Origin of the sequence: Pseudomonas frederiksbergensis, from assembly GCF_003732275.1 — a bacterium.
GTDB classification, from domain to species: Bacteria; Pseudomonadota; Gammaproteobacteria; order Pseudomonadales; family Pseudomonadaceae; genus Aquipseudomonas; species Aquipseudomonas frederiksbergensis_H.
In genome coordinates, this window is the sequence record NZ_MOBM01000012.1 from 518,395 (window position 1) to 575,099 (window position 56,705).

The window sequence follows — 56,705 nt, forward strand, 5'->3', positions numbered from 1 at the left end:
TCCTCCTTCTGTTCCCCGTACCGCCGCGCCTCAGCAACATAATGGGCGGAATCCAGCCCTGGGAGATGGCTTGCCAGTTCCGACAGGTTCTGCCGGCTGGACTTGGCCTGGTAGTAATTCCACTCGTTGGCGGCTTCGGTTTTCTGGATGGCGGCGTTGTTTTTGTCCATGGCCGCCTCATTCTCCGTTGAGCCGGCTTGATAGCTCATCAGAGCGCCGATGGTCGCCATGATGGCTGTCATCACCGCAATCTTGCTGGCAAAGCTGTCGCCTTTTGCATGCGCATGATGGGTGGTGTGCTCAATATGTTGCTCGTGTGGGCTGGGGACTTCGAACTCTTCAGGCATGGGTGTCAATCTTGGAGGAGTTAGTGGAAGTGGACAGCATTATGAATTGTCCCTGATTCTTTAGACACAAATGACTGGCAGCCAGTGGTCGGTTGTAGCACTTCGCGACAGGTAGAAATCGGCCAAAATCTGCCGTTCAATGCTGTCCATAGAAACACACTCGCCGTATCCTCAAGAACACATTGAAAAGGAGTTCGAATGAAAACTGATTGGCAACAAATTCGAGAAATGATGGACACTGTTATCGATAGCTGTGAGCAGATCGAAACGGCAGGGTTCAATGAGGAACATCGCTCCGCGACCGTGGAAATCAAAGGCGTCGATTACTCCGTTCAGGAGTTTTTAATCAGTGCCTGGACACTCCCAGAGAACATTCGCTACCAGATTATTCGTGAGCGTCATGAAGCCGGGAATGACCTTCCCTATGTTCCCGAAGCTGCCCGCATTCTTGTCTCGATGGCGCAGGCTTGCGCGGAATTGGTCGGGGCAGCCGACACGGCACCCGCTCAGAAAGCTATTGCGGGAATGAATCATTGGTACAAGGCCTACGCTGTACCGCATATGACTACAGCCATCGGGTTGGCAAAAAAAACAGTCTGACGCTTAGTTTTAGGGGCATTCACTAGGTAGAGACGGATTTATTTTTTCTGGTTTGAAAGTCTCCTATGGTGACTGGCATGCGCAACTCGACCAACCGGAGCGTGAGGTCGGTGCGGTCGTCGAGAAACCAGCTCGGCAGTGTCGGGTTGGCGGCAGCAAAATCCGGGCGCCAGTCATGCGCGCCCAGAGCAGACATATCCACCCCGCCAGAGGTGACGGTCAGCGTCAGGTGCGTGATAAGCTCGGGGCGTTCAAGCGCTCTGCAAGCACAGCGACTATACCGCCCATGGACTGCGCCACCAGCGCTGCGGGCCGGTCGATCTCGGCCAGCACGCGAGCCACCAGATCATCCATGCCGGTCACGCTAGGCAAGGGCGGAGCGTCTCCAAAGCCGGGCCAGCCGATATGGACTTGCTGCGCCGGGTGGGCCAGGCACTCAGCAACCGGATGCCAAAACCGGGTGTTACCTGAGGCTCCGGGCAGGAAGAGGAGTTTGGCGGGGGATGCAATCACAGGTTCGGTCCTTGAAGGTGGGATTGAAAGAGTCAGCAGGAGGGCAAAATGCTCACCTTGGATGAAGCGCTTCATACCTGACGCGATGCTCGCTCAACATCAACGTCGCTATAGCAACCAGTACAGGTACAAAGGCAAGCGCACAGATAATGCTCCAACCGTATCGATTCAATATACCTCCCGACGCAAACGAGCCAAGCACCACGGCGCCAAAGACAACGAAATCATTGAGCGCTTGGACACTGTTTCTTTCGCTTGTTTTATGGCACTGAAGGACGAGCGCAGAGGCGCCGACAAAACCGAAATTCCAACCAATCCCTAGAAGGACCAAACATAGATAAAAGTGGTAGGACTGCACGCCGGCAAGCCCGACTGCAATAGAAGCGCCGGTTAACATCAACCCCATCAACACAACGCGGTTTGCCCCAAAACGGCGGATCAGATTGCCAGTGAAAAAACTGGGTGCGTACATTGCAATTACGTGCCACTGCAATGCCAGATTCGATGATTCCAGTGAAAGATCCTCATGCTTCATTGCTAGTGGGGCCGAAGTCATCAGGAAATTCATCAAGGTGTAAATTATGACACCACAGAGCATGGCGTTGATGAGTCGAGGCTGCCTAACAATCACCACAAGCGGGCGACCTGGAGTACGAACAGCCGCCCCGTGGCGTGGCAAATCGACACCTAGCAGCACCGCCGCCGAAACCACCGCCATTAATGCGGCTGCAACATAAGTAACGATAAACAGGTGGGACTCCCATAGATCCATCGTATAGGTAACAGTCTGCGGACCAAGTACACCCGCCACTAGCCCGGCAGCCATGACGATTGAAAGCGCCCAAGGCTGCCTGTTTTCTGGAACGCATTCTGCGGCGGCGAAACGAAACGTCAGCACCACAGCGGCATAAGCGCCACCAAACAGCATCGCAGCACAGAAAATGAAGAAGGAAGACCAATAAATGCCAATCGCAGCCAGCACTCCCATCAGGATGCCGCACAACGCTCCCAGCATAAACACGAGACTGCGCCCATAGCGCTGCGCAATGGCGCCGGCAGGTAGCGTGCAACTCGCCATGCCCACGACAAAAATGGAGATAGGCAGTGTCGACAATGCTTTATCCGGTGCAAGCATGTCTCCCACGATAGCGCCGGTTGCATAGACGATGACTGAGTTACCACCCGCCAATGCCTGGGCGGTTGCCAGTCGAAAAATGTTGCTGTTCCCAGATGTGGCTGACACGAATTCTCTCCCTTGAATGAATCGTCCCTTAATGCAGCTGCAGCGTGCCGATTATCAATGAAAACTAATGGCCGCGCTGCTCCTTTCTCCTTTTGTGCCTGGAGGGTCAGTTGCATACTGAACTGGAAGATGGTCGTCAGTTCACACTGACGCCGGGAATGAGTTATCAGGTGGGTAATAATGCTGAGGGATATCGGTCATTCACCACCACCGGGGCGAAGTTGTTCATTGTGGATTAGTCGTGGGGGGGACCTGCATAACGCGCCCATGCAATCCGTTTGCGGCCAATGAAGCCGCAATCATGGGGTCTGAAATATACGTGTGCGAATGACCGCTTCTGGCCCAGAGTGTGTAAAAACGTCAGATTGGTTTTCTGTATCGACGCGAGGAGATCGTGGCCACGTATCGCAAACTGATCAAGTCCACGACATTCCAGGAACAGTTAAAACAGCTCAGCAGCCTCTTAATATCCTTTGGAGGGGTAAAAATGACCGGCTTTTACGCCGTTAACGCTTTCATCAAGCTAGTGGTGCCGATGATTTTCATGACCCGTTTCAGGTTGTAGGCGAGCACATTCAAGCTCATCTCCGCGCTCACCCCGGCCAGCTTTCGCGTCAGGAAGTGCGTTGCACCCATCCATTGTTTGAGCGTCCCGAAGGGATGCTCAACAGTCCGTTTTCGGACTCGCATCATCTCTGGTGCTTTGCTCAGCCGAAGCAGCATCCCCTCCAATACGTCTTCATGCTCCCAGCGTCGAACTCGTCGTTCCGTGCTCGGTGTGCACTGCAATTTCAACGCGCAGCCCTGGCATTTCGAACTCCAGTAACGATGCAGCTTCAGGCCTTTTTCAACGTTGGTATAGCGCCAAATTAGTGCTTCTCCAGCTGGGCAAGGGTATTCGTTCTTGGCCGAGTCATAGATGAACGCATCGTTATTGAAACGCCCGTCAGCCTTGGCTCCAGACGTCATCGGTTTGGGCACATAGGCGGTGATGTCTGCATCGTGACAAGCCAGGATTTGTTCGCTTTTGAAGTAACCTCGATCAGCCACCACCGACAACGTTTCCAAGCCCATGGCCTCGCGGGCCTGCTTGGCCATCGAGCTGAGTTGATCGCGGTCGGAACCGACGTTGGTCACCTCGTGCGCAACGATCAAATGGTGCTGAGTATCGACCGCTGTCTGCACGTTGTAGCCGACGATTCCCGTGCCGCGCGTCATCATGGAGCGGGCGTCTGGATCGGTCAAAGAAACCTGTTTGTCCGGCGATTCATTGAGCTGGATTTCGATCGCTTGAAGCTCCTTCATTTGCGTCTTCAGCTTGGCGATTTTCTCTTCCAGTCGCACGGCGTTGGTCTCAGAGGAACTTGGTTCTTGCCGATCGGCAGTATCGAGTGCCGCCAGGTAACGATTGATACTCGATTCAATTTCTTCCATTCGCCGCTTCAGTTTGGCGCTGGTGAAATTGCGGTCGCGGTTGTTGACTGCTTTGAATTTACTGCCATCGATGGCGACCAGATTTTCTCCGAACAATCCCAACTGCTGACAGAGCACAACGAACTGGCGGCAGACTCCTCGGATGGCGTTGCTGTGGTTTTTTCGGAAGTTGGCGATGGTCTTGAAGTCCGGCATCAAACGCCCGGTCAGCCACATCAGCTCGACGTTGCGTTGGGCTTCTCGTTCCAGCCGTCGGCTAGACTGAATGCGGTTGAGATAGCCGTAGATGTAGATCTTTAGCACGATCGCGGGGTGGTAAGCAGGCCGGCCAGTATTGGCTGGAATGGCACCTTCAAAACCCAGATTGACCAGGTCGAGTTCGTCGACAAAGACGTCGACTACGCGCACCGGATTGGTATCGCTGACGTAGTCGTCGAGGCTCTCGGGAAGCAGGGTACTCTGACCGCGATGCCCACCTTGGATGAAGCGCTTCATGGACGATCCCTGTGTAAATGCTGACCCATTCTAAGCTTCAATAAGAATCGGCGCAGCAACATCAAAGCTGCTTCTGCTAGTCTGCTGGGCCAGACAGCTAACAAAGCCAGGCTCAATCAATGTTCTACATCCGTGTCATGACCATGGACGATTACGATGCGGTCATCGACCTCATGAGGCGTACCCCAGGCGTTTCCTTCCGTGATGCCGACTCTCGTGAGTCGACCTCGAAATACTTAGAACGAAATCCTGGGATGAGCTTCGTTGCTGAAGTCGGAGCCGTTCTCTGCGGTTGCATCATGTGTGGACACGACGGCCGCAGAGGATATTTGCAGCATTTGGTTGTCCTTCCTCAGTATCGGCGGCAAGGCATAGCAAATGCGTTGGTAGAGCGTTGTCTTTCGAGTCTTGAGAAATACGGAATACTTAAATGTCATCTTGACGTTTTCAAGACCAATGTAACAGCTGCTAACTATTGGCACAGCCAAGGTTGGCAGCTTAGGTCTGATATCGATCGGTATTCGTTTACCCGATCGGATAATGAGAACGTATGACCGAGCGACCGGCACCTAGCCTGTGAAGGGCTGGCTGCGATTGTGTTTTTACACACTCTGGGCCGATAGCTGCCGGCCAAGGTCAACTATTTCCAACTCAGCGCAGACTTTGCACAGGGTGGCGTTGGATTATATCCAGACGTCGTTCAAGGCAGTTCTTTCGCCATTTTCATGCCCTGTGTTCAAAATACCTCGAGGCTCGATCATCATCAGTTTTGCTTCACCTTTTGCAGCCGTCCGATGTTCAATGCCACGGGGTACCACATAGAGTTCACCCGGATTCACATAGACGCAGCCTTCCGGCAGGTCGATGCGCAAGGTGCCTTCTAGGACAAGAAATGCTTCGTCGGTCTCAGGATGTGAGTGCCAGATGAATTCGCCTTCGATTCGCACAACCTTGAACTGGTAGTCATTCATCTCTGCAACAACTCTGGGGCTCCATTGCTGTTCGATGAGCGAAGCCTTACGGGCCAGGTTTACAGGAACGGATGATTGTTGATGACGGAGCTCTGACATGACGGATCCTCGGTGGTTGAAGTCGCCAGCCTATAGCGCATGGAACAGGGCGCTCTTGTACGATCCTGCAAGTCAGCGTGCGGCCCGCAATCGTTCCAGCCAGCGCATGGGCGGTATTCCGTAGCAGCGGGTGAAGTGTCGCGTCATATGACTTTGATCGTGGAAACCCGCGACGAGGGCGGCATCCACCAGGGTGAAACCTTCAAGCACCAATGCGCGGAACCGATCCAGGCGGCGCAGGGTGACGAATCGGTAAGGGCTCGTACCGTAAAGCGTTCTGAAGTCGCGTGACAGGCTCCAGCGTTCGCGCCCACTGGCACGCTCCAGCATCTCCAGCGTAATGCATGAATGCAGATGTTCCAGGATGAACGCTCTGGCGCGCTCGGCTGCGCAGTAATCCAGACGCTTGCGCCCGCGTGGCTTGCCACCGACGGCACGCAACGCCGTTGCCAAGTCAAATAGCGCGTCCTGTTCCTCCAGTGTTTCCAGTGGATGATCCACTGCTTGCACGAAAGCTGCACTGGCATGGAACAGACGCGGATCGCTCGAAATTCCCCCCGCGATAAAGGGCAAGGGTTTTCCCCCCAGGATGTTCTGGATTAATGCCGGATCAACGTAGGCCATACGGTAACGAAAGCCTGCATCGGTGCCGGCCATACCATCGTGGAGTTCGTCGGGGTGAAGCACGAGCGTGTTGCCGGGAACACCGTGGCGCAGCGAGCCTTCGTAGTGAAAGCTCTGCACGCCTGCCAACGTTCGACCGATCGAATAGGTGTCATGGCGATGCGGATCGTAGCCGTGGCTGCCAAACCACGCTTCGATACGCTCGATCCCTCCAGGTTGAACACTGCGGATGACCCAGTCGACATTGCCAGCTTGGCCATTTTTCTGATCCATAAACGTGTGCCTTCCTGATTCCGCGCGTCGGGGGTGAAGATCTGTCTGTCGGGAATATACAAGTGCAGGTAATTAGATGTCTGCTTTTGGCCCAGAGTGTGTAAAAACGCTTCGCCAAAATTGAAGTGCCCGCGTCTACGTTAAATCTGAAGTTTATCGGCACGTCAGCAGATGTGGATTTTGCGTAGTAGCGCGATTTTCAGTCCGGTTTTGAGTACCTGTCGCGCTCAAAAACGTTTTTACACAGCCTCGACCGGAAGCAACCCTTCGCGGCAGACAGCAATCTGCCAGAGGAGTCCTCAGTAGTCAGCATCATCACGCTTCAACTCGCGAAGACATTGCGAGCATAATGAATCGCCCCCGCCAAGACCAAAGTGTGAGTAACATCATGACCGAAACCCAACGCTGGACAGTGAAATGCCAAGATCCTGCGGATGGAAGTGGCGACGTCATCATTGACTTGCCGCCTGAGCTACTCGCCAGTTTAGGGCTGAGCATCGGTGACATGCTGACGATTGAAGTGGTCGACGGCGCGATAGTTCTGACGCCGAAGTCGAGCGACTCAGCTACACGCTGAGTCGAGCCCGCGCGCTCCACCTAATCTTCAAACGGGCATAAGCGAACGGCACATCTCAGCGGCGGCCATTGGGCAGAAGCTGCCTGTCGCGAAGGGCGGAAAACGGCCATTTCCGGTCGGTCGTGAAAGACATAAGCTCGCCTCTGTAAGTGTGTGCCGCGCCATACCCTCATCAGGCTGGACCTCCTCCCCCAAGGGCCTGAAGGACACGGCGAACTTGTTTAGCACCAATCTCAGTTTCGCAGAGCATGATCGGTGCAGTCCCACCAAGCGCTTTATTTGGTGTCGACATCCAATGTGTGGCAGTCACTTGTGTCTCAAATATCTCCTCGGCCAAGTGACTGACAGTAGCAATTCTATCCAAACGCTCAGAGGCGACAGGGTCAAGATTCTTCTGCTCTCGACGCCGTCTTTCAAGCGACGAAATTGATGCATTAAATAGCGTTTCCAGGTGGCAGTCTTGAAGGTCGAAAGCCAATCGAAACGCATGGATGAGTTCAGCGGGAAACCCTACTTTTATTTGGTGCAGCCTCTCCGAATCCTTCAGCGACTCTCGATGGGCGCTGAATCGCCAAAAGGCAGCGATCTCAGCCTCTCGAGATAATTTTTTCTTTTTTACCGGCCGTCCAACCTCACTTGAAGTGTCCATCAATACGCCCTCCAAATGAATTTTTTCTCTCAAATGAAATATGACTTTTCTCCTCTCAACGAGGAACTGACATTGAGCAATAAACAGGTCCGAAAGGGGGATCGGGGGATCGGCATTCAACCCCATACGTATCAATGGCTCAGGATCAGGCTTTGGTCAGTGGCGAGTAACCTGGAACCGATACGGTTAATCGATACTTGAGCTCAGGAAGGGCTCGGTCAGTCGGTCGACTCTTTGCTCATCGAGCTTCCCTGCCCGCAGTATCTCGTTTGAATTTGGATAATGCCGTAAAAGCTGGCGGGCCTGACGTCGAATTGACTCTGAAAGCGCGGGATTTTGCGCAACGTCGACCAGAAGGTCTCGAGTCTGAATGAGCGCTCGCGTGCGCTCTTTCGGCATCGTCATGTTTTCCTCCGCTAACGAACAGTGCGCGGACTAGCCGCTCTGAGCTTGATTACTTCCGACGAAGATTTTTCTTGCACTGTAAATCACCTAAAGTTCAAGCCCCTGCATGCGCACCGACGAGCAGGCTGGGTCATTTGCTTTGAATTGTGAATGGGGTAGCCAAGCACGCATCGACAAGCGCAGTCGAACTCAGCTTATGTTCTCAGGGGACTCGTTTTCGTCACCATAATAGCCCTCTCCTTTCACACGCTCATTCTTCCAGTACTGGATAAGCTCCTCGATACTTTCACCGTCATGGAATTCGAGTTCCCAAAAATCGGATTGCCGCCAATCATCGAACGCTTGCTCTTGGAGTGTGGTCTCAACCTCCTGATAGGCCATGTGAGGATCAATCAACTCCTCGTGACCCTGGCCGTCATTCAGCCATTCGTAAGAACTGGACCCATTTGGCAGATTGCAAAAGCGCCACCATCCGCGGTATGTCTCGACAGATCGACGGACGCAATCGGCGCGAAAATCCATCTCATCTTTTTCTGACCAGATGCCCTTTTCAATCTCGGAGTTGCGTTCTGCATCGCGATCCAGGAAAAACATTTCGTGCATTTGAGAATCATGTTTCGCCCAATCATAAAACTCGCAGCCGATGCCTGACTGCCCCCAGCGCAAAACCGTGCGGACCACCGCAGCCTTCGCCGAGCCAAACACCCATTCATACTCGTGTAAAAAGCTCGGATTTTTGGAGATTTTCCCCTCACAGGCGAAGGCAAATTTGTCCCGATGCTTACGCCAAAACTCATCCAGCTGATCAAGCGTTCTCAAACGGACAAAAAACGTTCCGTCTTCAAGCAACGTGCGCTCCAGCAATTCGATATAGATGGGCAAACGTGATGACTTCGTTTTCATAGACGTAACAATCTCGCAAATGCAACACGCCTGCTGCCGTTCGGCTTGCCCCTTTGCACAACCTTTCAAAGCAACTAGCGGAACTAGCAGAGGAAGGCATTGCGTCGAAGCTTTGTGGTAGAGAGGTGATGTGCTGTAAACGTGGCCTGTCGTGAGTAAAGCTGCCTCTCAATTTAGTAGATCCTCAGCTTCCCAGCAGTGAACCAGCGGAGTTATCGAAACTCATCATGCCCCTTCGATTTAGGATCGAAATGTCCGGAAAGCGTAGTCTTCGCTAGCGTCGACTGATCATGTGAACGAAGGTTTAAGAAAGCGGATGACACCAGCCGAATCCCATCGGTAAAAGATGATACCCACTCAGTAAAAATCAGAATAATGCCAAATTATACTGTGAACAGTATAGAACAAAACAGCTTTGACCGGCCTTATCGTTCCTTTTGCGAGAAGCACTCATGCGATTGGAACTCAAGCGGGCCATTGGTACCTCCATCAAGTCATATCGACTTAAGAGGGACATTCCCCAGGAAAGCTTAGGTCCAAGCCAGCCATACATAAGCAGCCTCGAAGCAGGAAGAGGCAGTGCGTCGATAGACAAAATCGAGCAGATGGCAAATGTTCTCGGGGTTCATCCCATGAGCATAATCTTCGCTGGCTACCTCACATCAAACGAGGATGCCAGCAAGGAGCAGTTGTTTGAAAGGATCCGAATTGAGTTAGCTGAAATAGGGATCTAACTGATCTCAGCTATTCGGAGCCGCTGAAAATCGAGGTTGGGGCCGCGGACAGCGCCCGCCACAGAATCGGTCGGTTTCGGCCGGTCACGACGCTTTGGGTAAATTCCAACGCAAATGCTTGGTCAACTCACGTACAAATGGGTGATAAAGATCGTGGAATTACTCAGCGCGGATGTGGCTCGATATGAGCTTAAAAAAGTTAAAAAAAGTTAGATTAGGTAAGTGACTGATTTATGGAAGATAAAACACATGTAACAGTTAGCAAGGCTCCGGAATTCGTGAGTGAACAGATCGAGCCCGGCACACAGACCCACGCCGCCCAGCAGCGCCAGCGCGCCAGCCAGTTGGCCCAAGCGGTCAGGACGGAACTGCAAAAAGCCGTGATCGGCCAGAACATCGTGATCGACGATGTGCTTACCGCACTGATCGCCGGCGGCCATGTGCTGCTCGAAGGCGTGCCGGGGTTGGGCAAGACGTTGCTGGTGCGCGCCCTCGCTCGCTGCTTCGGCGGTGAATTTGCACGCATCCAGTTCACCCCGGACCTGATGCCCAGCGACGTCACCGGGCACGCAGTGTATGACTTGCAAACCGAGCAATTCAAACTGCGCAAAGGCCCGCTATTTACCAACCTGCTGCTGGCCGACGAGATCAACCGCGCCCCGGCGAAAACCCAGGCGGCGTTGCTCGAAGCCATGCAGGAACGCCAAGTCACCCTCGAAGGCCGCGCCCTGCCCATCGCGCAACCGTTCATGGTGCTCGCCACGCAAAACCCCATCGAACAGGAAGGCACTTACCCGTTACCGGAAGCCGAACTCGACCGCTTTATGCTCAAGGTGCGCATGGACTACCCCGATGCCGAGCAGGAATTGAACATGGTGCGCCAGGTCAGCCGCTCGACCCGGGCCGACATGCTCGACGTGCAACCGTTGCGCACGGTGTTGCAAGCCAAGGATGTGCTGGCCTTGCAACGCATTGCCAGTGATCTGCCAATGGACGATCAGGTACTCGATTACGCCGTGCGCCTGGCCCGCACCACCCGAACCTGGCCGGGGTTGACCCTCGGCGCCGGGCCACGCGCGTCAATCGCGCTGGTACGTTGCGCCCGCGCCCGGGCCTTGTTGCGCGGTGGTGAATTCGTGATTCCCGACGACATCAAAGGCTGCGCGCTGGCCGTTCTGCGTCACCGTGTGCGAATTGCCCCGGAGCTGGACATCGAAGGCCTGGAAGTCGATCAGGTGCTCACGCAATTGCTTGATCAAGTGCCGGCGCCGCGGCTGTGAACACCGTCATGCAGCCCACCCCTGTGGCGAGGGAGCTTGCTCCCGTTCGGCTGCGTAGCAGTCGCAATACAGGTAAACGCGTTTTACCTGACACTCTGTGTCGGCTGGCTTTAGGGCTGCTTCGCACCCCAGCGGGAGCAAGCTTCCTCGCCACAAAAGGTAGGCGCCGATGAAACCCACGCGCCTGCTGCTGATCTGGCTCGCGGTACTGCTGGCCATTGGTATCGTGCTCGGCGCATTGCGGGCACTCGACATCCCGATTCCATCAAGTCTTTTATCGATCAACTGGGGATTACTGTTAGCACTGCTGGCCTTGGCGATACTCGACGCCATCCGCCTCAAACGCCTGCCCTCGCCCCGTGTGAAACGGCAAATGCCCGGCAGCCTGGCGCTCGGTCGATGGAGTGAAGTGCGACTGGACGTCGAGCATGGTTTTGCTCAACCGCTGAACGTACAGATTTTCGACCATGTGCCGGACGGCCTGGACTTCGAACACCTTCCATTGTCCGTCGAACTGCAACCTGGCCAGCAAAGCCAGATTGGTTATCGTCTACGCCCACTCAAGCGCGGACACTTCACCTTCGAACACTGTGAAATCAACCTGCCAAGCCCCATGGGCCTGTGGTGCGGCAAACGCCTGCTGCACAGGATTGATCACACCCGCGTCTACCCCGACTTCGCCCGTCTCCACAGCGGACAACTGCTGGCGGTGGACAACTGGCTGAGCCAGCTCGGCGTACGCCAGCGTCAACGTCGCGGCCAGGGGCAGGAATTCCATCAATTGCGCGAATTTCGCGAAGGCGACAGCCTGCGCCAGATCGACTGGAAAGCCACCGCCCGCCATCGCACTCCCATCGCCCGGGAGTACGGAGACGAGCGCGACCAGCAGATCATTTTCCTGCTCGACTGCGGCCGACGCATGCGCAGCCAGGACGGCGAACTGTCACACTTCGATCATGCATTGAACGCCTGCCTGCTGCTCGCCTACACCGCGTTACGTCAAGGCGATGCCGTCGGCCTGAGCACCTTCGCCAGCGACCAGCCCCGCTACCTCGCCCCGACCAAAGGCAGCGGCCAACTCAATGTGCTGCTCAACACCGTCTACGACCTGGACAGCAGCCAACGCCCCGCTGACTACCAGACCGTTGCCAACCAATTGCTCGCCCGGCAAAAGCGCCGGGCGCTGGTGGTGCTGGTGACCAACCTGCGGGATGAGGATGATGAAGAACTGCTTACCGCCGTCAAGCGTTTAGGCCAACAGCACCGCGTGTTAGTGGCGAGCCTGTGCGAAGAGAGGCTCGACAGCCTGCGGCATGGGCAGGTGCAGACCTTGACGGACGCACTGGCCTATTGTGGGACGGTGGAATATTTGAATGCACGGGACGAACTCCATGAGCGATTGCGCGCCAATGGAATACTAGTGCTGAATGTCCGGCCTCAACAGTTGGGTGCACAGCTACTAACACAATATCTGCATTGGAAAAAAGCAGGCGCAATGTGACAGCACACAGGATCGCGAGCGGGTGATTAAGCCGATATAACGGAAACCTGTAGGAGCCAGGCTTGCCAGCGAAGGCGGCTTCGAAAACGCCTTCGCCGGCAAGCCTGGCTCCTACAAAAAAATCGGTGTGTTCAGGCAGAGGTCGGCAACGGCTGAAAACTGAAGTACTGCTTCAGCGCCTCGACCAATTGCCCATATTCCGGCGGTGCCCGTTGCAGGCTGAAGCCGGCGTCATAGTGGTGGGGGGTTGCGTCTTCGTGGCACCACAGGCAGCAGGCGTTGAGGTCAATCACCTGCTGACAGTTTCCCTCCATGGGGATTTTCAGGCGCAGATTGAAGTCGGCGCCCACCATCATCGGCAACTGGCTGATCAACATCAGCCCGTCCTCGGACAGATTGCCCAGAAAGCCAATGGGCTTGTCGGTGACGCTGTTGAACACTTTGAGAAAATACGGCAGTTGATGCCGCTCGATCCGGCGGTCAGTGAACATGCTGATTTCGCTACGCAAGGCCCTTAAGCAGGGCCGCACTAATGCTTCGGAACGGGCCTGCTCTATTGCTTTATAGACAGAAGCCGCGCTCTCCCCGATCCTGGTGCGACAGTCCATCCATCCGCTGTCGCTTACTGCTGCCGATCACAGGTGTTACCTCGAATTAGAAACAAGGCTCTAAACCGATTTATTCGACTATAGCTCACCGCCGCCGGTCAGCCAGCCGCTTCAATCAGAACCGGGTCGGGCGCACGACCGCCGCGCTGCGGGTCGGGTAATGCCCCAGGCTCTGCAAGGTTTCCAGGCGGGCGCGGGCGCGGTAGGCGTACTCGCTTTGTGGGTACGAGGCGATGATGAACTCGTACGTCTGGGCCGCATCAATAAACAGCTTTTGTCGTTCCAGGCACTGGCCGCGCATCATCGACACTTCCGGCCACACATAAGGCCGCGCGCGGCTGGCGCGCTCGACCTTGGACAATTCGAGCATCACTTGCTCGCAGTTGCCACGGTCATAGGCGCTGTAGGCATTATTCAAATGATGGTTCATCGACCAACGGGTGCAGCCCGTAACACTGAGGGCAAGGACGGCAATGAGCACGAATCGCATGGGGGATCTCCTGTCTTGAGCTCTGTATCGACCCATGGGCGGAAATCTTCAGGCTGGTATGCTGCAAAGTTGTCGGGGTTCAGCCATAACCAAGATCTTCACAAAAAGTAGTGCAAACGAACAATGACTACACCCAAAGACCATAGTAGCCTCTGCTAGCGCTTGAACTCAGGAGTCTTTGCATGTCCGTCCGTCGTACCAAAATCGTCGCTACCCTTGGCCCGGCCAGTAACTCGCCGGAAGTTCTCGAACAGTTGATTCTGGCTGGCCTGGACGTTGCCCGTCTGAACTTCTCCCACGGCACCCCCGACGAGCACAAGGCTCGCGCGAAGCTGGTGCGTGACCTCGCTGCCAAGCACGGCCGCTTCGTCGCCCTGCTGGGTGACCTGCAAGGCCCGAAAATTCGTATCGCCAAATTCGCCAACAAGAAGATCGAGCTGAAGATCGGTGATCAATTCACCTTCTCTACCAGCCATCCGTTGACCGAAGGCAACCAGCAAGTGGTCGGCATCGACTACCCGGACCTGGTGAAAGACTGCGGCGTGGGCGACGAGCTGCTGCTCGACGACGGTCGCGTGGTCATGCGTGTCGATACCGCCACCGCCACCGAACTGCATTGCACCGTGACCATCGGCGGCCCGCTGTCGGACCACAAAGGCATCAACCGTCGCGGTGGCGGCCTGACCGCACCGGCCCTGACCGAGAAAGACAAGGCCGACATCAAGCTCGCAGCCGAAATGGAAGTCGACTACCTCGCCGTGTCCTTCCCGCGTGACGCCGCCGACATGGAATACGCCCGTCAACTGCGCGACGAAGCCGGCGGTACTGCCTGGCTGGTGGCGAAGATCGAACGCGCCGAAGCCGTGGCCGACGACGAAACCCTCGACGGCCTGATCAAAGCCTCCGACGCGGTGATGGTTGCCCGTGGTGACTTGGGTGTGGAAATCGGCGACGCCGAGCTGGTGGGCATTCAGAAGAAAATCATTCTGCACGCACGCCGCCACAACAAAGCTGTGATCGTCGCGACCCAGATGATGGAGTCGATGATCCAGAACCCGATGCCGACCCGCGCCGAAGTGTCCGACGTAGCCAACGCCGTGCTCGACTACACAGACGCCGTGATGCTTTCGGCCGAAAGTGCTGCCGGTTTGTACCCGCTGGAAGCCGTACAGGCCATGGCGCGCATCTGCGTCGGCGCTGAAAAGCACCCGACCAGCAAGACCTCCAGCCACCGTATCGGCACAACATTCGAACGTTGCGACGAGAGCATTGCACTGGCAACGATGTACACCGCCAACCACTTCCCGGGCGTAAAGGCGATCATCGCGCTGACTGAAAGTGGTTACACGCCGTTGATCATGTCGCGCATTCGTTCCTCGGTGCCGATCTACGCGTTCTCCCCGCACCGCGAAACCCAGGCCCGCGCGTCCATGTTCCGTGGCGTCTACACCGTACCGTTCGACCCGGCATCGCTGCCGCCTGAGCAAGTCAGCCAGGCCGCGATCGACGAGTTGCTCAAACGCGGCGTTGTGGAGAAAGGCGACTGGGTCATCCTGACCAAGGGCGACAGCTACCACACCACCGGCGGCACCAACGGGATGAAAATCCTGCACGTTGGCGATCCGATGGTCTGAGTACTGCAGCGCTGAAAAACAAAAGCCCCGCCATGTGAATGGCGGGGCTTTTTGCATTCTGATCCTGAAAAATTGTTGTCTGGGCCGGCCTCATCGCGAGCAGGCTCGCTCCCACATTGGCCGCAGCTGTTCACAAATCATGTGTGACCACCACAAAACCCTGTGGGAGCGAGCCTGCTCGCGATGGCGTCAGCCCGGCCACCGCGAATTTACCTGTTGAGAAACCCTGACAACGCCGCCATCGCTTCCGGTGAACGCAGCCGCTGGGTGAACAATGCACCCTCTTCTTCTATCACCTTGCGCAGCAGTTCTCGATCCGGCGCTTTCATCAGTTGTTTACTGATGCGCACCGCCTCCGCTGGCAACGACTCGAATCGCAACGCCATCTCCCGCGCCTTGGCCAACACCGCTTCGCCACTGCCCAAGGCTTCAGTCGCTATCCCCCACGCCGCCGCCTGCTCACCACTGAAACCCTCGCCAAGCAGCAACAACTGCGCGGCTTTGGCATGTCCGAGCAAGCGCGGCAGGATCAGGCTGGAACCGAACTCCGGGCACAACCCGAGGTTGACGAACGGCATACGCAACCGGGCGTCGGTGCTGACGTAAACCAGGTCGCAATGCAGCAGCATCGTCGTGCCGATCCCCACCGCCGCACCGGCCACGGCGGCGATCACCGGTTTACGGCACTCCAGCAAATTGAGCATGAAGTGGAACACGGGGCTTTCGAGGTTGCTCGGGGGTTGCTGAAGGAAATCAAGGATGTCGTTGCCGGCGGTGAAACACTCAGCGCCACCGGTGATCAGCACCGCATTGATCTCGGGGTCGGTATCGGCTTGCTTCAGGGCCTCGGCCAAGTGGCTGTACATGGCGCGAGTCAGGGCGTTTTTCTTCTCGGGGCGATTGATGCGCAAGGTCAGCAGGCCGCGCTCGCGTTCAAATCGGATGGTATCGGGCATGGTGAGTCTCGCGTCGTTAAACGATCAGCGCTCAACCACGGGGTAGAAAGACATCCGCCAGCAGTTGATTGCGCGGCAAACCGGCCAGGTACAGGCGCCGGGCAAAGGCGTCGACGCTGTCGGGGGCTCCGCAGACTAAGGCCAGGGTTTGCCGCGAAACAAGGCGCAGTTGCGCCAAAGCCGCGGGCAACTCGGCCGCCGTCCATAACTCGATCGTCAGGTTTTCACGGCCGTCGGCCATGGCTTGCAGGGGTTTGGCCAGATAATGCTCACTCGCATCATGAGCCAGGTGAATGACACGAATGGGGCCTTGGTGATCCTGACGCAATGCTTCGCGCAAAATACCGAACAACGGCCCCAGACCGGTGCCGGCCGCCAATAACCACAGCGGTCGGGTGTGCCAGTCCGGGTCGTAATGCAACGCACCGCCGCGCAACTCGCCGAGCCGGATCGGGTCGCCGATTTTCAGCTGGCGTGCCGCATCACTGAATTCCCCCGGTTGGCGGCAATCGAGGTGGAACTCCAGAAAGCGATCTTCTTCCGGCAGGCTGGCCAGTGAATACGGCCGCGCAATCTGCCCTGCCCACAACACCAGATGCTGCCCCGCCTGATAGCGCAACGGTCGCTCGCTAGTCAGGCGCAAACGCAAGACGCTGGAGCTCAGCCAATCGCTGGCGGCCACCTGAGCGGCAAGCCCATCACGCAGTGGGTCAAAGGTTTCGATTTGCAGATCGTCGACCACCTGGCACTGACAGGCCAGTCGCCACCCCTGCTGACGCTGCTCATTGCTCAAGGCATCCGGACGGCTGTCGCTGGGCAAGCCCTCGACACACTTGACCAGGCACGCATGGCAACTGCCCGCCCGGCAGCTATAGGGCACCGACACGCCGTTCTGATTCAAGGCGTCGAGCAGGTTGCTCCCCGCCGCCACCGTCCATTGGCGTTCGCCGACCCGTAACTCAGGCATCGACATTCTCCCAGGCCGCCGCGCAACGGTTACGGCCATCACGCTTGGCGCGGTACAGCGCCTGATCGGCGCGCTGCAAGGCGTCATCCAGATCGTCGCCAAGCGTCAACAAGGTCATGCCCGCCGACAGGCTGAGGTGGCGCACATCCAGGCCGACCAACTCGACATCCATAAAGGCAATGCGCAACCGTTCGCAGCAAGCGGTCAGACGTTCGGGATCACAATCGGGCAACAGCACCACGAACTCTTCACCGCCATAGCGGGCCAGAATATCGCCATCGCGCAGGCATGCAGTGGCCACCCCGGCGAACGCTTGCAACACCTGATCGCCAGCGGCATGGCCGTGAACATCGTTGATGCGTTTGAAGTGATCGAGGTCGATCAACGCCAGGCCATGCACCACGTCGGCTTCCATGGCATTCAACTCCCGGGAGGCCAGGCGCAGGAAATGTCGACGGTTAAACAGCCCAGTGAGTTCGTCGGTCGCCACCAGGCCTTCGAGCTGGCGCATCATTCCGCGCAGGGTGTCCTGATGCGCCTGCAAGGCGAACCGCCGCTGACGCATACGCTGGCGCGACATCTGCACGTAACGGGCGTAAAGCACCAGCCATACGAGTACTACAAACAGCACGCACACCTGCAACAGCGCCAGTGTCGGGTTGGGTAGCTGGAAGTGGTAGCCCTCCCACAAGGTGATGGCGCTGAAACTGAAAAACACCAGAAACGCGCAACGGGTGAAAGCCGTGCGCGACAGATGAAACAACCCGAACAACAGAATCAGCAGGTAAAACACCAGAAACGCGCCGCGTGCCTCGTCCAGATGAGCGATGAGCCAGGTTTGCCAACCCAGCCCCAGCAGTATTTGCACTTCAGTCAGGCTCGGGTCGGAAAAGCGCAGGTTGCGGCCGCTGGAGAACACCGCGAACAACACCGCCTGGCTGAATACCACCAACGCGCTGCCGATCGCCATGCCGGTGACGGACTCTTGGTAGTGACCAGTGAAAAACGCCAGCCACAGCAGCAGCAAAGCCAGGGCGTAGGTGCCAGCTGCGAGGGCGAAGCGTTTGAGCAAAAGCCGCTGGATGGCGTTATGGGTCAATCGTTGATTCACCGTGGGAAAGGGGGCTGTCAGAGTGTCCTACTCTACAGGCCGGATGCCACTTTAGTGGCGTGTCTGATAAATGACCATTCAATTTTCTGGGCAGAAAACTGGCGTCAAAGCCATGACCCGAGCTCGGGATAATCCTGTGGCGAGGGAGCTTGCTCCCGCTGGGCTGCGAAGCGGCCCCCCAGCATTCTTTCAGTTGAACTGCGATGAATCTATTACGACTGCTTCGCAGCCGAACGGGAGCAAGCTCCCTCGCCACAAAAGCCCTTCACCCATATTCATCTGTGGGCGGTATGCGACCAACGTTTGATTGTCAACAGATGTGCCCGCCATCGAGGCGCGGTATACTGCCGCGCCTTTTTAGCGTCGCGCCAGCATGCCCGGCGTGCCTTGAAAGGTGCTTGCAACCGACCGATGCACCCAAGCTGCAAGCACCTTATTGAATGTTCCCGTCTTTTAGAGGAGCGCGACTCATGACCGTGATCAAGCAAGACGACCTGATTCAGAGCGTTGCCGACGCCCTGCAATTCATTTCTTACTACCACCCCGTGGATTTCATCCAGGCGATGCACGAGGCCTACCTGCGTGAAGAATCGCCGGCAGCTCGCGATTCCATGGCGCAGATCCTGATCAACTCGCGCATGTGCGCTACCGGCCACCGCCCGATCTGCCAGGACACCGGTATCGTTACCGTGTTCGTGCGCGTGGGCATGGACGTTCGTTGGGATGGCGCCACCATGGGCCTGGACGACATGATCAACGAAGGTGTGCGCCGGGCTTACAACCTGCCGGAAAACGTCCTGCGTGCCTCGATCCTCGCCGACCCGGCGGGCGCTCGTAAAAACACCAAGGACAACACCCCGGCCGTTATCCACTACTCCATCGTTCCGGGTAACACCGTGGAAGTGGACGTGGCGGCCAAGGGCGGCGGCTCCGAGAACAAGTCGAAAATGGCCATGCTCAACCCGTCCGACTCGATCGTCGACTGGGTACTCAAGACCGTTCCGGAAATGGGCGCCGGCTGGTGCCCACCGGGCATGCTCGGCATCGGCATCGGCGGCACCGCCGAGAAAGCCGCCGTCATGGCCAAGGAAGTGTTGATGGAATCCATCGACATTCACGAGCTGAAGAAGCGCGGCCCGTCCAACCGTATCGAAGAGATGCGTCTGGAGCTGTTCGAGAAGGTCAACCAACTGGGCATCGGCGCCCAGGGCCTGGGTGGCCTGACCACCGTGCTCGACGTGAAGATCATGGATTACCCGACCCACGCCGCGTCCCTGCCGGTGTGCATGATCCCTAACTGCGCCGCCACCCGTCACGCACACTTCGTGCTCGACGGCTCCGGCCCGGCCTCGCTGGAAGCGCCACCGCTGGACGCCTACCCGGAAATCGTCTGGGAAGCCGGCCCGTCGGCTCGTCGCGTCAACCTCGACACTCTGACACCGGAAGAAGTGCAGAGCTGGAAGCCGGGCGAAACCGTCCTGCTCAACGGCAAAATGCTCACCGGTCGCGACGCGGCGCACAAGCGCATGGTCGAGATGCTGAACAAGGGTGAAACCCTGCCGGTGGATCTGAAAGGTCGCTTCATCTACTACGTCGGCCCGGTCGATCCGGTCGGTGACGAAGTGGTTGGCCCTGCCGGCCCTACCACCGCCACGCGGATGGACAAGTTCACCCGTCAGATCCTCGAGCAAACCGGCCTGTTGGGCATGATCGGCAAATCAGAGCGCGGCCCGACCGCGATCGAAGCGATCAAGGACCACAAAGCGGTTTACCTGATGGCTGTTGGCGGCGCGGCTTACCTGGTGGCGCAAGCCATCAAGAAATCCCGCGTGGTGGCGTTCGCCGAGCTGGGCATGGAAGCGATCTACGAGTTCGACGTCAAAGACATGCCTGTGACCGTTGCGGTCGACAGCAAAGGCGAGTCGGTACACATCACCGGTCCTGCGATCTGGCAGAAAAAGATCAGTGAAAGCCTGGCGGTGGAAGTGCAGTAAACGCCTCCCCCGCTAACGAAAAAGGCCGGGCCGTCTCCCCAGACGACCCGGCTTTTTTTTGGATAACGATTTAATTCTTCGATCCACGCAGCCACTTCGACTTTTTGGAGAAAGCGCTGGCGTCTGAACACGTCATGCCGGGACGAAGAATGCGCGGCCTCATGGTATGGTGCCCGCCCATCCTTCAACCTGTTTCCTACAGCATGCTGCCGACTTCCCGTACCCTGCGCCTGTCGTTGTACTCCTTGCTGATCATCGCCGGTGCGGTGCTCGCCGCTACGCTGGCCATCCGTCACACCGAACGCCAAGCGTTGGTGGAAGATGCCGCACGCGCCAATCAGCAACTGGCGCTGTACGCCAATTCCCTGCACACCCTAATCGAGCGCTACCGCGCCCTGCCCGCCGTATTGGCGCTGGACCCGGAACTGCGCGCCGCGCTAAACGGTGAAGTGAGCCCCGAACAGCAGCTTGCGTTGAATCGTAAACTGGAAAAAATCAACGGCGCCGCGCAGTCCTCGACCCTCGAATTACTGGATCGCACCGGCCTGGCCGTGGCCGCCAGTAACTGGCGCTTGCCCAGCAGTTACGTCGGCCACAACTACGGTTTTCGCCCCTACTTCAGCCAGACCCGCACCCAAGGCACCGGGCGCTTTTATGCGGTGGGTGTAACCAGCGGCATTCCCGGTTACTTCCTGTCCAGCGCGGTGACCAGCGACAGTGGCGAGTTTCTTGGTGCCATGGTGGTGAAACTCGAGTTTCCGGAGCTTGAGCGCGAATGGCGTCAGGGCAGCGACACGTTGCTGGTCAGCGATGCCCGCGGGATTATCTTCATCGCCAACCAGCCAGGCTGGCGTTACCGCCAATTGAAACCGCTGAGCGACCGCGACCGCGCCGAGCTCAAAACCACCCGCCAATACGACAAACAGCCGCTGACCCTTCTTGACTATCAATCGGTGCAGCGCTTCGATGACAACAGTGATCTGAAGCGGGTCAATGGCCCGGACGGGCCGGCGGATTACCTCTGGGAATCGCTGCCACTGGCCGCTGAAGACTGGACCTTGCACTTGCTGCGTCGCCCGCAGATCCCGTTAGAAGATCGCCGCAACGCCGGGCTCGCCGCCGCCGGGGTGTGGCTGGCAGCGGTGTTTTTGCTGCTGTTCCTCAACCAGCGTTGGCGTCTGGCCAAGTTGCGCCAGCGCAGTCGCGAAGAACTCGAGCGACTGGTGGAAGAACGCACCCGGGATTTGCGCACCGCTCAGGACGGGCTGGTGCAATCGGCCAAGCTCGCGGCCCTCGGTCAGATGTCTGCCGCGCTGGCCCATGAAATCAATCAGCCGCTGACCGCCCAGCGCATGCAGCTTGCTACTCTGAGGCTGCTGCTCGATCACGGTCGTGTCGAGGATGCCTACAAGGCACTGAAACCGGTGGACGACATGCTCACGCGCATGGCCGCCCTCACCGGCCACCTGAAAACCTTCGCGCGCAAAAGCCCCAGCGGTCTGCGCGAACGGCTGGACCTGGCGGCAGTGGTCGATCAATCCTTGCAGTTGCTGGATGCGCGCCTGCGTGACGAGCACATCAGCACCGTGCTCCATCTGACCCGCCCGGCCTGGGTGCGTGGCGATGCGATTCGTCTTGAACAGGTGCTGATCAACCTGCTGCGCAATGCCCTGGATGCAATGCACGACAAACCCTGCAAGCGTCTGGAAATCCGCCTCGAAGCCGATGAACAATTGTGGCGCCTGAGCGTCTCCGATAACGGTGGCGGCATTGCCGAAGAGAACCTGGGTAAGGTGTTTGACCCGTTCTTCACCACCAAACCGGTGGGCGATGGCCTGGGCCTCGGGCTGGCCGTCTCGTTCGCCATCGCTCACGAAGCAGGCGGACGCCTGAGTGCCGATAATGGTGAAAACGGCGCGGTGTTCACCCTGACGTTGCCCATTGATCTGGAGGTGCCTGGCTGATGCTCAATTCGGTGATGGTGGTCGATGACGAAAGCAGCATCCGCAGCGCCGTCGAACAGTGGCTGAGCCTGTCGGGGTTCGAAGTGCAGCTGTTCAGTCGCGCCGATGCATGCCTGGCGCAACTGCCGAAGCACTTCCCCGGGGTAATTCTCAGCGACGTGCGCATGCCCGGCATGACCGGGCTGGAGCTGCTGGCCGAAGTCCAGCGCCGCGATGCCGACTTGCCGGTGATCTTGCTGACCGGTCACGGCGATGTGCCGATGGCCGTCGAAGCGATGCGCGATGGCGCCTACGATTTCCTCGAAAAACCTTTCAGCCCGGAAACCCTGTTGAGCAGCTTGCGCCGGGCTCTGGATAAGCGCCGGCTGGTGCTGGAAAACCGCGCGCTGCATGAACAGGCGGACAATCGCGCCAAACTCGATGCGACGCTGCTGGGAGTGTCCCGTGGCTTGCAAACACTGCGCCGGCAGGTGCTGGATCTGGCGACGCTGCCGGTCAACGTGCTGATCCGTGGCGAAACCGGCAGCGGCAAGGAATTGGTTGCCCGTTGCTTGCACGACTTCGGTCCCCGCGCAGATAAACCCTTCGTGGCGCTGAACTGCGCGGCGATTCCCGAGCAATTGTTCGAGGCCGAACTGTTCGGTCATGAAAGCGGCGCGTTCACGGGCGCCCAGGGCAAACGCATCGGCAAGCTCGAATACGCCGATGGCGGCACGCTGTTTCTCGATGAAATCGAAAGTATGCCGTTGGCCCAGCAGGTGAAACTGCTGCGGGTGTTGCAGGAACAGAAGCTTGAGCGATTGGGTTCCAATCAGAGCATCCACGTAGACTTGCGGATCATTGCCGCGACCAAACCCGACTTGCTGGATGAAGCGCGGGCCGGACGTTTTCGCGAGGACTTGGCCTATCGATTGAACGTCGCCGAGTTACGTCTGCCGCCGTTGCGTGACCGGCGTGAAGACATTCCACTGTTGTTCGAGTTCTTCGCACAGAGTGCCGCCGAGCGTTTGGGCCGCACCTTTGCGCCCTTGAGCGGGCCGCAACTCAGCCATCTGCTGAGCCACGACTGGCCGGGCAATGTGCGCGAACTGGCGAACGTCGCCGAGCGCCAAGTGCTGGGCCTGGGTGAACCGGAACCGGCGGGGATCGATCCCGGCCAGTCGCTGGCGGCGCAGCAGGAAGCCTTCGAAGCACATTGCTTGCGCGCGGCACTGACCCGGCATAAAGGTGATGTGAAAGCGGTGCTTGAAGAGCTGCAACTGCCGCGCCGTACCTTTAATGAAAAGATGCAGCGGCATGGGTTGAGCCGCGAGATGTTTTTGCAGGACAGCTGATTTTGTGGTGCCTGGACTGGCCTCATCGCGAGCAGGCTCGCTCCCACAATGGTCCTGCGCACACCAATCTACTGTGGGAGCGAGCCTGCTCGCGATGAGGCCGGCACAGGCAAAGAACCCCATGACTCTATAAGCGGATTTCCGCTCGCGTCCGATCCTCAATAAGCGGATTTCCGCTCAATAAAACCCGCTACCCCCTCTAAACCGGCCCTCCTCTCCTTGGCACAGCTCCTGCTATAGCTCCAGCAGGCTGCGTTTTAACGCGCTCCACAAAAACAATTAAACGAAGGATCCTTCAATGGATAACTCCAACGCCCTGCCTCTTGGGTCGGCTGCCGCGCCGGCTAAAGAAAGAACCACCGCTAGCCGGATCAAATCGATCTTCAGCGGCTCTGTCGGCAACATGGTCGAGTGGTACGACTGGTACGTCTACGCCGCCTTCTCCCTCTACTTCGCCAAAGCCTTCTTCCCCAAAGGCGACACCACCGCACAACTGCTCAACACCGCCGCGATCTTCGCCGTGGGCTTCCTGATGCGTCCGATCGGTGGCTGGTTGATGGGTCTCTACGCCGACAAGGCCGGTCGCAAACGTGCGTTGATGGCTTCGGTTTACCTGATGTGCTTCGGCTCGCTGCTGATCGCCCTGAGTCCGGGTTATGAAACCATCGGCATCGGCGCGCCGATCCTGCTGGTGTTCGCCCGCCTGCTGCAAGGTCTGTCGGTGGGTGGCGAATACGGCACCTCGGCGACTTACCTCAGTGAGATGGCGACCAAGGAACGTCGCGGCTTTTACTCCAGTTTCCAGTACGTGACCCTGATCTCCGGCCAGCTCATCGCCCTGGCGGTGTTGATCGTGCTGCAACAGACCCTGACCACCGAAGAGCTGTACGCCTGGGGCTGGCGCATCCCGTTCGCCATCGGCGCGCTGTGTGCCGTGGTCGCGCTCTACCTGCGTCGTGGCATGGAAGAAACCGAGTCGTTCACCAAGAAAGAGAAAGCCAAGGAAAGCGCCATGCGCACCTTGCTGCGTCATCCCAAGGAACTGATGACCGTGGTCGGCCTGACCATGGGCGGCACGCTGGCGTTCTACACCTACACCACGTACATGCAGAAATACCTGGTGAACACCGTCGGCATGAGCATTTCCGACTCCACCACGATTTCCGCGGCCACGCTGTTCCTGTTCATGTGCCTGCAACCGATTATCGGTGGGCTGTCGGATAAAGTCGGTCGTCGGCCGATCCTGATCGCCTTCGGTATTCTGGGTACGCTGTTCACCGTGCCGATCCTGACCACCCTGCACACCGTCCAGTCTTGGTGGGGCGCGTTCTTCCTGATCATGGCGGCACTGATCATCGTCAGCGGCTATACCTCGATCAACGCAGTGGTCAAAGCCGAACTGTTCCCGACCGAAATCCGCGCCCTGGGTGTTGGTTTGCCGTATGCACTGACCGTGTCGATCTTCGGCGGCACCGCTGAATACATCGCGCTGTGGTTCAAGAGCATCGGCATGGAAACCGGTTACTACTGGTATGTCACGGCGTGCATCGCGGTGTCGTTGCTGGTGTATGTGACCATGAAAGATACCCGCAAGCATTCGCGGATCGAGACGGACTGACAGTTTCATTGATGGTGGCTGTTCTGGCCTCATCGCGAGCAGGCTCGCTCCCACAAAGGTCTGGTGTACGCAGATCCGATGTGGGAGCGAGCCTGCTCGCATGGCCGCGACTCGGTCTCAAGACAACTCTGCAAACTCCTGCTTCGGCCCGGCTTTAGTCGGGCTTAGTCGTTTCTGAAGCAAAGGAAATATCTCAAGCGAGACAAAAACCTGTGGGAGCGAGCCTGCTCGCGATAGCGCCGTCACAGGCAACATCTCTTTTGAATGTCAGTGAACTATCGCGAGCAAGCCCGCTCCCACATTTGATCTCATCGCTGGAAATAACCCGCTCGTCCTTGCACTATGATCGATCCCGAAACAAAGCCCTCAGGAACCTCCGTCCATGCCCGACGACATCCATTTCTACGAACCCGCCAACGGCCACGGCCTGCCGCATGACCCGTTCAACGCCATCGTCGGCCCGCGCCCTATTGGCTGGATTTCCTCCCAGGATGCCAACGGTCGCCTGAACCTGGCGCCCTACAGTTTTTTCAACGCCTTCAACTACATCCCGCCGATCATTGGTTTCTCCAGCGTCGGGCGCAAAGACAGCCTGAACAACATCGAGCAGACCGGCGAATTCGCCTGGAACCTGGCGACCCGCCCACTGGCCGAGCAGATGAACCAGAGCTGCGCCATGGTCGGGCCGGAGGTCAACGAATTCGAACTGTCCGGGCTGACCACCGCCGCGTCGAAAATCATTCAGGTGCCACGGGTTGCCGAAAGCCCGGTGTCCTTCGAGTGCAAGGTCACGCAGATCATTCAGTTGCAGCGCGCAAACAAGGAAGTGGTGCCGAGTTGGCTGATTCTCGGCGAAGTGGTCGCCGTGCATATCGCCAAGTGGCTGTTGAAGGATGGGGTGTACGACACCGCCGCGGCAGAACCGATTCTGCGCGGCGGCGGGCCGGCGGATTACTTTCAGCTGGGGCCAGAGGCACTGTTCAAGATGTTCCGCCCGGGGGCGGTCAAGTAATTACCAGAGCAGGTCGGCGTCTTCTTTAACGTCTTTGAGGCGGGTCAGCTCTTTGGCTGCGGCCTCGTCGGCTTCATGAGCGGTCTTGAAGGTCTGGTCTTCCAGCACTTTGTGAAAACGCGGGGCACCGGAACCGCCGAGGGCTTTGACGGCAATCGCGGCGTGGTAACCGCCCTCGCCCGGTACTACTGCTGAAACGGCTTCGAAGTGTTCAAAGGCTTTGCGTGCCATGTTGCGGATCCTGGCTAATGGAGAGTTGCGCCATTAAACCCTCAACCGGCGAGTTTGTGTACCGCTGCCTTGGACTGGCCAAGGGCCTGGGCCGCCGAGACATCCTTGAAGGTATGGAAATCCAGGCTGTTGACCACCAGCTCCTGCACCAGCTCGGCAAAAATCTGCATCGCCGGGCTGCCGAAGTAAGCGGTCATGGCCTGTTGGTTGTCCCAGAAACCGGACACCAGCCACAGCTGCGGATCGCATTGCGAGTGCTGCAGGGCAAAGCTCAGGCAACCCGGCGCGTTGCGCGATGGCTCGATCAGGGCGCTCAGGCGCGCACCGAGTTCTGCCGAACGCCCGGCACGGGCGCGAACGAAGGCCATATGACTGACGGGGATTTGCGTAGACATGTTCAACCCTCCCAGGTCATCCAGTGGCAGCCGGGGACGGGCTGCGACAGGATCCAAGATTAGGCGGCGCGCCCTGGTCGTCGTTAGTCGATTCCTGCCGGCTTGTTGCACAATCCTGCGAGACTTGGCTCAACACCTGTAACAACCGGTAAAACCCGTCACACCACTGTTACACGAGTTTTGTGTAGGAGCTGCCGAAGACTGCGATCTTTTGACTTCTGTTTTTAAGATCTAGAGATCGCAGCCTTCGGCAGCTCCTACAGGGGGAGGTTTGCGTCAGCCGTTGCCCATCTGCGTCACGTCATGACGGGGCGGCACACGAAGCCCATGCAGAATCAGGCAAGCTTTTGGCAGGATGTGTCTACCGCCGTCCCTTGCACAAATTTAAGCTCAGCCCATCACCAACGCATCACCGAGGATGCCCAGCATGTCGTCGCTCGATCACTTTCAAGCCCCGCTGGATGCCGACATGGAAAAACAGCGCGCGGAACTGGCCGCCCTCATCCGCCGTAACACGATGGAGGATGGCACTTATGCCACCGCCGTCGGTTCGCTGTTCATGTCGCGCCACAGTCAAAACCATGACTTCGCCCCCGTACTCGCACAGCCCGCGCTGTGCATCATGGCCCAGGGGCGCAAGGAAGTGCGGCTGGCGGATGAATACTTCAATTACGACCCGCTGAATTACCTGGTGGTGTCGGTCTCGATGCCGTTGAGCGGGCGGGTGGTGAATGTCTCGTCCGAGGAACCGATCCTCGCCGTGCGGCTGGACATCGACCCGGCGGAAATCAGCGCGCTGATTGCCGACGCCGGCCCCATCGGTGTACCCACACGGCCCACTGGCCGCGGCCTGTATGTCGAGCAGATCGACACGGCAATGCTCGATGCCGTGTTGCGTCTGGCACGTTTGCTGGACACACCGAAAGACATCGCCATGCTGGCGCCGCTGATTCGTCGAGAGATTCTGTATCGGCTGTTGCGCAGCCAGCAGGGTCATCGGCTGTATGAAATTGCCATCGCCAACAGCCAGAGCCATCGCATCAGCCAGGCGATCAAATGGCTCAACGGCAATTATGAGCAACCGCTGCGCATCGATGATCTGGCGCGGGAAGTGAACCTGAGCGTGTCGACATTGCATCACCGGTTCAAGGCGATGACGGCGATGAGTCCGCTGCAGTATCAGAAGCAGTTGCGCCTGCAAGAGGCGCGGCGGTTGATGCTGGCTGAAGGGTTGGAAGCTTCGGCGGCCGGTTATCGGGTGGGGTATGAAAGCCCTTCGCAGTTCAGTCGGGAGTACAGCCGATTGTTCGGGGCGCCGCCGCTCCGGGATTTGGCGCGGTTACGGTTGAGTGTTTAGCCGAGATTGATGTTGATTGTTCCGGCCTCATCGCGAGCAGGCTCGCTCCCACAGGGTCTGGTGTACACCGATCCAATGTGGGAGCGAGCCTGCTCGCGATGGGGCCAGTAAGTCAGGCGCTTAGTACTCGACAAGCCTCAGCCGGCAATGTCACCGACACCGGATTGCCAATGCTCAACCCAACCCCCTGACACGGCGTGCTCAACGCGGTAAACGACACCCCGGAACACTCGACAGTGGTTTCAATCGTCGCCCCGATATCCCGCACAAACGTCACCTTCCCGAGCAAGCGATTCCCTGCCGTGGCCTGGGGTTGCGACAGTTGCAGGTCTTCCGGGCGAATCAGCATTTTCACCTTCTCCCCCACCACAATGCTGCTGCAGATTGGCACTTGCAGCGCATCGCCACCGGGCAAGCTGACTTTGCCGTTGCCCAGCGCCGTGGCCGGGAAAATATTCCCCGAACCGATAAAGTCCGCGACAAACTCATTGGCCGGATGCCGATAGATTTCAATCGGCGTGCCCACCTGCTGCACCCGATGCTCACCCAGCACCACCACGATATCGGCCATGGTCATGGCTTCACGCTGGTCGTGGGTGACCATGATGGTGGTGATGTTTAAACGCTGTTGCAGCTGACGGATTTCCACCTGCATCGACTCACGCAGCTTGGCGTCCAGCGCCGACAACGGTTCGTCGAGCAGAAGGATTTTCGGCCGTGAGGCAATCGCCCGGGCAATCGCCACGCGCTGACGTTGCCCGCCAGAGAGTTTTGCCACCGGGCGATCAATCATCTCCTGCAGCTGAATCAGCTCCAGCAACTCCACCACCCGCGCCTGTTGATCAGCCTTGCTGACCCCACGCAATTTCAGCGGATAGGCGATGTTCTCCCCCACCGTCATGTGCGGAAACAGCGCCAGCGATTGAAACACCATGCCGAAATTACGCTGATGCGCCGGCGTATGACCGATGTCTTCACCGTCCAGGCGAATCTCGCCACCGGACAGGGTTTCAAGCCCGGCGATCATCCGCAGCAAGGTGGTTTTGCCGCAGCCCGAAGGGCCGAGGAAACACACCAGCTTGCCCTCGGGTAAATGCAGGTTCACATCTTTTACCGCGCAGGCCGAGCCGTAATGTTTCTCGACGTTTTCCAGAATCAGACCAGTCATGTTGCACCTCAAATCAAAAGGAAACGCCGCCTTCGCCAACCAGCTTCTCCAACGCCCAGATCAGGACGAAGTCGATCAGCACGATCAGCACGGCAAACGAGAAAACGGTAGGGTCGAGCGAAGACACGGTGCGGCTGTACATCCAGATCGGCACGGTCATGACGTCGATGGTGTAGAGGAAATAGGTCACGGTGAATTCGTTGAACGAGACGATGAACGCCAGCAGCATGCCTGCCAGAATCCCTGATTTCATCAACGGCACCACCACATCGACAATCGCCCGAGTCGGTGAAGCGCCGAGCATTTGCGCGGCCTCTTCGACTTCGCTGCCAATGGAAAGCATCGCCGCGGTGCAGTTTTTCACCACGAACGGCAGCGCCAGAATCACGTGGGCAATCACCAGCCGCGAGGTGGTGATCTGGAATGGCAGGCTGTCGAACACCAGCAGCAAGGCCAGGCCCAACACCACCATCGGGAACACCAGTGGCAGCGACATCAATTGCAGCGCCACAGCCTTGCCGCGGAATTCGCAACGGGTCAGGGCATAGGCTGCCGGCACCGCGATGATCGTCGCGAAAACCATGGTCAGGCAGGCCACCATCAGGCTGGTGGTCATGGCTTTGCCGAGGCTCAGCACATCGCTGGAGTCTGGCGACACGAAGGTGTTCCAGGCGGCTTTGTACCATTGCAGGCTGTAGCTGCTGGGCGGGAAGTCGAGGTTCGACGCGCCACTGAACGACATGACGATCATGGTCAAAATCGGCAGCACCGCCAGCAGCAAAATGAAGCCCGACAGGATGCCGGCGAACTTACCGGTATCGCCTGGCAGCAGCGAGTGGCGCTTCTTGATCAGGGTGCTCATTGGGAAGCCTCCAGCATGCGCCGACGACGGCCGGTGATGTATTCGGACAAGGTCATGATCGCCAGGGTGGTAACGATCAGCACCACACCGGCAGCAGACGCGGCGGGCCAGTTCATCAGCGGAGCGATCTGGTCATGCACCATCACCGCCAGCATCGGCACGCGCCGACCACCGAGCAGCAGCGGCACCACAAAACTGCTGGCGTTGTAGGCGAACACCAACGTCGCGCCAGTGATGATCCCCGGCAAACTCATCGGCAACACCACCTGGCGAAACACCTGCAAGCGACTGGCGCCGAGGGTGGCAGCGGCTTCTTCGTAAGTGCGGGCAACGCCGCGCATGGCGCTGGCAATCGGCAGCACGGCCAACGGGAACGCGGTTTGCACCAGGCCCATCAACACGCCGTTCTGGTTGTAGAGCAGCATGATCGGGCGCTTGATCAGGCCCAGGCCCATCAGTGCCTGATTGAGCATGCCGCCGGGGCCGAGAATCACCAGCCAGCCGTAGCTTTGCAGCAACAGGTTGACCAGCAATGGCAGCAGCACCGCCGCAAGGAAGATCCGCCGCACAAACGGCGAGGTCAGCCGCGACATGGTGTAAGCCACCGGGATCGCCAGCAGCACCGCGATCACCGCGCTGATCAGCGCCAGGCGCAACGTCAGCAGCAACGATTTGAGGTAATAGGGTTCCAGCAATTGGGCGTAACTGGCCAGGCTGAACCCGGTCCACTCCGCGCCTTTGGTGCCGACGCTCATGCGCAGCACCAAGAGGCTCGCGGCAATCAACACGCCGAGAAACAGCATCGACGGCGAGAGGAAAAACCAGGCACGCGCCGTCGGTGAGACACCCCGATTGATGCGCACGGGTGCGGCGCTTACCGGATGGGTCAGAGGTTGGTGTTCCATAGCAAGGGTCTCGTCAATGGAAGATCAGGAATATCTCGCGCCCGGCCCCGTGTAGGAGCTGCCGAAGGCTGCGATCTTTTGATCTTTTTCAGAGCCACCGAAGAGCAAGATCAAAAGATCGCAGCCTTCGGCAGCTCCTACGGATCAGGAAGAAAAGATTTCCGTGTAACGACGAATCCATTGGTCATGCACGGTGGCCAGGAAGGCGTTGTCGTGCATGATCGCCTTCTCGGCAATCTGCTCCGGCGTGAGGATGTAGGGGCTCTTGCGCGCTTCGGGGGAGATGATCGCCTTGGCGTTGACCGGGCCGTTGTAGATGTCTTCGGCCATCTTGCCCTGCACCAGCGGGTCCAGAGAGTGGTTGATGAAGGCGTAGGCCAGGTCGGTATCGCCCGGACGATTCTTCGGCATCACCGACAGCATCAGGTCGGTGTAGAAGCCTTCCTTCATGCCGAACGTGGCGCCCAGGCCGTAGGCCGGATCGCGAATCTGTTTCGGGAAAAACGCCGGCGCGTACAAGCCGCCCATGTCCAGCGAACCGGTGCGGAACAGCTCGGCGATCTGGTTCGGGTTTTCGCCCAAGGTCACGACGCGATCTTTCAGCTCAGCGAGTTTCTTGAAGCCTGGCTCGATGTTGTGTTCGTCACCACCCGCCAGTTTGGCGGCGATGATGATCAGGTCCATGGCCTCGGTCCAGTTCGGCGGCGGCAGGAAAATGTTCGGCGACAGCTCCGCGTCCCACAGGGCGGCGTAGCTGTCCGGCGCTTCTTTGATGGTGCGGGTGCTGTAGACCAGGCTGTTGCACCACAACAGGTAACCGATGCCGTGACCGTTGGCGCCAGTGCGGTATTGCTCCGGCACGTCGATCAGGTTAGGGATGCGGTTGAGATCGGGTTTTTCCAGCAGGTTGGCAGCAGCCAGACCTTCGGCGCCGACGCCGGCCAGAGTGATGATGTCGTACTGTGGACGATCACCGCCAGCCTTGAGTTTGGCGACCATTTCCGAGGTGCTGCCGGTGCGGTCAGCGATGACCTTGCAGCCGTACTTGGCTTCGAAGGTTGCCGCGATATTGCGCAATGCTGCAAGGCCGGTGTCATCGGACCAGGTCAACAGGCGCAGGGTTTTGCCCTGGAAACGTGTGTCGCTGGCATTGGCCTTGATGAACGGCATGCTCATGGCCGCCGCAGCCACGGACGCCACGCCCACGGTTTTGATGAATTGACGTCTGTTCAGATCGTGCTCGCCCATGAAGGACTCCCTTTGTTTTTTTAAGTATGAGGTTGGTCGCAACCCTTGCATCCGCGCGGTCAGATCAGCTCCAAGCCCCCGGTTTCAAAGGGCAAGAGCGGCGCCGACAGCTTCATCCTGAGGTCGTGCAAAACACCTGACTATCGATAAAAACTCATTGAAGCCATGACGCTGGCGCATGCCTCATCACGAGGCATGCGCGGCCTTTTTTCGTGCCTTCAGACGGCCCGAATCACGTGTTTGATTTCCTGGAAAGCCTGCAAGCCCCACGGCCCCAATTCGCGGCCGATGCTGCTCTGTTTGTAGCCACCCCAGGCGGTCTGCGGGAAGATCACTTGCGGCGCGTTGATCCACACAAGCCCCGCCTGCAAAGCGTTGGCGACGCGATCCGCAGCCTCGCTGTCACGAGTGACCACGCTGGCCACCAGGCCGAACTGGCTGTCATTGGCCAGGGCAATCGCCTCGGCTTCAGAGCTGAAACTGCGCACGCAGATCACCGGGCCGAAAATCTCTTCGCACCACAGCGCACTGTCGAGGGGCACATCGATGAAAATGGTCGGCTGCAAAAAATAGCCGCGTGGCAGGTCTGCCGGACGATTACCGCCGCAGATCAACTTCGCGCCTGCGCTCAAACCACGGTCGATGTGGCCCAGCACACGTTGGTATTGCGCCTGATTGACCAGTGCGCCCATTTCCACGTTCGGGTCGAACGGGTCGGCCACGCGAATGGCTTCAGCACGCGCCTTCAATCGCGCTACAAATTCATCCGCCAGCTCATCGGCGACCAGCACGCGGCTGGTGGCGGAACACATCTGCCCGGCGTTGAAGAAGCCGCCGCCACAGGCCACTTCCACGGCCAGCCCAATGTCGGCATCGGCGAGTACCAGCAGCGAGGATTTGCCACCCAGTTCCAGGCTCACACCCTTCACGGTTTCCGCCGCCCGCTGCATCACCTGCACGCCCACTGCGTTGCTACCAGTGAAGGAAATCTTGGCGATGCGCGGATCAGCCGACAGCGGTGCGCCAACAGCCAGGCCGGTGCCGCAGACCAGATTGAACACACCGTTTGGCAGACCAGCCTCGGCGATGATCGTCGCCAGTTCCAGCTCCGGCAGCGGCGTCACTTCAGACGGTTTAAGCACCACGCAGCAACCGGCGGCCAGGGCCGGGGCGAGTTTCCAGGCGGTGGTGACCATCGGGAAATTCCACGGCACGATCAGCCCCACCACACCGCACGGTTCGCGGCGCAAACGGGCGCTGAAATCGTCGCTCGGCAACGCCACGGCGCTGTCTTGTTTCGCATCCAGGCCTTCAGCCAGATCGGCGTAATACTCGAACGTAGCGATCACGTCGTCGACATCAATGGCCGCTTCGAACAGCGGTTTGCCATTGTTGCTCGACTGCAACTTCATCAACTGTTCACGACCGGCCTGCACGCCCGCGGCGATTCTGCGCAAGATCGCCCCGCGCTCGGCACCGGTGGTTTTCGACCACGCTTTGAAAGCGTTGGTCGCCGCCGTGACGGCCTGATCGACAGCGTGTTCATCGCCGCCGTTGACGGTGGTCAGCAGGGCTTCGGTTGCCGGGTTGATCACGCGCAGATGTTCGTTGCCAGACGACCATTGACCATCGATGTACAGGCCATCCAGAGTAATTGGAAAACTCATTTCGACATCGCCTTCATCCACTGGGTCTGATCGATTTCAATCAGGGTCGGGCCCTGGCGATCGGTGGCAAGACGCAATGCACTGCGCAGTTCTTCGACACCGCTGACCGCCTCGGCCGCGCAGCCCAGCGCCTTGGCCACACCAATGAAGTCCGGAGTGTAGATGTCTACGCCAACCGGCTCGATGTCGCGGTTGACCATGTATTTCTTGATCTCTTCGTAGCCCTGGTTATTCCACAGCAGGACGATCACCGGGGTGCGTGCTTCCACCGCACTGGCCAGTTCCGGCAGGGTGAATTGCAGACCACCGTCGCCGATCAGGCACACCACCGGAGGCCGTGCGCCGCCTTCGATGCTGCCACCAAGCCAGGCACCAATCGCTGCCGGCAAGGCGTAACCGAGGGTGCCGTAACCGGTGGACGAGTTGAACCAGCGGCGCGGGCGTTCCGGGTTGAACGTGAGGTTGCCGGTGTACACCGGTTGGGTCGAATCGCCGACAAAAACCGCGTTCGGCAATTCGTGCAAAACGGTTTCCAGGAAACGGGTCTGGGCCAGCGTCGGAGCGTCCCAGGATGCGGCCAATTCATCGCGCAAACGCGCGGCACGCACCTGGCCCCAATCGTTGCGACGCTCGGCCAGCGACTTGTGCGACAGCGCGCTCAGCAAGGCCTGAGCGGCGTTGCGCGAGTCGGCCACCAACGCGACTTTCGGCGGGTAATTACGCACCGTCTGGTCGGGGTCGATGTCCACGCGCAGCAGCACGCCGGGAATTTCGAAGCCGCCGGCGAAGGTGACGTCGTAATCGGTTTCGGCCAGTTCGGTGCCGATGGCCAGCACCACGTCGGCCTCAGCAACCAGCGCGCGAGTGGCTATCAGGCTTTGGGTCGAGCCGATCAGCAGCGGGTGACTGGATTCGAGCATGCCTTTGGCATTGATGGTCAGGGCCACCGGCGCATCCAGCAGTTCCGCCAGTTCGGTCAATTCAGCCGCGGCATCGATGGCGCCGCCACCGGCGAGAATCAACGGGCGCTTGGCACCGGCCAACAAGTCGGTCATGCGGCTGATCGCGCTTGGCGAAGCACCAGCACGATCAATGTTCACCGGCACGCTGGCGAGCAAGTCATCAGCCTCTTCGACCAACACGTCCAACGGAATTTCGATGTGTACCGGACGCGGACGGCCAGCCTGGAACAGCGCGAAGGCGCGGGCCAACACGCCCGGCAATTCAGCCGCCGACATCAAGGTGTGGGAGAACGCCGCCACGCCGCCGACCAGTGCGCTCTGGTTCGGCAACTCATGCAGCTTGCCGCGACCGCCGCCCAATTGGCTGCGCGATTGCACGCTGGAAATCACCAGCATCGGGATCGAGTCGGCGTAAGCCTGGCCCATGGCGGTGGTGATGTTGGTCATGCCAGGGCCGGTGATGATGAAGCACACACCCGGTTTGCCGCTGGTGCGAGCGTAACCGTCGGCCATGAAACCGGCGCCCTGTTCGTGACGCGGAGTGACGTGGTTGATGCTCGAACAGGCCAGCCCGCGATACAGCTCCACGGTATGCACCCCGGGAATGCCAAACACCTGCTCGACCCCGTAACCTTCGAGTAACTTGACCAATACTTCGCCGCACGTCGCCATGTCTTTGCCCTTTTTGTTCGTTTGAGACGCCGGGCCTGCGCAGTGTTTATGATGGGTTGGCAGGTCCAGGGATGGCCTCATTGGAACGGGCGACACGTAGCCGCAACAATGGATAAAAAGTCATACTAGCCATGTCCTCACGTCATACCTTGGATCCCAATGAAACGATTGCCTCCCCTGCCGGCACTGCACACTTTTCTGATCACCGCGCAGTGCTGCAACTTCACCCGGGCCGCCGAACAGCTGCACATCACCCAAGGCGCGGTGAGCCGGCAGATCGCCGGGCTGGAAGATCATCTGGGTTATGAGCTGTTCATTCGCCAGGCGCGGGGCTTGAGCCTGACCGCCGAAGGACGGGAATGGCTGCCACGGGTGCAGCAGATTTTTGGCCTGATCGACGAGGCGGTGGAGCAGATCGGCGAGAAGCGCGAAACCCTGCAACTCAAGGCGCCGACCTGCGTGATGCGCTGGCTGTTGCCACGCCTGTTGCAGTGGCAAAAGGAACGCCCGGATGTGCCGGTGGAATTGACCACCACGGTGAAACACGGCGTGGATTTTCATCGCGAGCAGTTCGATGCGGCGGTGATGTATGGCGCGCCGCCGGACAACTCACTGGCCTCCCGGCATCTGTTCGATGAGCAACTGACGCCCGTGTGTTCCAGACCGATGCTTGAAGGGCCGATGGCTTTGCAGACACCGGCCGATCTGCAGCAACACTTGTTGCTGCACCCCACCCGCGATGAACGGGACTGGAACGCCTGGTTGAAGGCTGCGGATATTCGGCTGAGCAATGTCGGCAAAGGTCAGCATTTCGAAACCCTGGACCTGGCGATGTCGATGGCGTCTCAGGGGACAGGTGTAGCGATTGGCGATTGGTCGTTGATCGGCGATGACCTGAGTGCCGGACGGCTGGTCATGCCTTTTGATTTGAAGGTGAAAACCGGGTTGGCGTATTACCTGGTGTTCCCCGAGAAACCGGCACCTTCGCCGAAGTTGCGCGAATTGATGGGGTGGTTGGTGGAGCAGGCGCAGAGCCGCTGAAATCCAAAAAGCATCGCGGGCTTGCCCGCGATGGAGGCCGTACAGTCGACATCAATGTTGAATGTAAGTCCGTCTTCGCGAGCAGGCTCGCTCCCACAAGTGATCAGTGAACTCAATACCCGACAGTAAACCGCTGACGTGAATGCTTCGGCGTTTCCACTTCATCGATCAGCGCAATCGCGAAGTCAGCAAAGGTAATCCAGCTTCGGCCTTCGGCACTCACCAGCAAGTCATCCTTGCCGACCCGAAACGTGCTGGTGCGCTCACCTTCGACAAACTCTGCCGACGGCGACAGGAATGTCCAGTCCAGGTCCTTCTCCTGACGCAAAGTATTCAGGAACGCGGCACCGGCACTCGCCTCGGCCTTGTACTCCTCCGGGAAACCTTCGCTGTCGATCACCCGAGAGCCATCCGGCAGTAACAGCGAACCGGCACCGCCCACCACCAACAGCCGTTTGACCCCGGCCTTCTTCACCGGCTCGATAACCGCGCTGGCAGGGATGGTGGAGAAATGCGCAGCGCTGATCACCGCATCATGCCCGGCCACGGCGGCTTGCAATGCAGCAGCGTCGAGCACGTCCACGCTTTTGCTCACGACCCCGGCACGCGGGGCGATTTTCGAGGTGTCGCGGGCGATGGCAGTGACGCTGTGACCGCGACGCAGGGCTTCTTCCAACAGTTGGCTACCGGCACGACCGGTGGCACCGATGATTGCAATTTTGCTCATGACGTTCTCCAGTTTGCGGTGATGTAATCATAGTGATTTGGCAATGCTCATTGTGGCGAGGGAGCTTGCTCCCGCTGGAGTGCGAAGCGCTCCCCTGCATGTCTTCAGACACACCGCATCGGCTGGTTTTACGACTGCTTCGCAGCCGAGCGGGAGCAAGCTCCCTCACCACAAAATTTCACTCTTCAGACATTTTCATTGGCTTGTGAGATTGCTCGGCGGATTACCACTTCATCTCGCCCTTGGCGACTTTAGCGCTCAGCTCCAGCGAGCTTTCTTCGCTCAGGGTCGGGTAGCGTTTTTTCATCGCGGCGATCAGTTCGGCAGCGTCTTTCGCCTTGGCGGTTTCTTCGTCGAACGCCTTGATGTAATCGGCGGTGAACTGCACCGCCGCCAGAGAACGCGCGCTCTCACCGAGGTAGTGACCCGGCACGATAGTGTTCGGCTTCAGCGCTTCGATCGCCTGCAACGTCGTCAGCCAATCGGCATGGGATTGCGGAGTCTGGGTGTCGGCCATCCACACGTGAATGTTTTCGGCGACAACCACGCCACCGACCACCGCCTTGATCGACGGGATCCACACAAAGCTGCGATCCGGCTGCTTGCCGTCCAGGCCGATCACCTGCAATTTCTGCCCTTCCAGCATCAGGCTGTCGCCCTTGAGCACCTGCGGCACGATGGTTTTGTTCGGTACGTCAGCGCCCATTTTCGGGCCCCAGAACGCCAGTTTGCCGTCGACGGTTTTTTTGATGTGATCGACCGTCGGTTGCGAGGCCAGCACTTTGGCTTTCGGGAACGCTTGGGTGACGGTGTCGAGGCCGAAGTAGTAATCCGGGTCACCGTGGCTGATATAGATCGTGGTCAGTTGCTTACCGCTGGCGCGGATTTTTTCCACCACTTGTTCGGCCTGGGCTTTGCCGAATTGCGCGTCGACCAGAATCGCTTCTTTCTCGCCGCTGACCAGCACCGAGGTCACCGGGAAGATCGCATGGGTGCCAGGGTTGTAGACGTCCAGCGTCAGGGTGGACGCCGCCGCGGCATGGGCCGCGAAGCCGAGCGTGGCGGTTGCCAGAAGAATGCGTTTGATTGAGGTGAAGCCGATCATCTGTTGCTCCGTTGTCCGAATGCCGTGCTTGGCGATGGGACAGAGCTTAGTTGTCTGGTTCGATACAAAAAATGCGATGCTTGAACATAGTTTGTTTCTGAAAGCGGGCAAATCATGGATCGTCTACAAGCAATGCGGGTGTTCGTCACGGTGGTGGACCTGGGCAGCCAATCGGCCGCCGCCGATCACCTGGACCTGTCACGGCCGGTGGTTTCACGCTATCTGGCGGAGTTGGAGGATTGGGTCGGCGCGCGCCTGATGCATCGCACCACGCGCAAATTGAGCCTGACCGCCGCCGGCAGTGAGATTCTGCCTCGCTGTCGGCAGATGCTCGATTTGTCCACCGACATGCAAGCCGCCGTCAGCGAACCGGACGACGCACCGCGAGGCCTGCTACGGATCAGCGTCAGCACCTCGTTCGGTCAGGCGCAACTGGCGGACGCCATGGCGGCCTACGTCAAACGTTACCCCGGCGTCAGCATCGATATGCAAATGCTCGACCGCACGGTGAACCTGGTGGATGAACGTATCGACCTGGCCATCCGCACCAGCAACGACCTGGATCCGAACCTGATTGCCCGGCGGCTGACGGTCTGCCGCTCAGTGATCTGCGCCTCCCCCGCGTACCTGCGCGAGCACCCGACACCGCAACGGGTCGAGGACCTGAGCCTGCACAATTGCCTGACGCACTCCTACTTCGGCAAAAGCCTCTGGCATTTCGAACAGGACGGCGAACCCGTCTCGGTGCCGGTGCAGGGCAACATCAGCGCCAACGAAGCCAGCACGCTGTTGCGCGCGACGATGGCCGGGGCCGGCGTGGCGATGCTGCCAAGCTATCAGGCGGGTGTACATATCCACAGCGGCGAACTGATCCGCCTGTTGCCCCAGGCCGAGCCCCGGCAGATGAACATCTATGCGGTGTATGCGTCACGCAAGCACATGCCGGCGGCGTTGCGCAGCATGCTGGATTTTTTGGTGCTTAGATTTCCCGAAGAACCGGAGTGGGATGCAGGTTTTTAAACATCAAAAGATCGCAGGCTTCGTGTAGGAGCTGCCGAAGGCTGCGATCTTTTGATCTTGATCTTTTCGGCGCTACTGGAAATCAAAATCAAGATCAAAAGATCGCAGCCTTCGGCAGCTCCTACACAACTCATCCGCGCTGACCTATGCTCAAAACAGTACCGAAAGGTATTCGTTCAGAGGTCAACGCCATGAACATAAAAACAAAAAGATACCTCGCCATTTTCATCACTTGCGCGGCGACGTTGGCGCTGTATGGCACGGCCGCCTGGCGTGTCGAGCAGTTGCGACAAGTGCCCCGTGAATACGCGAGTTGCAACTTCGAGCGCTGCATTCCCCACAACGCGACCCTCAACACCCTCCGGTAATGAACACCCTGTGGCGAGGGGGCTTGCCCCCGTTCGGCTGCGCAGCAGTCGTAATTCGGTGAATGCGGTGTTCTCGTTGAAATGCTGGGGCCGCTTCGCGACCCAACGGGGGCAAGCCCCCTCGCCACAGGGTTCAGGCCTCGTTGTCCTGATCGGCATGGTCCTGATCGGCCTTCAAGCGGTCGCGAAAAGCCTTGGGCGAAATCCCCACCCGACGCCTGAACAGGCGTGTGAAGTTGGTGGGATCGGAAAACCCCAACACGTCGGACATTTCATAAATGGTCATGCTGGTGTAGGTCAGCAAGCGCTTGGCCTCCAGCAATTGACGCTCGTGCATGATCTGCAACGCCGGTTGCCCCGCCAGTTCACGGCACGTGCCGTTGAGGTGGGACACGGAAATCCCCAGCCGATGAGCCAGGTCCTCGACCTTGACGTGCTGGCGATAGGTCTCTTCCACCAGCTGAATAAAACCGTTGAGGTATTCCCGGGCCCGCTGCGGGCGCTGAGTGGCGGTTTGGCGCTGAATCACCTGACGGCTGATCCACACCATGATCACGCTGACCAGCGAATGCATGAGCATTTCCCGCGCCGGTTGATGGCCGGTGTACTCGCTTTGCAGCGCTGAAAACAGGCTGTTGAGGTACTCGCTGTCCTTGCCCGCCGGGTAGCTTTCGGCCTGTGCCAGAGCGTTCACCGAATTGCCCAGTTGTGCTTGCAGGTGAGCGATCAACGGCGCGGCCAGCGTGACGACGAAACCCTCGACGTCCTCGGAAAACCGATAACCATGCACCGATAACGGCGGCAGAATCAGGATGGCCGGCTCGGTCAATTGTGAGTGTTTGCCTTCGATTTCAAGCTCTGCCTGACCTTTGAAAACGAAGAGTAACTGACACAAATCGGCGTGGCGGTGGGGTTTGATTTCCCATTGATGTTCGCGGCTGCGTTTGGAAATGGTTTCACAGTGCAACAAGTCAGGGGTCGGCCAGTCCAGGCTTTCACCGTAGAGTTTGAACACCGGAATCGATGGCAGGTCAGGCTTGTTCATCACTTCAATCCAGGCCTCGAGGGTAACGGGGCGATAATCGCACCGATTGGCAGAATGTACAGGTATCGGCTCAGTTTTCCCCTTCAATTGACAGACTCGCAAGTGAAAAATGCAAGTACTCGATCCATAAAAATCATTCACCGGCCTTGGTCGCGTGGAGCTTGCGAGTCATAAAAACAATGAAAACACTGAAAACCCAAGTCGCGATCATCGGTGCCGGCCCCTCTGGCTTGCTACTCGGCCAATTGCTGCATAACGCCGGCATCGACACCCTGATCCTCGAACGCCAGACCCCGGACTACGTGCTCGGACGCATCCGCGCCGGTGTCCTCGAACAGGGCATGGTAGAGCTGTTGCGTCAGGCCGGAGTGGGTCAGCGCATGGACGCCGAAGGGCTGGTCCATGCAGGCTTCGAACTGGCCCTCGACGGGCGCCGGGTACACATCGATTTGCAGGCGCTGACGGGCGGCAAAACCGTAACGATCTATGGCCAGACCGAGGTCACCCGCGACCTGATGGCCGCTCGTCGGGACGCCGGTGCGCAGACGATCTACGAAGCCAGCAATGTCGTCCCACACGGCATGAAAACCGCTGAACCCTTTGTCACCTTCGACAAGGACGGCGAAACGTATCGACTCGATTGTGACTATATCGCCGGCTGCGACGGTTTCCATGGCGTGGCGCGGCAGTCGATTCCTACGGACTGCCTGAACGTGTTCGAGCGGGTTTATCCGTTCGGCTGGCTGGGGATTCTCGCCGACACGCCGCCGGTGCATGAGGAGTTGGTCTACGCGCGGCATGAACGGGGTTTTGCGCTGTGCAGCATGCGTTCGCCGACACGTACCCGTTACTACCTCCAGGTTCCGGCCCAGGACAAAGTCGAAGACTGGTCCGATCAGCGCTTCTGGGATGAGCTCAAATCCCGTCTGCCGACCGCCCTCGCCGCCGCTCTGGTGACCGGCCCATCGATTGAAAAAAGCATCGCGCCGCTGCGCAGTTTCGTGGTCGAGCCGATGCAGTACGGGCGGATGTTCCTGGTCGGCGACGCCGCGCACATTGTTCCGCCCACCGGCGCCAAGGGCCTGAACCTGGCGGCCAGCGACGTCAGTACGTTGTTCAATATTCTGCTGAAGGTTTACCGCGAGGGGCGTGTGGATTTGCTGGAAAAGTATTCCGAGGTCTGCTTGCGACGGGTGTGGAAAGCCGAGCGGTTTTCCTGGTGGATGACCTCGATGCTGCATCGCTTTGACGAGCACGACGCATTCAGCCAGCGCATCAGCGAATCGGAGCTGGCCTATTTCGTGGACTCCGAGGCCGGTCGCAAAACCATTGCCGAAAATTACGTCGGGCTTCCATACGAGGCTATCGAATAGCCTCCTACCGATCTACACTGGCGAGCATCCCGCTCGCCTTGCCTGCTGCGGGTCCATTACTGCCCGCAGGTTTACCCGTGACCAATCTCAACCAGCCTGAAACGCCCAAACCAGCTATTCGCAGCGTGTTGATCGCCCTGATGCTGGCGATCTTTCTGGGCGCGCTGGACCAGACCATCGTCGCCGTGTCGATGCCGGCCATTTCCGCGCAGTTCAAGGATGTCAGCCTGCTGGCCTGGGTGATTTCCGGCTACATGGTGGCGATGACCGTGGCGGTGCCGATCTACGGCAAACTCGGCGATCTGTATGGCCGCCGCAAGTTGATGCTGTTCGGCATGGGCTTGTTCACCCTCGCGTCATTGTTCTGCGGCATGGCACAAAGCATGGAGCAACTGGTGCTGGCGCGGATTCTTCAGGGCATCGGCGCCGGCGGGATGATTTCGGTGAGCCAGGCGATTATTGGCGACATCGTTCCGCCCCGCGAACGCGGTCGCTATCAGGGCTACTTCAGCAGTATGTACGCGGTGGCCAGCGTGGCCGGGCCGGTTCTCGGTGGCTACATGACCGAATACCTGTCCTGGCGCTGGGTGTTTCTGATCAACCTTCCATTGGGCCTGGGTGCCTGGCTGGTGGCCCACCGCACGCTGGTGGGGCTGCCGGTGCCGCAGCGCAAGCCGATCATCGACTACTTCGGCACCTTGCTGATGATCATCGGCCTGACGGCGTTACTGCTGGGCATTACTCAGGTTGGCCAGGGCCATTCGTGGCGCAGCACTGAAGTGTCGGGTTTGCTCGGTTGTGCGGTAGTGGTGCTGGCCGTATTCGTCTGGCATGAACGGCGGGCGCGGGAACCGTTGCTGCCGATGCACTTGTTCGCCAACCGCAGTGCGATTCTTTGCTGGTGTACGATTTTTTTCACCAGTTTCCAGGCGATTTCCCTGATCGTGCTGATGCCGCTGCGCTTCCAGAGCGTCACCGGCGCCGGGGCCGACAGCGCTGCGCTGCATCTGTTGCCGCTGGCCATGGGCTTGCCGATAGGCGCGTATTTCGCCGGACGCCAGACCTCGGTGACCGGTCGTTACAAACCGATGATCCTGACCGGCGCCCTGCTCATGCCGTTCTCGATTCTCGGCATGGCGCTCAGTGCGCCTCAGGCGTTTGTGCTGAGCAGCCTATTCATGTTGCTCAGCGGCATCGCCAGCGGCATGCAGTTCCCGACATCGTTGGTGGGCACGCAAAACTCGGTGGAACAACGGGACATCGGCGTCGCCACCAGCACCACCAATCTGTTCCGTTCTCTGGGCGGTGCAATGGGTGTGGCGTTGATGTCGGCGCTGCTGCTGGCGTTGTTGCAGGATTCGAGTTTCGCGCACCTGGCCGGCTCGTCGCTGATTGCCGAGGGCCATTCGGGGAATGTCTTGCTAGATGGTTTGAACGCCGCACCGGGGGATGCACAAAACGCCCTGCGCGCGGAGCTGCTGCTGACCTTCCGGCATTTGCTGATGGTCAGCGCGGCGGTATCGCTGCTGGGGCTGGCGGCGGCGATTGCCATGCCGAATAGAGTGTTGCGGGGGCGCGAGGACACGGTTCGATAGTGGGACCGAGTCGCCTGCAATCGCGAGCAGGCTCGCTCCCACATTGGATCTCGGCCGTATGCAACATCTGTGACCAATGGAGATTTACTGTGGGAGCGAGCCTGCTCGCGATTGCGGTCTTTCAGTCACCTTGAATCAAGGGCTGTAATACCCCACCGCCACCAGAAAATGCCCGACCTTCTTCAGGTAGGCATGCTTGTCTTCAACCTTGCCGGTCACCGGGTTTTTCCAGCGGTATTCGTATTCGCCGTCATCCTGTTTGGCCATCAGCGCCAGGATCGGCTCGCCCACCGGTTTGCCTTCCGGGTCCTTGATCTTGCCAAAGTCTGTATTGATCAGTCGCAGATTGGTGCCATGGGCGACATAACGCTGGGTATCCAGGTCGACGACAAACACGTACAGATCATCCTGCAAGTAACCGCCCTTTAGGGAGTTGATCGCTGTGAGCGTGCCCTTTTCGTTTTTGGCCAGATCGACCGCTGCTTTATCGAGCAACGCTTGTGCCTGTTGCGGCGAGGCCCGTGGCAGGTAGTAACCGACCGCCAGAATCCGCTGGCCGATGCGCTGATAGAACACATGTTTGCGTTCAACCTTACCGTCGGCCCAGTTCTGCCAGCGGTACTCGGCTTGCTGAATGCCGTTGCCCTCCGGCACTTTCAAGGCGTCCTTGAAGGCTTTCTGCACCTCCGGCCCAAGTACCTCGGACACATCGCGACCGATCAACGCCGAAGATGGACCACCGCTGGCGAGCATCACGCCCTTGGTATCGACCACGAAGACATAGCGATCCTTGTCGACAAACTCGCCCTGACGGCTGAACGCCGCGAAAGCCTTGTCACCCTGCTCGTGGTAATAGGCCAGGGCTTTTTCCAGCAAGGCTTTGGCGGCCTGGCTGTCCTCCTTTTCCGTCGTGGCGGCATGAATCTGCCCCAGGCACAGCAAAAGCAACCCGCCCAGCCAGGCTAGCTTGTGAAGAACCCCCATTGCGCATTCCCCGTTCTTATTAGTGTTTCAAGAGCGTAGACGGCTTGGGGCTATGTATAAGTATTCAGGAAACGGTGGGGGCGTCTGTGCTTTGAAGGGCCTGTGTGGCGAGGCGCTTTTCTGTGGCGAGGGAGCTTGCTCCCGCTGGGTGGCGCAGCCGCCCCAAACCCATTCAACACAATTCTTCAGGTAATCCGCGGTGTCTGATTTGCGACTGCTGCGCAGCCGAGCGGGAGCAAGCTCCCTCGCCACAAAAGCCCCACACCACGGCCCCACTCCCCACAGGCCCCATCACTGCATCGGGCTATTGAGGCCGGGCGCGCAGCTGTTGCTGCAGATTCTGAATCTGCGCCTGCAGGGTGTTGATGTTGCGGGTGACCTGGCCGCGGAAGGCGTCGAACTCGGCGGTGTTGGTGCCACCTTGTGCGGCGGCCGGGCGGTTGTCCTGTTGGCTTTTGAGCACGATCATGTCTTGCTCCAGACGCTCGATGGCGGCGCTCGGGTTGCCTTGTTTCTTCAGTGCGACGATGTCAGCGCCCAGGCTTTTGAGTTGGGCGTCGAATTTGCCGGTATCGTCCGACGCGCTCTTCAACGCGGCCAGTTCGCCGCTCAAGGCTTTGACCTGGGCCTGCAACTGAGCATTGGCGGTTTGTTGTTCGGTGGCTTGCGCGGTCATTTGCGCCAGGCGCTTGTCCAGATCGGAGGTCTGACCGAGTACGCCTTGCTGCTGTTTGCTCTGGTCCTGAAGCTTGCTTTCCAGCTGCTTGCTCTGGTCCTGGAGTTTGCCTTCAAGCTGTTTGATTTGCAGCTTCAACGCTTCACTGCCGGTGTTGACGTTGGACTGGCTGGCCACGACCTTGCCGGAAATGTCCTGCAGGCGCCCCGCCGCTTCCTCACTGATGCGCGCGAAACTTTCCTGGGTCGCCACCAGTTGCTGTTCCATCAGCGAGATCTGCTGAAAACTCCACCAGGCAAGGCCGGCGAAGGCAAAGAACAACGCGCCGACCAATGCCCACAGAGGGCCGGTGCTCGGGCCTTTGACCTTGACCACCGGTGTGGTGCGCGAATGCACGGAAGTGCGAGTGGTGGTCGGAAAATCATCGTCATCGAGGCTGTCGGCGCGCAGGCTCGGGACATCGTCGAAGTCGTCGTTGGCATCGTTACGCATGGGCATTAGGGTCAACCTTTGTGGAACGCGGTGATGGCTTGATGCGGCGAAGTATAACCCTCGCTGCCGCACCGGTTGACCCTGAACCCCGAACTCGGTTCAGTCAGGGCCGCCCTTGTGTGTCAGCGAATGTCCTGAGCCTTCCACCAGCCGCAGAATTCATCGAGGGCGGTCCAGAGGCTGACTTTCGGATCGTAGTCCAGATAATGCCGCGCGCGGCTGATGTCCAGGGTGAAGTTTTTGTTCATGACTTGCATGCCCAGCCGCGACAGGGTCGGCTCGGGACGACCTGGCCACAGCTTGCACACACCCTCGTTGAGCGCGGCAAGACTGTAGGCCAAACCGTAGGAACGGTAACGGGTAACCTGTGGGACATCCATTTGGCGCATCACGTAATTGACCACATCCCACAACGGAACCGGCGCTCCGTTGCTGATGTTGTAGGCCTTGCCCAAAGCCGAACCGCTGGCCAGCAAGCTGCTGAGCAACGCTTCATTGAGGTTTTGCACGCTGGTGAAATCGACCTTGTTCAGGCCATTGCCGATAATCGCCAACCGCCCTTTGCGCTGCATCTTCAGCAATCTGGGGAAAATGCTCATGTCGCCGGCACCCGTCACGAAGCGCGGGCGCAGGGCGAGGGTTTCGAGGCCGAACTCCTGCGCACCGAAGACTTTTTGCTCGGCCAGGTATTTGGTCGCGGCATAGGGATGTTTGAAGCGCTTGGGCACCTGCTCTTCGGTCAACCCCAGATGATCGCGGCCATCGAAGTAGATCGACGGCGACGACAAGTGCACCAGGCGCCGGACCCGCTGTTTCAGACAGGCCTCGACCACGTTCTCGGTGACCTCGACGTTGCCTTGATGAAAGTCCTGATACCGCCCCCACAAACCGACAGCGCCGGCGCAATGCACCACGGCTTCGACGTCTGAACACAGGTCGCGCGCCAATTGCGGATCGCTCAAATCGCCCTGAATGAACTCGGCGCCACGGCGCACCAGATGCTCGACGCTCTCGGCCCGGCGACCGTTGACCCGCACGTCCAGGCCCTGCTCCAGGGCGAAACGCGCAAAGCGTCCGCCAATGAAGCCGCTTGCGCCGGTGACCAGAATCTTCATGAATTGCTCCGAATATTTCGTTTTGCGTTTTGCGCTTTGCATATTGCGTAGGGCGTAGGGCGTGAGGTCTTGACGCTGCCCGTCAGTCCAACGGCACCAGCCATTGCTTCGACGAGCGTACCAATTGATCGGTGAGTAACCCCAACAGCTGACCGCCATTGCGCCAATGATGCCAGTACAGCGGCACATCGATCGGCTTATCTGGCAAAAGCTCCTGCAGGATTCCGCGCTCAAGTTGCTCGCGCACCTGCAATTCGGGCACCAGGCCCCAGCCAAGCCCTGCTTCCGTGAGACGAAGAAACCCTTCGGACGATGGGCATAAATGGTGTTCGAAACCGCCATCCACACCGAGGGATGCGAGGTAGCGATGCTGTAGGAAATCGTCCGGGCCAAACACCAGGGCCGGGGTTTTGGCTAACTGATCGGCGCGCACACCTTCGGGAAAATGCCGGGCAATGAACGCCGGGCTCGCCATCGCACGGTAGCGCATCGCCCCCAACAGAACGCTGCGCGCACCGGCCACTGGCCGCTCACTGGCGCAGACACACCCCGCCACTTCACCTGCGCGCATGCGTTTGAGGCCGACGGTCTGGTCTTCTACCACCAAGTCGAGCAACAGATGTTGTTCCGCGCAAAAGTCCCCCACCGCCTCGGCCCACCAAGTGGCAAGGCTATCGGCATTCAGAGCGATACGCAGGCGTTCCGGCAAGCCTTCTTCGTCCAGCGCCGGGACCAACGTTTGCAGATCGCGCTCAAGCAATCGCACCTGCTGCACATGGTTGAGCAATCGCCGGCCAATCTCTGTCGGTGCCGGGGGTGTGACCCGTACCAGCACCGGTTGGCCGACCCGTGCCTCCAGCAGTTTGATCCGCTGGGAGATGGCCGATTGGGACAAACCCAACACCTGCGCGGCGCGTTCGAATCCCGCCTGCTCGATCACAGCGGCGAGCGCGGAAAGCAATTTGTAGTCGAACATCAGTTTTCCTAATGGGCGATCAGTACTATTGGTTTTTCTTATACAGCGTTCAACCGGAGAATGGCCAGCAAGAACTCTTGAACAAGGATCACCGACATGGCTGGCGAAACGTCATTGGCAACCCTGCTGCGCAGCATGAGCCCGCAACTCAACGACGGCGAATACGTGTTCTGCACGTTGCGCGACGGCAAGCTGCCCGCCGGCCTTGAGATTGTCGGCAGCTTTCGCGAGCGGGAAGGCCTGACGGTGATTCTGGAACGTTCCCACGCTGAAAAGGCCGGTTTCAGCTTCGACTACGTCGCCGCCTGGATCACCTTGAACGTGCACTCGGCCCTCGAAGCCGTCGGCCTGACCGCCGCGTTCGCCACGGCACTGGGCAAGGCCGGCATCAGTTGCAACGTGATCGCCGGGTATTACCACGACCATTTGTTCGTCGGCCAGGCCGATGCCGAACGCGCCCTGCAGGTACTGCGGGATCTGGCGTCCAACGCGGAGTAAAACGTATGTGGCAAAGCTATGTGAACGGCCTGTTGGTGGCCGCGGGGCTGATCATGGCGATCGGCACCCAGAATGCGTTTGTGTTGGCGCAGAGCCTTCGGCGTGAACATCACCTGCCGGTGGCGGCGCTCTGCGTCACCTGCGATGCGTTGCTGGTGGCCGCCGGAGTGTTCGGCCTGGCGACGGTGCTGGCGCAAAACCCGACCCTGCTGGCTATCGCCCGTTGGGGTGGTGCGGCGTTTCTGCTGTGGTATGGCAGCCTGGCGTTGCGTCGGGCCTGCTCGAAGCAAAGCCTGCAGCAAGGTGAAAACCAGACGGTACGCTCGCTGCGCGCGGTGTTGCTCAGTGCATTGGCGGTGACGCTGCTCAACCCGCATGTGTATCTGGACACCGTGTTGCTGATCGGTTCTCTCGGCGCACAACAAACAGAACCCGGTGCTTATGTGGTGGGCGCGGCCAGCGCGTCATTGCTGTGGTTTTTCACTTTGGCCCTTGGCGCGGCATGGCTGGCACCGTGGCTGGCACGGCCAAGCACCTGGCGAATCCTCGACCTGTTGGTCGCTGTCATGATGTTCACCGTAGCGTTCCAATTAATCAGCGCCGGGTGATTTATTCCAAAAGGCTCTGGAACCTCTATTCCACACAGTTGTTGCGTGGTTATGCCGCACCCCCGGTGCTATGATCCGATCCCTGCGCCGCAAAGAGTACAAACTCCCCGGCGCATGTCTGGCCGCCCGTGATCGGCCTTGCGCTCACCGCAACTGACCTGATTAGGAGAATCATCATGGCTTTCGAATTGCCGCCGCTGCCTTACGCACACGATGCCCTGCAGCCGCACATTTCAGAGGAAACTCTGCAGTACCACCACGACAAGCACCACAACACCTATGTCGTGAACCTGAACAACCTGGTGCCAGGCACCGAGTTCGAAGGCAAGACCCTGGAAGAAATCGTCAAGACTTCCTCGGGCGGTATCTTCAACAACGCCGCTCAGGTCTGGAACCACACTTTCTACTGGAACTGCCTGGCGCCAAACGCCGGCGGTCAACCAACCGGCGCGCTGGCTGATGCCATCAACGCAGCTTTCGGTTCGTTCGACAAGTTCAAGGAAGAGTTCAGCAAAACCTCCATCGGCACCTTCGGTTCCGGTTGGGGCTGGCTGGTGAAAAAGGCTGACGGTTCCCTGGCCCTGGCCAGCACCATCGGCGCCGGCAACCCGCTGACCAGCGGCGACACCCCGCTGCTGACCTGCGACGTCTGGGAACACGCTTACTACATCGACTACCGCAACCTTCGTCCGAAGTACGTCGAAGCGTTCTGGAACCTGGTCAACTGGAAGTTCGTGGCTGAGCAGTTCGAAGGCAAAACCTTCACCGCTTAAGCTTCGCGCCAGTCAAAAAACCCGGCTTTTGCCGGGTTTTTTTATGGGCTGTGGGAAAGCTCAGGAACCTGGATTGCCTGACAAGAATGCGGCGCCTGCCAAGCCGCCTTCGCGAGCAAGCCCGCTCCCACAGGGGTTCATCGTCGTTCACAGATTCGGTTTACGACACAAATCAACTGTGGGAGCGGGCTTGCTCGCGAAGAACGATAACGCGGTCTATACCGGATCGACGTTATCCAGCGCTCGGTTCACCGCCAACTCCGCCACCATGATGATTTGTTGAATCGCCAACGCTATATGGCGCTGCGGGCCGATCAGATTGTTGGCGAAATCACTGGCCAGGACACTCGCTGAGGCCAACGATTCACAGGCGTGGGCCAGCAGGCTTTCGGTGCCGGCATCCGGGGCGACCATAAACATCGTGCTGGGACGACGGGGTTTTTCGGTGTATTGCGCCGGGGGATCAAGGTAGTAATCAAGGGCGCGTTTTATCGCTTCGCGGTCTTTGAGTAATTCTTCGGTGCGCGAAGCTTCGGCGTTGGGGGTGGTGGTGTTGAAGGGTGGATCGGGGATTAATTTGTCCATTGAAAAATTTCTCCAGCGTTGGAGCCTCCACTTGCCGCTTCTCACACGGGAAGAGGTGGCAGCTATGTGCGAGGTGAGAAGACCGGTTATGGACACCCGGCCGGACCGAAGCCCGCCCGCACACAGCCGCCATAACGCATTTTGCTGGCAGCTAATAAGCTGGCGGCGATTATGCGTGTACAGACACTGGATGACCATAAGTTGCCGGGCTCTCACACCCGATCGCTGAGTTTTCAGCGACAGCCAAAGGTTAGGGAATCTGCGTCCCACCCGGCAACCTGAAAAATGCGTGGGAAAGATCTGCGCTCTGACAAATCCATTAAACAACCCACGCCATACGCCGGTCTCTGTAGGAGGGAACATTCCCACAATACGAGTGGCATTCGCCCTCTTGCCCCCACATCACAGCGGTCTAACATCAACCACAAGGAAAAATTGTCCCGTTCCCCTCAAGTTGAGGGCCCCAACAACCGACACAGTACTAATAGGGCAAATACTCCAAACAGCAACATATCGGCCAAGCTACCGGCAAAATCCCCTGGGTTGGAATGTCCCTTTGACTGACATCACGGGATTGCCAATACTCATGGCAACTTGACGCTACCCGCACGGAACAAGGAATAACCCTTTGAAGCTGGAACTCAAGAACAGCTTGTCGGTGAAGTTGCTCCGGGTCGTGCTCCTGTCGGCATTGATCGTCGGCGTGGTCTTGAGCTGCGCGCAGATCGTTTTCGATGCCTATAAAACACGTCAGGCCGTGGCCAGCGATGCCCAGCGCATCCTCGACATGTTCCGCGACCCCTCGACCCAGGCCGTCTACAGCCTGGACCGGGAAATGGGCATGCAGGTGATCGAAGGCCTGTTTCAGGACGATGCCGTGCGCATGGCCTCCATCGGCCACCCTAGCGAAGCCATGCTTGCGCAAAAAACCCGAGAGTTGCAGCACTCCAACAGCCGCTGGCTGACCGACCTGATCCTCGGCCAGGAACGCACCTTCACCACCCAATTGGTGGGCCGCGGGCCCTACAGCGAGTACTACGGCGACCTGAGCATTACCCTCGACACCGCCACCTACGGTAAAGGATTCATTGTCAGCTCGGTGATCATCTTCATCTCTGGCGTATTGCGCGCCCTGGCCATGGCTCTGGTGCTGTATCTGGTCTATCACTGGCTGCTGACCAAACCGCTGTCGCGGATTATCGAACACCTGACCGAAATCAACCCGGACCGGCCCAGCGCCCACAAGATTCCGCAGCTCAAGGGTCATGAGAGAAACGAGTTGGGCGTCTGGATCAACACCGCCAACCAGTTGCTCGAATCCATCGAGCGCAACACTCACCTGCGTCACGAAGCGGAAAACAGCCTGCTGCGCATGGCCCAGTACGACTTCCTTACCGGCTTGCCGAACCGCCAGCAATTGCAGCAACAACTGGACAAAATCCTCGTCGACGCCGGCAAATTGCAGCGTCGGGTCGCGGTGCTGTGTGTCGGACTCGATGATTTCAAAGGCATCAACGAACAGTTCAGCTATCAGGCCGGCGACCAATTGCTGCTGGCCCTGGCCGATCGCCTGCGGGCTCACAGCGGTCGCCTCGGCGCACTCGCCCGTTTGGGTGGCGACCAGTTCGCACTGGTCCAGGCCGATATCGAACAACCTTATGAAGCGGCCGAACTGGCCCAAAGCATTCTTGATGATCTGGAAGCGGCGTTCGCCCTCGATCATCAGGAAATCCGCCTGCGCGCCACCATCGGCATCACCCTGTTCCCCGAGGACGGTGACAGCACCGAGAAGTTGCTGCAAAAAGCCGAGCAGACCATGACCCTGGCCAAGACTCGCTCGCGCAACCGTTATCAGTTCTATATCGCCAGCGTCGACACGGAAATGCGTCGGCGCCGCGAGCTGGAAAAAGACTTGCGCGATGCCTTGATCCGCGACCAGTTCTACCTCGTTTATCAACCGCAAATCAGCTACCGCGATCATCGCGTGGTGGGCGTCGAGGCGTTGATTCGCTGGCAACATCCCGAGCACGGGCTGGTGCCGCCGGACCTGTTCATTCCGCTGGCCGAGCAGAACGGCACCATCATCGCCATCGGCGAATGGGTGCTGGATCAAGCCTGCAAACAATTACGCGAATGGCACGATCAGGGTTTTGACCTGCGCATGGCGGTGAACCTGTCCACCGTGCAACTACACCACGCCGAGTTGCCGCGAGTGGTCAATAACCTGCTGCAGATGTACCGCCTGCCACCGCGCAGCCTGGAGCTGGAAGTCACCGAAACCGGCCTGATGGAAGACATCAGCACCGCCGCCCAGCACTTATTGAGCCTGCGTCGCTCCGGCGCGCTGATCGCCATCGACGACTTCGGCACCGGTTACTCATCACTGAGTTATCTGAAAAGCCTGCCGCTGGACAAGATCAAGATCGATAAGAGCTTCGTTCAGGACCTGCTCGATGACGACGACGATGCGACCATCGTTCGGGCCATCATCCAACTGGGCAAGAGCCTGGGCATGCAGGTGATTGCCGAAGGGGTGGAAACCGCCGAGCAAGAGGCCTACATCATCTCCGAAGGCTGCCATGAAGGTCAGGGCTATCACTACAGCAAACCGCTGCCGGCGCGGGAATTGAGCGCCTACCTCAAACAGGCGCAGCGCAGTAACGCAGCCATCCTCTGAGTTTTTGTTCTTCATAGCCAAAAGATCGCAGCCTTCGGCAGCTCCTACATGGATCACATTCCTCTGTAGGAGCTGCCGAAGGCTGCGATCTCTTGATCTACGACACAACTCCCGCGCGAATAAGAAATATTTACAAGCACAACCCTTTACACATAATGCGAAAGATTTGCATTATGTCGCAGTTTTGCGCGCCCTCCACGCGCGTCCATCAATCACCGAAGCAGGATGTTCGCCATGATTCGTATGCCTCTGGCCACCGCCAGTCTGCTGGCCATCGCTATTTCCCTCGCCGGTTGCGGCGAAGGCAAAGACAAGGCTGCCGCTCCACAAGCGCCGACCCCGGCCGCCAGCACCGCTGCCCCGGCTGCACCTGCTGCTACCGGTAAAGTCGATGAAGCCGCCGCCAAGGCTGTGGTCGCGCACTACGCCGACATCGTCTTCGCCGTTTACAGCGATGCCGAATCCACTGCGAAAACCCTGCAAACCGCCGTCGACGCATTCCTCGCCAAGCCGAACGCCGACACCCTCAAAGCCGCCAAGGCTGCCTGGGTCGCGGCACGCGTGCCTTACCTGCAGAGCGAAGTGTTCCGCTTCGGCAACACCATCATCGACGACTGGGAAGGTCAGGTGAACGCCTGGCCACTGGACGAAGGCCTGATCGACTATGTCGACAAATCCTACGAACACGCACTGGGTAACCCGGGCGCCACCGCCAACATCATCGCCAACACCAAAGTTCAGGTCGGCGAAGACAAGGTCGACGTGAAAGACATCACCCCGGAAAAACTTGCCAGCCTGAACGAGCTGGGCGGTTCCGAGGCCAACGTCGCCACCGGCTACCACGCCATCGAATTCCTGCTCTGGGGTCAGGACCTGAACGGCACCGGCCCTGGCGCCGGCAACCGTCCGGCTTCCGACTACCTGGAAGGCAAAGGCGCTACCGGCGGTCACAACGATCGTCGTCGCGCTTACCTGAAATCCGTGACCCAACTGCTGGTCAACGACCTGCAAGAAATGGTCGGTAACTGGAAGCCGAACGTGGCCGACAACTACCGCGCCACCCTGGAAGCGGAACCGGCTGAAACCGGCCTGCGCAAAATGCTGTTCGGCATGGGCAGCCTGTCCTTGGGCGAACTGGCGGGCGAACGCATGAAGGTTTCCCTGGAAGCCAACTCGCCTGAAGACGAACAGGATTGCTTCAGTGACAACACCCACAACTCGCACTTCTACGACGCCAAAGGCGTACGTAACGTGTACCTGGGCGAATACACCCGCGTCGATGGCACCAAAATGACCGGTGCCAGCCTGTCGTCCCTGGTGGCCAAAGCCGACCCGGCGGCCGACACCGCGCTGAAAGCCGACCTGGCCGCCACCGAAGCCAAGCTTCAGGTCATGGTCGATCACGCCAACAAGGGTGAGCACTACGACCAACTGATCGCTGCCGGCAACACCGCCGGCAACCAGATCGTGCGCGACGCCATCGCCTCACTGGTCAAGCAGACTGGCTCGATCGAAGCGGCTGCCGGCAAACTGGGCATCAGCGACCTGAACCCGGACAACGCTGATCACGAGTTCTGATCAACGCTGGCTGAGTGAAAAAGGCGACCTTCGGGTCGCCTTTTTTGTCCCTGCCTGAATGAAATCCCTGTGGGAGCGAGCCTGCTCGCGATGGGGGCATCACAGCCAACATTGATGTTGAATGTGAAACCGCTATCGCGAGCAGGCTCGCTCCCACAGGGATTGCGCTTAGCCTGTTAGCTGCGATAATCCTGCCCCACATCAACCAAACGATAATTCCTCTTATTCAAACTCCCCTGCCCTGTTAGACTTTGCGCCTTTGTTTTGCTCGTCTTGCAGGATGTCCGATGCCCTCGCTGACTCTTCGCTTGTCCGCTCTGTTGCTGGCCCTGGGCCTGAGTGCCTGCGATGACGCCCCGCGTTTTACCCAGGCCGAACCCGGTGAGGCCCGCTCCGGCGGCAGCGCAACGGTGCGCAAGACCGATCAGAACGCATTCTCCCTGCCGTCCGCCAATCTGCCGCCGTCACGGCGCGTTGATTTCAGCGTCGGCAACAGTTTCTTTCGCAGCCCTTGGGTGATTGCGCCGTCGACCACCACCGCCCGCGATGGCCTTGGTCCGTTGTTCAATACCAACGCCTGCCAGAACTGCCACATCAAGGACGGGCGCGGTCACCCGCCCACGCCCGATGCGCCGAATGCAGTGTCGATGCTGGTGCGCCTGTCGATTCCCGATGCGCCGGCCTACGCCAAGGTCATCGAACAACTGGGTGTGGTTCCGGAGCCGGTTTACGGCGGGCAGTTTCAGGACATGTCGGTGCCCGGCGTCGTCCCGGAAGGCAAGGTGCGCGTCGATTACACGCCGGTCCCGGTGCGTTTCAAGGACGGCAGCGAAATCGAGTTGCGTAAGCCGACCCTGCAGATCACTCAACTCGGCTACGGCCCGATGCACCCCGACACGCGTTTCTCGGCGCGCATCGCACCGCCGATGATTGGCCTGGGCTTGCTTGAAGCGATCCCCGACGAGGCCATTCTGGCCAACGCTGAAGCTCAGGCGCGCGAGAAGAACGGCATCGCCGGACGACCGAACCGGGTCTGGGACGACGCGCAGCAGAAAACCGTCCTCGGGCGATTTGGCTGGAAGGCCGGGCAACCGAACCTCAATCAACAAAACGTTCACGCGTTCTCTGGTGATATGGGCCTCATGACCAGCCTGAGAACCGTTGATGACTGCACCGACGCACAAACCGCTTGCAAGCAGGCACCCAACGGCAATGGCCCGGATGGTGAGCCGGAAGTCAGCGATAACATCCTGCGTCTGGTGCTGTTCTACAGCCGTAACCTCGCGGTACCGGCCCGTCGCGATGTCGGCACGCCGCAAGTGCTGGCCGGCAAAAATCTGTTTTTCCAGGCGGGATGCCAGTCCTGCCACACCCCGAAATACACCACCGCCGCCAACGCCGCGGAACCTGAATTGGCCAATCAAGTGATTCGCCCTTACAGCGACCTGCTGCTGCATGACATGGGCGACGGCCTGGCCGACAACCGCAGCGAGTTCCAGGCCAGCGGCCGCGACTGGCGCACCCCGCCGTTATGGGGCATCGGCCTGACACAAGCGGTTAGCGGCCACACCCAGTTTTTGCATGACGGCCGCGCCCGTAATGTGCTCGAAGCCGTGCTCTGGCATGGCGGCGAGGCAAAAGCGGCGCAGCAACAGGTTTTGTCTTT

At 58.9% G+C, this 56,705-nt stretch carries 55 protein-coding genes and 1 pseudogene (2 of these 56 only partly in view); 25 read left to right on the plus strand and 31 right to left on the minus strand.

Features of this window, described 5'->3' with window-relative positions; genetic code table 11:
* Window positions 1-347, minus strand: the 5' portion of a protein-coding gene (locus tag BK662_RS10430) for a DUF4337 domain-containing protein (RefSeq protein ID WP_123357972.1). Its footprint begins 232 nt before the window's first position; 347 of the gene's 579 nt are visible here — the first part of the coding sequence; it begins with the start codon at window positions 345-347; the stop codon falls past the left edge of the window.
* 198 nt (window positions 348-545) lie between these two features.
* Between BK662_RS10430 and BK662_RS10435 the strand changes: the two genes are divergently transcribed.
* Window positions 546-947 (plus strand): hypothetical protein, encoded by a 402-nt coding sequence (locus BK662_RS10435; protein ID WP_123357973.1) that lies wholly within the window; start codon window positions 546-548, stop codon window positions 945-947.
* 22 nt (window positions 948-969) lie between these two features.
* Here BK662_RS10435 and BK662_RS35215 read toward each other — a convergent pair whose 3' ends face one another.
* From BK662_RS35215 to BK662_RS10445, 3 genes are read right to left on the minus strand one after another with little or no spacing between them, the layout of a single operon-like run.
* Window positions 970-1,143, minus strand: a complete 174-nt coding sequence (locus tag BK662_RS35215; RefSeq protein ID WP_259695895.1) for a hypothetical protein — start codon at window positions 1,141-1,143, stop codon at window positions 970-972.
* 29 nt (window positions 1,144-1,172) lie between these two features.
* Complete coding sequence (locus BK662_RS35220) at window positions 1,173-1,460, minus strand: alpha/beta fold hydrolase (RefSeq protein ID WP_259695896.1); 288 nt, start codon at window positions 1,458-1,460, stop codon at window positions 1,173-1,175.
* Between the two features lie 52 nt (window positions 1,461-1,512).
* A complete protein-coding gene (locus tag BK662_RS10445; protein ID WP_123357974.1) occupies window positions 1,513-2,703 on the minus strand; it encodes an MFS transporter in 1,191 nt (396 codons plus the stop codon).
* Window positions 2,704-2,783: 80 nt separating this feature from the next.
* Here BK662_RS10445 and BK662_RS34760 point away from each other — a divergent pair.
* Window positions 2,784-2,942: pseudogene (locus tag BK662_RS34760) on the plus strand (DHCW motif cupin fold protein); the annotation flags it as partial.
* 259 nt (window positions 2,943-3,201) lie between these two features.
* Here the strand turns inward: BK662_RS34760 and BK662_RS10450 are convergent.
* The gene (locus tag BK662_RS10450; RefSeq protein WP_123357975.1) at window positions 3,202-4,632 is read right to left on the minus strand and encodes an IS1182 family transposase; all 1,431 of its coding nucleotides are present in this window, start codon (window positions 4,630-4,632) and stop codon (window positions 3,202-3,204) included.
* Window positions 4,633-4,751: 119 nt separating this feature from the next.
* On the opposite strand from BK662_RS10450, the gene BK662_RS10455 reads away from it, so the two are divergent.
* Window positions 4,752-5,186 (plus strand): GNAT family N-acetyltransferase, encoded by a 435-nt coding sequence (locus BK662_RS10455; RefSeq protein WP_123357976.1) that lies wholly within the window; start codon window positions 4,752-4,754, stop codon window positions 5,184-5,186.
* 129 nt (window positions 5,187-5,315) lie between these two features.
* Here BK662_RS10455 and BK662_RS10460 read toward each other — a convergent pair whose 3' ends face one another.
* Together BK662_RS10460 and BK662_RS10465 are read right to left on the minus strand one after the other, a co-directional pair.
* A complete protein-coding gene (locus BK662_RS10460; protein WP_123357977.1) occupies window positions 5,316-5,702 on the minus strand; it encodes a cupin domain-containing protein in 387 nt (128 codons plus the stop codon).
* 72 nt (window positions 5,703-5,774) lie between these two features.
* Window positions 5,775-6,599 (minus strand): AraC family transcriptional regulator, encoded by an 825-nt coding sequence (locus BK662_RS10465; RefSeq protein WP_123357978.1) that lies wholly within the window; start codon window positions 6,597-6,599, stop codon window positions 5,775-5,777.
* A 388-nt stretch (window positions 6,600-6,987) separates the two neighbouring features.
* On the opposite strand from BK662_RS10465, the gene BK662_RS10470 reads away from it, so the two are divergent.
* On the plus strand, window positions 6,988-7,176 hold the full coding sequence (locus tag BK662_RS10470; protein WP_123358139.1) for an AbrB/MazE/SpoVT family DNA-binding domain-containing protein: 189 nt from the start codon (window positions 6,988-6,990) through the stop codon (window positions 7,174-7,176).
* A 172-nt stretch (window positions 7,177-7,348) separates the two neighbouring features.
* Here BK662_RS10470 and BK662_RS10475 read toward each other — a convergent pair whose 3' ends face one another.
* The 3 genes from BK662_RS10475 to BK662_RS10485 all read right to left on the minus strand — a co-directional run bounded on the left by BK662_RS10475 (window position 7,349) and on the right by BK662_RS10485 (window position 9,133).
* On the minus strand, window positions 7,349-7,951 hold the full coding sequence (locus BK662_RS10475) for an Xre family toxin-antitoxin system antitoxin (protein ID WP_259695897.1): 603 nt from the start codon (window positions 7,949-7,951) through the stop codon (window positions 7,349-7,351).
* 60 nt (window positions 7,952-8,011) lie between these two features.
* On the minus strand, window positions 8,012-8,230 hold the full coding sequence (locus BK662_RS35685; protein ID WP_123357979.1) for a BPSL0761 family protein: 219 nt from the start codon (window positions 8,228-8,230) through the stop codon (window positions 8,012-8,014).
* 189 nt (window positions 8,231-8,419) lie between these two features.
* Window positions 8,420-9,133: a hypothetical protein gene (locus BK662_RS10485; protein WP_123357980.1), complete on the minus strand. Its 714-nt coding sequence runs from the start codon at window positions 9,131-9,133 to the stop codon at window positions 8,420-8,422.
* Window positions 9,134-9,585: 452 nt separating this feature from the next.
* On the opposite strand from BK662_RS10485, the gene BK662_RS10490 reads away from it, so the two are divergent.
* From BK662_RS10490 to BK662_RS10500, 3 genes are all read left to right on the plus strand, one after another.
* Window positions 9,586-9,867 carry a helix-turn-helix domain-containing protein gene (locus BK662_RS10490; protein WP_123357981.1) on the plus strand — a complete coding sequence of 94 codons (282 nt, stop codon included), beginning with the start codon at window positions 9,586-9,588 and terminating at the stop codon, window positions 9,865-9,867.
* Window positions 9,868-10,145: 278 nt separating this feature from the next.
* The gene (locus tag BK662_RS10495; protein ID WP_123357982.1) at window positions 10,146-11,147 is read left to right on the plus strand and encodes an AAA family ATPase; all 1,002 of its coding nucleotides are present in this window, start codon (window positions 10,146-10,148) and stop codon (window positions 11,145-11,147) included.
* 169 nt (window positions 11,148-11,316) lie between these two features.
* A complete protein-coding gene (locus BK662_RS10500) occupies window positions 11,317-12,648 on the plus strand; it encodes a DUF58 domain-containing protein (RefSeq protein ID WP_123357983.1) in 1,332 nt (443 codons plus the stop codon).
* A 131-nt stretch (window positions 12,649-12,779) separates the two neighbouring features.
* On the opposite strand, the gene BK662_RS10505 is transcribed toward BK662_RS10500, so the two are convergent.
* Window positions 12,780-13,139, minus strand: coding sequence for a PilZ domain-containing protein (locus BK662_RS10505; protein WP_123357984.1), 360 nt, complete (start codon window positions 13,137-13,139; stop codon window positions 12,780-12,782).
* A gap of 232 nt (window positions 13,140-13,371) precedes the next feature.
* The gene (locus BK662_RS10510; RefSeq protein WP_123357985.1) at window positions 13,372-13,746 is read right to left on the minus strand and encodes a tetratricopeptide repeat protein; all 375 of its coding nucleotides are present in this window, start codon (window positions 13,744-13,746) and stop codon (window positions 13,372-13,374) included.
* A gap of 182 nt (window positions 13,747-13,928) precedes the next feature.
* Here BK662_RS10510 and pyk point away from each other — a divergent pair, with 182 nt between their 5' ends.
* Window positions 13,929-15,380 carry a pyruvate kinase gene (pyk, locus tag BK662_RS10515; protein WP_123357986.1) on the plus strand — a complete coding sequence of 484 codons (1,452 nt, stop codon included), beginning with the start codon at window positions 13,929-13,931 and terminating at the stop codon, window positions 15,378-15,380.
* A gap of 209 nt (window positions 15,381-15,589) precedes the next feature.
* Here the strand turns inward: pyk and BK662_RS10520 are convergent, their stop codons facing one another.
* Genes BK662_RS10520 through BK662_RS10530 form a run of 3 tightly spaced genes read right to left on the minus strand, consistent with a single transcriptional unit; the run spans window position 15,590 to window position 18,402 of the window.
* Window positions 15,590-16,336 carry an enoyl-CoA hydratase-related protein gene (locus BK662_RS10520; protein WP_123357987.1) on the minus strand — a complete coding sequence of 249 codons (747 nt, stop codon included), beginning with the start codon at window positions 16,334-16,336 and terminating at the stop codon, window positions 15,590-15,592.
* A gap of 31 nt (window positions 16,337-16,367) precedes the next feature.
* Window positions 16,368-17,303 (minus strand): iron-sulfur-binding ferredoxin reductase, encoded by a 936-nt coding sequence (locus tag BK662_RS10525; RefSeq protein ID WP_123357988.1) that lies wholly within the window; start codon window positions 17,301-17,303, stop codon window positions 16,368-16,370.
* Window positions 17,296-18,402: a GGDEF domain-containing protein gene (locus BK662_RS10530; protein ID WP_123357989.1), complete on the minus strand. Its 1,107-nt coding sequence runs from the start codon at window positions 18,400-18,402 to the stop codon at window positions 17,296-17,298. Before BK662_RS10530 ends, BK662_RS10525 begins: the two co-directional genes overlap by 8 nt.
* A gap of 482 nt (window positions 18,403-18,884) precedes the next feature.
* On the opposite strand from BK662_RS10530, the gene BK662_RS10535 reads away from it, so the two are divergent.
* From BK662_RS10535 to BK662_RS10555, 5 genes are all read left to right on the plus strand, one after another.
* Entirely contained in the window at window positions 18,885-20,408 is a 1,524-nt protein-coding gene (locus tag BK662_RS10535) for a fumarate hydratase (RefSeq protein ID WP_052964313.1), read from the plus strand.
* A gap of 203 nt (window positions 20,409-20,611) precedes the next feature.
* Window positions 20,612-22,372 carry a two-component system sensor histidine kinase MifS gene (locus tag BK662_RS10540; protein ID WP_123357990.1) on the plus strand — a complete coding sequence of 587 codons (1,761 nt, stop codon included), beginning with the start codon at window positions 20,612-20,614 and terminating at the stop codon, window positions 22,370-22,372.
* Entirely contained in the window at window positions 22,372-23,706 is a 1,335-nt protein-coding gene (mifR, locus tag BK662_RS10545) for a two-component system response regulator MifR (RefSeq protein ID WP_123357991.1), read from the plus strand. The genes BK662_RS10540 and mifR overlap by 1 nt, the downstream gene beginning before the upstream one ends.
* A gap of 298 nt (window positions 23,707-24,004) precedes the next feature.
* Entirely contained in the window at window positions 24,005-25,324 is a 1,320-nt protein-coding gene (locus BK662_RS10550) for an MFS transporter (RefSeq protein ID WP_123357992.1), read from the plus strand.
* Window positions 25,325-25,706: 382 nt separating this feature from the next.
* The gene (locus BK662_RS10555) at window positions 25,707-26,336 is read left to right on the plus strand and encodes a flavin reductase family protein (RefSeq protein ID WP_018926552.1); all 630 of its coding nucleotides are present in this window, start codon (window positions 25,707-25,709) and stop codon (window positions 26,334-26,336) included.
* Here BK662_RS10555 and BK662_RS10560 read toward each other — a convergent pair whose 3' ends face one another.
* Window positions 26,337-26,567 carry a hypothetical protein gene (locus tag BK662_RS10560; protein WP_123357993.1) on the minus strand — a complete coding sequence of 77 codons (231 nt, stop codon included), beginning with the start codon at window positions 26,565-26,567 and terminating at the stop codon, window positions 26,337-26,339.
* Between the two features lie 41 nt (window positions 26,568-26,608).
* Window positions 26,609-26,962 (minus strand): putative quinol monooxygenase, encoded by a 354-nt coding sequence (locus BK662_RS10565; RefSeq protein WP_123357994.1) that lies wholly within the window; start codon window positions 26,960-26,962, stop codon window positions 26,609-26,611.
* 427 nt (window positions 26,963-27,389) lie between these two features.
* Here BK662_RS10565 and BK662_RS10570 point away from each other — a divergent pair, with 427 nt between their 5' ends.
* Window positions 27,390-28,319, plus strand: coding sequence for an AraC family transcriptional regulator (locus BK662_RS10570; protein WP_123357995.1), 930 nt, complete (start codon window positions 27,390-27,392; stop codon window positions 28,317-28,319).
* A gap of 112 nt (window positions 28,320-28,431) precedes the next feature.
* Here the strand turns inward: BK662_RS10570 and BK662_RS10575 are convergent, their stop codons facing one another.
* From BK662_RS10575 to BK662_RS10600, 6 genes are all read right to left on the minus strand, one after another.
* Complete coding sequence (locus BK662_RS10575) at window positions 28,432-29,487, minus strand: ABC transporter ATP-binding protein (protein WP_123357996.1); 1,056 nt, start codon at window positions 29,485-29,487, stop codon at window positions 28,432-28,434.
* Between the two features lie 13 nt (window positions 29,488-29,500).
* Window positions 29,501-30,349, minus strand: coding sequence for an ABC transporter permease (locus BK662_RS10580; protein ID WP_008010021.1), 849 nt, complete (start codon window positions 30,347-30,349; stop codon window positions 29,501-29,503).
* Window positions 30,346-31,254: an ABC transporter permease gene (locus BK662_RS10585; RefSeq protein WP_052967302.1), complete on the minus strand. Its 909-nt coding sequence runs from the start codon at window positions 31,252-31,254 to the stop codon at window positions 30,346-30,348. The genes BK662_RS10580 and BK662_RS10585 overlap by 4 nt, the downstream gene beginning before the upstream one ends.
* Before the next feature lie 144 nt (window positions 31,255-31,398).
* Window positions 31,399-32,502 carry an ABC transporter substrate-binding protein gene (locus BK662_RS10590; RefSeq protein ID WP_123357997.1) on the minus strand — a complete coding sequence of 368 codons (1,104 nt, stop codon included), beginning with the start codon at window positions 32,500-32,502 and terminating at the stop codon, window positions 31,399-31,401.
* Between the two features lie 218 nt (window positions 32,503-32,720).
* Entirely contained in the window at window positions 32,721-34,169 is a 1,449-nt protein-coding gene (locus BK662_RS10595) for an aldehyde dehydrogenase family protein (protein ID WP_123357998.1), read from the minus strand.
* Window positions 34,166-35,803: a 5-guanidino-2-oxopentanoate decarboxylase gene (locus BK662_RS10600; protein WP_123357999.1), complete on the minus strand. Its 1,638-nt coding sequence runs from the start codon at window positions 35,801-35,803 to the stop codon at window positions 34,166-34,168. Before BK662_RS10600 ends, BK662_RS10595 begins: the two co-directional genes overlap by 4 nt.
* 159 nt (window positions 35,804-35,962) lie before the next feature.
* Here BK662_RS10600 and BK662_RS10605 point away from each other — a divergent pair, with 159 nt between their 5' ends.
* Window positions 35,963-36,844, plus strand: a complete 882-nt coding sequence (locus tag BK662_RS10605; protein WP_123358000.1) for a LysR substrate-binding domain-containing protein — start codon at window positions 35,963-35,965, stop codon at window positions 36,842-36,844.
* Window positions 36,845-36,956: 112 nt separating this feature from the next.
* Here the strand turns inward: BK662_RS10605 and BK662_RS10610 are convergent, their stop codons facing one another.
* Window positions 36,957-37,571 (minus strand): NAD(P)-dependent oxidoreductase, encoded by a 615-nt coding sequence (locus tag BK662_RS10610; protein WP_123358001.1) that lies wholly within the window; start codon window positions 37,569-37,571, stop codon window positions 36,957-36,959.
* A gap of 223 nt (window positions 37,572-37,794) precedes the next feature.
* Entirely contained in the window at window positions 37,795-38,676 is an 882-nt protein-coding gene (locus BK662_RS10615; protein WP_123358002.1) for an MBL fold metallo-hydrolase, read from the minus strand.
* 114 nt (window positions 38,677-38,790) lie between these two features.
* Between BK662_RS10615 and BK662_RS10620 the strand changes: the two genes are divergently transcribed.
* Window positions 38,791-39,696: a LysR family transcriptional regulator gene (locus BK662_RS10620; protein WP_221179100.1), complete on the plus strand. Its 906-nt coding sequence runs from the start codon at window positions 38,791-38,793 to the stop codon at window positions 39,694-39,696.
* Between the two features lie 191 nt (window positions 39,697-39,887).
* Complete coding sequence (locus BK662_RS34765) at window positions 39,888-40,064, plus strand: hypothetical protein (protein ID WP_185047104.1); 177 nt, start codon at window positions 39,888-39,890, stop codon at window positions 40,062-40,064.
* Between the two features lie 133 nt (window positions 40,065-40,197).
* Here the strand turns inward: BK662_RS34765 and BK662_RS10625 are convergent, their stop codons facing one another.
* Complete coding sequence (locus BK662_RS10625; protein WP_123358004.1) at window positions 40,198-41,109, minus strand: helix-turn-helix domain-containing protein; 912 nt, start codon at window positions 41,107-41,109, stop codon at window positions 40,198-40,200.
* A 179-nt stretch (window positions 41,110-41,288) separates the two neighbouring features.
* Between BK662_RS10625 and pobA the strand changes: the two genes are divergently transcribed.
* Both pobA and BK662_RS10635 read left to right on the plus strand, forming a co-directional pair.
* A complete protein-coding gene (gene pobA / locus BK662_RS10630) occupies window positions 41,289-42,482 on the plus strand; it encodes a 4-hydroxybenzoate 3-monooxygenase (protein WP_123358005.1) in 1,194 nt (397 codons plus the stop codon).
* A 77-nt stretch (window positions 42,483-42,559) separates the two neighbouring features.
* Window positions 42,560-44,077, plus strand: a complete 1,518-nt coding sequence (locus BK662_RS10635; protein WP_123358006.1) for an MDR family MFS transporter — start codon at window positions 42,560-42,562, stop codon at window positions 44,075-44,077.
* A gap of 135 nt (window positions 44,078-44,212) precedes the next feature.
* Here BK662_RS10635 and BK662_RS10640 read toward each other — a convergent pair whose 3' ends face one another.
* The 4 genes from BK662_RS10640 to BK662_RS10655 form a co-directional block, all read right to left on the minus strand.
* A complete protein-coding gene (locus BK662_RS10640) occupies window positions 44,213-45,061 on the minus strand; it encodes a cache domain-containing protein (RefSeq protein WP_123358007.1) in 849 nt (282 codons plus the stop codon).
* 304 nt (window positions 45,062-45,365) lie between these two features.
* The gene (locus BK662_RS10645) at window positions 45,366-46,235 is read right to left on the minus strand and encodes a coiled-coil domain-containing protein (RefSeq protein WP_185047105.1); all 870 of its coding nucleotides are present in this window, start codon (window positions 46,233-46,235) and stop codon (window positions 45,366-45,368) included.
* 116 nt (window positions 46,236-46,351) lie between these two features.
* Window positions 46,352-47,344 carry an NAD-dependent epimerase/dehydratase family protein gene (locus BK662_RS10650; RefSeq protein ID WP_007898415.1) on the minus strand — a complete coding sequence of 331 codons (993 nt, stop codon included), beginning with the start codon at window positions 47,342-47,344 and terminating at the stop codon, window positions 46,352-46,354.
* Window positions 47,345-47,426: 82 nt separating this feature from the next.
* Window positions 47,427-48,320 carry a LysR family transcriptional regulator ArgP gene (locus tag BK662_RS10655; protein ID WP_123358008.1) on the minus strand — a complete coding sequence of 298 codons (894 nt, stop codon included), beginning with the start codon at window positions 48,318-48,320 and terminating at the stop codon, window positions 47,427-47,429.
* A 96-nt stretch (window positions 48,321-48,416) separates the two neighbouring features.
* On the opposite strand from BK662_RS10655, the gene BK662_RS10660 reads away from it, so the two are divergent.
* The 3 genes from BK662_RS10660 (at window position 48,417) to BK662_RS10670 (ending at window position 50,199) form a co-directional block, all read left to right on the plus strand.
* A complete protein-coding gene (locus BK662_RS10660; RefSeq protein WP_123358009.1) occupies window positions 48,417-48,818 on the plus strand; it encodes an ACT domain-containing protein in 402 nt (133 codons plus the stop codon).
* Window positions 48,819-48,823: 5 nt separating this feature from the next.
* Window positions 48,824-49,426, plus strand: a complete 603-nt coding sequence (locus tag BK662_RS10665) for a LysE/ArgO family amino acid transporter (RefSeq protein WP_008069553.1) — start codon at window positions 48,824-48,826, stop codon at window positions 49,424-49,426.
* 176 nt (window positions 49,427-49,602) lie between these two features.
* On the plus strand, window positions 49,603-50,199 hold the full coding sequence (locus BK662_RS10670; RefSeq protein ID WP_007898423.1) for a superoxide dismutase: 597 nt from the start codon (window positions 49,603-49,605) through the stop codon (window positions 50,197-50,199).
* Between the two features lie 216 nt (window positions 50,200-50,415).
* Here BK662_RS10670 and BK662_RS10675 read toward each other — a convergent pair whose 3' ends face one another.
* Window positions 50,416-50,784: a DUF6124 family protein gene (locus BK662_RS10675; RefSeq protein ID WP_123358010.1), complete on the minus strand. Its 369-nt coding sequence runs from the start codon at window positions 50,782-50,784 to the stop codon at window positions 50,416-50,418.
* A 628-nt stretch (window positions 50,785-51,412) separates the two neighbouring features.
* Here BK662_RS10675 and BK662_RS10680 point away from each other — a divergent pair.
* From BK662_RS10680 to BK662_RS10690, 3 genes are all read left to right on the plus strand, one after another.
* Window positions 51,413-53,461: a putative bifunctional diguanylate cyclase/phosphodiesterase gene (locus BK662_RS10680; RefSeq protein ID WP_123358011.1), complete on the plus strand. Its 2,049-nt coding sequence runs from the start codon at window positions 51,413-51,415 to the stop codon at window positions 53,459-53,461.
* 234 nt (window positions 53,462-53,695) lie between these two features.
* Complete coding sequence (locus BK662_RS10685) at window positions 53,696-55,039, plus strand: imelysin family protein (protein WP_123358012.1); 1,344 nt, start codon at window positions 53,696-53,698, stop codon at window positions 55,037-55,039.
* Between the two features lie 287 nt (window positions 55,040-55,326).
* A protein-coding gene (locus tag BK662_RS10690) for a di-heme oxidoreductase family protein (RefSeq protein ID WP_123358013.1) crosses the window boundary here: on the plus strand, window positions 55,327-56,705 show its 5' portion. 49 nt of this gene lie beyond the right edge of the window; only the first 1,379 of its 1,428 coding nucleotides appear in the window; it begins with the start codon at window positions 55,327-55,329; the stop codon falls past the right edge of the window.

Coding starts and splice junctions, on each gene's coding strand:
- BK662_RS10435 (WP_123357973.1), top strand. CDS start 546: ATGAAAACTGATTGGCAACAAATTCGAGAAATGATGGACACTGTTATC.
- BK662_RS35215 (WP_259695895.1), bottom strand. CDS start 1,143: ATGTCTGCTCTGGGCGCGCATGACTGGCGCCCGGATTTTGCTGCCGCC.
- BK662_RS10450 (WP_123357975.1), bottom strand. CDS start 4,632: ATGAAGCGCTTCATCCAAGGTGGGCATCGCGGTCAGAGTACCCTGCTT.
- BK662_RS10455 (WP_123357976.1), top strand. CDS start 4,752: ATGTTCTACATCCGTGTCATGACCATGGACGATTACGATGCGGTCATC.
- BK662_RS10460 (WP_123357977.1), bottom strand. CDS start 5,702: ATGTCAGAGCTCCGTCATCAACAATCATCCGTTCCTGTAAACCTGGCC.
- BK662_RS10465 (WP_123357978.1), bottom strand. CDS start 6,599: ATGGATCAGAAAAATGGCCAAGCTGGCAATGTCGACTGGGTCATCCGC.
- BK662_RS10470 (WP_123358139.1), top strand. CDS start 6,988: ATGACCGAAACCCAACGCTGGACAGTGAAATGCCAAGATCCTGCGGAT.
- BK662_RS10475 (WP_259695897.1), bottom strand. CDS start 7,951: ATGGGGTTGAATGCCGATCCCCCGATCCCCCTTTCGGACCTGTTTATT.
- BK662_RS35685 (WP_123357979.1), bottom strand. CDS start 8,230: ATGACGATGCCGAAAGAGCGCACGCGAGCGCTCATTCAGACTCGAGAC.
- BK662_RS10485 (WP_123357980.1), bottom strand. CDS start 9,133: ATGAAAACGAAGTCATCACGTTTGCCCATCTATATCGAATTGCTGGAG.
- BK662_RS10490 (WP_123357981.1), top strand. CDS start 9,586: ATGCGATTGGAACTCAAGCGGGCCATTGGTACCTCCATCAAGTCATAT.
- BK662_RS10500 (WP_123357983.1), top strand. CDS start 11,317: ATGAAACCCACGCGCCTGCTGCTGATCTGGCTCGCGGTACTGCTGGCC.
- BK662_RS10505 (WP_123357984.1), bottom strand. CDS start 13,139: ATGTTCACTGACCGCCGGATCGAGCGGCATCAACTGCCGTATTTTCTC.
- BK662_RS10510 (WP_123357985.1), bottom strand. CDS start 13,746: ATGCGATTCGTGCTCATTGCCGTCCTTGCCCTCAGTGTTACGGGCTGC.
- pyk (WP_123357986.1), top strand. CDS start 13,929: ATGTCCGTCCGTCGTACCAAAATCGTCGCTACCCTTGGCCCGGCCAGT.
- BK662_RS10520 (WP_123357987.1), bottom strand. CDS start 16,336: ATGCCCGATACCATCCGATTTGAACGCGAGCGCGGCCTGCTGACCTTG.
- BK662_RS10525 (WP_123357988.1), bottom strand. CDS start 17,303: ATGCCTGAGTTACGGGTCGGCGAACGCCAATGGACGGTGGCGGCGGGG.
- BK662_RS10535 (WP_052964313.1), top strand. CDS start 18,885: ATGACCGTGATCAAGCAAGACGACCTGATTCAGAGCGTTGCCGACGCC.
- BK662_RS10540 (WP_123357990.1), top strand. CDS start 20,612: ATGCTGCCGACTTCCCGTACCCTGCGCCTGTCGTTGTACTCCTTGCTG.
- mifR (WP_123357991.1), top strand. CDS start 22,372: ATGCTCAATTCGGTGATGGTGGTCGATGACGAAAGCAGCATCCGCAGC.
- BK662_RS10550 (WP_123357992.1), top strand. CDS start 24,005: ATGGATAACTCCAACGCCCTGCCTCTTGGGTCGGCTGCCGCGCCGGCT.
- BK662_RS10555 (WP_018926552.1), top strand. CDS start 25,707: ATGCCCGACGACATCCATTTCTACGAACCCGCCAACGGCCACGGCCTG.
- BK662_RS10560 (WP_123357993.1), bottom strand. CDS start 26,567: ATGGCACGCAAAGCCTTTGAACACTTCGAAGCCGTTTCAGCAGTAGTA.
- BK662_RS10565 (WP_123357994.1), bottom strand. CDS start 26,962: ATGTCTACGCAAATCCCCGTCAGTCATATGGCCTTCGTTCGCGCCCGT.
- BK662_RS10570 (WP_123357995.1), top strand. CDS start 27,390: ATGTCGTCGCTCGATCACTTTCAAGCCCCGCTGGATGCCGACATGGAA.
- BK662_RS10575 (WP_123357996.1), bottom strand. CDS start 29,487: ATGACTGGTCTGATTCTGGAAAACGTCGAGAAACATTACGGCTCGGCC.
- BK662_RS10580 (WP_008010021.1), bottom strand. CDS start 30,349: ATGAGCACCCTGATCAAGAAGCGCCACTCGCTGCTGCCAGGCGATACC.
- BK662_RS10585 (WP_052967302.1), bottom strand. CDS start 31,254: ATGGAACACCAACCTCTGACCCATCCGGTAAGCGCCGCACCCGTGCGC.
- BK662_RS10590 (WP_123357997.1), bottom strand. CDS start 32,502: ATGGGCGAGCACGATCTGAACAGACGTCAATTCATCAAAACCGTGGGC.
- BK662_RS10595 (WP_123357998.1), bottom strand. CDS start 34,169: ATGAGTTTTCCAATTACTCTGGATGGCCTGTACATCGATGGTCAATGG.
- BK662_RS10600 (WP_123357999.1), bottom strand. CDS start 35,803: ATGGCGACGTGCGGCGAAGTATTGGTCAAGTTACTCGAAGGTTACGGG.
- BK662_RS10605 (WP_123358000.1), top strand. CDS start 35,963: ATGAAACGATTGCCTCCCCTGCCGGCACTGCACACTTTTCTGATCACC.
- BK662_RS10610 (WP_123358001.1), bottom strand. CDS start 37,571: ATGAGCAAAATTGCAATCATCGGTGCCACCGGTCGTGCCGGTAGCCAA.
- BK662_RS10615 (WP_123358002.1), bottom strand. CDS start 38,676: ATGATCGGCTTCACCTCAATCAAACGCATTCTTCTGGCAACCGCCACG.
- BK662_RS10620 (WP_221179100.1), top strand. CDS start 38,791: ATGGATCGTCTACAAGCAATGCGGGTGTTCGTCACGGTGGTGGACCTG.
- BK662_RS34765 (WP_185047104.1), top strand. CDS start 39,888: ATGAACATAAAAACAAAAAGATACCTCGCCATTTTCATCACTTGCGCG.
- BK662_RS10625 (WP_123358004.1), bottom strand. CDS start 41,109: ATGAACAAGCCTGACCTGCCATCGATTCCGGTGTTCAAACTCTACGGT.
- pobA (WP_123358005.1), top strand. CDS start 41,289: ATGAAAACACTGAAAACCCAAGTCGCGATCATCGGTGCCGGCCCCTCT.
- BK662_RS10640 (WP_123358007.1), bottom strand. CDS start 45,061: ATGGGGGTTCTTCACAAGCTAGCCTGGCTGGGCGGGTTGCTTTTGCTG.
- BK662_RS10645 (WP_185047105.1), bottom strand. CDS start 46,235: ATGCCCATGCGTAACGATGCCAACGACGACTTCGACGATGTCCCGAGC.
- BK662_RS10650 (WP_007898415.1), bottom strand. CDS start 47,344: ATGAAGATTCTGGTCACCGGCGCAAGCGGCTTCATTGGCGGACGCTTT.
- BK662_RS10655 (WP_123358008.1), bottom strand. CDS start 48,320: ATGTTCGACTACAAATTGCTTTCCGCGCTCGCCGCTGTGATCGAGCAG.
- BK662_RS10660 (WP_123358009.1), top strand. CDS start 48,417: ATGGCTGGCGAAACGTCATTGGCAACCCTGCTGCGCAGCATGAGCCCG.
- BK662_RS10665 (WP_008069553.1), top strand. CDS start 48,824: ATGTGGCAAAGCTATGTGAACGGCCTGTTGGTGGCCGCGGGGCTGATC.
- BK662_RS10670 (WP_007898423.1), top strand. CDS start 49,603: ATGGCTTTCGAATTGCCGCCGCTGCCTTACGCACACGATGCCCTGCAG.
- BK662_RS10675 (WP_123358010.1), bottom strand. CDS start 50,784: ATGGACAAATTAATCCCCGATCCACCCTTCAACACCACCACCCCCAAC.
- BK662_RS10685 (WP_123358012.1), top strand. CDS start 53,696: ATGATTCGTATGCCTCTGGCCACCGCCAGTCTGCTGGCCATCGCTATT.